The sequence below is a fragment of the Mycobacterium sp. SM1 genome (assembly GCF_018361265.1).
Taxonomy (GTDB): Bacteria; Actinomycetota; Actinomycetes; order Mycobacteriales; family Mycobacteriaceae; genus Mycobacterium.
In genome coordinates, this window is the sequence record NZ_JAFLNH010000005.1 from 54,309 (window position 1) to 111,979 (window position 57,671).

General features: G+C 65.1%; 52 protein-coding genes and 3 pseudogenes (2 of these 55 cut by a window edge). 38 read left to right on the forward strand and 17 right to left on the reverse strand.

The genetic code is table 11. From position 1 onward, the window contains the following. Positions 1 to 377, forward strand: the 3' portion of a protein-coding gene (locus MSM1_RS20365) for a serine/threonine-protein kinase (protein WP_213445939.1). 1,204 nt of this gene lie to the left of the window's left edge; 377 of the gene's 1,581 nt are visible here — the last part of the coding sequence; its start codon lies off the left edge, out of view; it ends in the stop codon at positions 375 to 377. A 219-nt stretch (positions 378 to 596) separates the two neighbouring features. Here MSM1_RS20365 and MSM1_RS20370 read toward each other — a convergent pair whose 3' ends face one another. Both MSM1_RS20370 and MSM1_RS20375 read right to left on the reverse strand, forming a co-directional pair. Further along, entirely contained in the window at positions 597 to 1,433 is an 837-nt protein-coding gene (locus MSM1_RS20370; RefSeq protein WP_213445941.1) for a hypothetical protein, read from the reverse strand. Then, complete coding sequence (locus tag MSM1_RS20375) at positions 1,430 to 2,053, reverse strand: hypothetical protein (protein ID WP_213445943.1); 624 nt, start codon at positions 2,051 to 2,053, stop codon at positions 1,430 to 1,432. Before MSM1_RS20375 ends, MSM1_RS20370 begins: the two co-directional genes overlap by 4 nt. A 458-nt stretch (positions 2,054 to 2,511) precedes the next feature. Here MSM1_RS20375 and MSM1_RS20380 point away from each other — a divergent pair, with 458 nt between their 5' ends. Then, entirely contained in the window at positions 2,512 to 2,730 is a 219-nt protein-coding gene (locus MSM1_RS20380; protein ID WP_213445945.1) for a hypothetical protein, read from the forward strand. Between the two features lie 112 nt (positions 2,731 to 2,842). Further along, positions 2,843 to 3,166 carry a PIN domain-containing protein gene (locus tag MSM1_RS20385; RefSeq protein ID WP_236057299.1) on the forward strand — a complete coding sequence of 108 codons (324 nt, stop codon included), beginning with the start codon at positions 2,843 to 2,845 and terminating at the stop codon, positions 3,164 to 3,166. A 114-nt stretch (positions 3,167 to 3,280) separates the two neighbouring features. Here MSM1_RS20385 and MSM1_RS20390 read toward each other — a convergent pair whose 3' ends face one another. The 4 genes and pseudogenes from MSM1_RS20390 to MSM1_RS20405 form a co-directional block, all read right to left on the reverse strand. Next, complete coding sequence (locus tag MSM1_RS20390; protein ID WP_213445947.1) at positions 3,281 to 3,700, reverse strand: hypothetical protein; 420 nt, start codon at positions 3,698 to 3,700, stop codon at positions 3,281 to 3,283. 226 nt (positions 3,701 to 3,926) lie between these two features. After that, positions 3,927 to 5,177: an RNA-guided endonuclease TnpB family protein gene (locus tag MSM1_RS20395; protein ID WP_213445949.1), complete on the reverse strand. Its 1,251-nt coding sequence runs from the start codon at positions 5,175 to 5,177 to the stop codon at positions 3,927 to 3,929. 3 nt (positions 5,178 to 5,180) lie between these two features. After that, positions 5,181 to 5,579, reverse strand: coding sequence for an IS200/IS605 family transposase (gene tnpA / locus MSM1_RS20400; RefSeq protein ID WP_213445933.1), 399 nt, complete (start codon positions 5,577 to 5,579; stop codon positions 5,181 to 5,183). 486 nt (positions 5,580 to 6,065) lie between these two features. Further along, a pseudogene (locus tag MSM1_RS20405) lies at positions 6,066 to 6,557 on the reverse strand (transposase); the annotation flags it as partial. Positions 6,558 to 6,624: 67 nt separating this feature from the next. Between MSM1_RS20405 and MSM1_RS20410 the strand changes: the two are divergent. From MSM1_RS20410 to MSM1_RS22275, 3 genes are read left to right on the forward strand one after another with little or no spacing between them, the layout of a single operon-like run. Beyond that, a complete protein-coding gene (locus MSM1_RS20410; protein WP_307857352.1) occupies positions 6,625 to 7,713 on the forward strand; it encodes a tyrosine-type recombinase/integrase in 1,089 nt (362 codons plus the stop codon). Then, positions 7,707 to 9,206, forward strand: coding sequence for a tyrosine-type recombinase/integrase (locus MSM1_RS22270; RefSeq protein ID WP_307857464.1), 1,500 nt, complete (start codon positions 7,707 to 7,709; stop codon positions 9,204 to 9,206). The genes MSM1_RS20410 and MSM1_RS22270 overlap by 7 nt, the downstream gene beginning before the upstream one ends. A gap of 29 nt (positions 9,207 to 9,235) precedes the next feature. Continuing rightward, positions 9,236 to 9,697: a hypothetical protein gene (locus tag MSM1_RS22275; RefSeq protein WP_236057383.1), complete on the forward strand. Its 462-nt coding sequence runs from the start codon at positions 9,236 to 9,238 to the stop codon at positions 9,695 to 9,697. Between the two features lie 27 nt (positions 9,698 to 9,724). Here the strand turns inward: MSM1_RS22275 and MSM1_RS20425 are convergent. The 4 genes and pseudogenes from MSM1_RS20425 to MSM1_RS20440 form a co-directional block, all read right to left on the reverse strand. Further along, positions 9,725 to 10,501: pseudogene (locus tag MSM1_RS20425) on the reverse strand (IS256 family transposase); the annotation flags it as partial. A gap of 498 nt (positions 10,502 to 10,999) precedes the next feature. Then, positions 11,000 to 11,308, reverse strand: coding sequence for a hypothetical protein (locus tag MSM1_RS20430; RefSeq protein ID WP_213445951.1), 309 nt, complete (start codon positions 11,306 to 11,308; stop codon positions 11,000 to 11,002). Positions 11,309 to 11,407: 99 nt separating this feature from the next. Beyond that, positions 11,408 to 12,766, reverse strand: coding sequence for a cutinase family protein (locus tag MSM1_RS20435; RefSeq protein ID WP_213445953.1), 1,359 nt, complete (start codon positions 12,764 to 12,766; stop codon positions 11,408 to 11,410). Continuing rightward, positions 12,763 to 13,482, reverse strand: coding sequence for a hypothetical protein (locus MSM1_RS20440; RefSeq protein ID WP_213445955.1), 720 nt, complete (start codon positions 13,480 to 13,482; stop codon positions 12,763 to 12,765). The genes MSM1_RS20435 and MSM1_RS20440 overlap by 4 nt, the downstream gene beginning before the upstream one ends. 547 nt (positions 13,483 to 14,029) lie before the next feature. Between MSM1_RS20440 and MSM1_RS20445 the strand changes: the two genes are divergently transcribed. The 26 genes from MSM1_RS20445 to MSM1_RS20570 all read left to right on the forward strand — a co-directional run bounded on the left by MSM1_RS20445 (position 14,030) and on the right by MSM1_RS20570 (position 43,712). Continuing rightward, positions 14,030 to 14,230 carry a hypothetical protein gene (locus MSM1_RS20445; RefSeq protein WP_213445957.1) on the forward strand — a complete coding sequence of 67 codons (201 nt, stop codon included), beginning with the start codon at positions 14,030 to 14,032 and terminating at the stop codon, positions 14,228 to 14,230. Continuing rightward, positions 14,224 to 15,246 (forward strand): conjugal transfer protein, encoded by a 1,023-nt coding sequence (locus tag MSM1_RS20450; RefSeq protein WP_213445959.1) that lies wholly within the window; start codon positions 14,224 to 14,226, stop codon positions 15,244 to 15,246. The genes MSM1_RS20445 and MSM1_RS20450 overlap by 7 nt, the downstream gene beginning before the upstream one ends. A 3-nt stretch (positions 15,247 to 15,249) precedes the next feature. Then, entirely contained in the window at positions 15,250 to 15,567 is a 318-nt protein-coding gene (locus MSM1_RS20455) for a hypothetical protein (RefSeq protein WP_213445961.1), read from the forward strand. A gap of 15 nt (positions 15,568 to 15,582) precedes the next feature. Then, positions 15,583 to 16,092 carry a hypothetical protein gene (locus MSM1_RS20460; protein WP_213445963.1) on the forward strand — a complete coding sequence of 170 codons (510 nt, stop codon included), beginning with the start codon at positions 15,583 to 15,585 and terminating at the stop codon, positions 16,090 to 16,092. Positions 16,093 to 16,179: 87 nt separating this feature from the next. Beyond that, positions 16,180 to 18,633, forward strand: coding sequence for an ATP-binding protein (locus MSM1_RS20465; RefSeq protein WP_236057301.1), 2,454 nt, complete (start codon positions 16,180 to 16,182; stop codon positions 18,631 to 18,633). Positions 18,634 to 19,021: 388 nt separating this feature from the next. Further along, positions 19,022 to 20,836, forward strand: coding sequence for a hypothetical protein (locus MSM1_RS20470; protein WP_213445967.1), 1,815 nt, complete (start codon positions 19,022 to 19,024; stop codon positions 20,834 to 20,836). Positions 20,837 to 20,861: 25 nt separating this feature from the next. Then, on the forward strand, positions 20,862 to 21,989 hold the full coding sequence (locus MSM1_RS20475; protein ID WP_213445969.1) for a C40 family peptidase: 1,128 nt from the start codon (positions 20,862 to 20,864) through the stop codon (positions 21,987 to 21,989). A gap of 25 nt (positions 21,990 to 22,014) precedes the next feature. Further along, entirely contained in the window at positions 22,015 to 22,647 is a 633-nt protein-coding gene (locus MSM1_RS20480) for a hypothetical protein (RefSeq protein ID WP_213445971.1), read from the forward strand. After that, positions 22,647 to 25,388, forward strand: coding sequence for an FtsK/SpoIIIE domain-containing protein (locus tag MSM1_RS20485; RefSeq protein WP_213445973.1), 2,742 nt, complete (start codon positions 22,647 to 22,649; stop codon positions 25,386 to 25,388). Before MSM1_RS20480 ends, MSM1_RS20485 begins: the two co-directional genes overlap by 1 nt. Positions 25,389 to 25,403: 15 nt before the next feature. After that, positions 25,404 to 25,793, forward strand: a complete 390-nt coding sequence (locus MSM1_RS20490) for a hypothetical protein (protein WP_213445975.1) — start codon at positions 25,404 to 25,406, stop codon at positions 25,791 to 25,793. After that, positions 25,793 to 25,987: a hypothetical protein gene (locus MSM1_RS20495; protein ID WP_213445977.1), complete on the forward strand. Its 195-nt coding sequence runs from the start codon at positions 25,793 to 25,795 to the stop codon at positions 25,985 to 25,987. The genes MSM1_RS20490 and MSM1_RS20495 overlap by 1 nt, the downstream gene beginning before the upstream one ends. Beyond that, a complete protein-coding gene (locus tag MSM1_RS20500) occupies positions 25,984 to 26,892 on the forward strand; it encodes a hypothetical protein (RefSeq protein WP_213445979.1) in 909 nt (302 codons plus the stop codon). The genes MSM1_RS20495 and MSM1_RS20500 overlap by 4 nt, the downstream gene beginning before the upstream one ends. A gap of 2 nt (positions 26,893 to 26,894) precedes the next feature. Then, positions 26,895 to 28,739, forward strand: a complete 1,845-nt coding sequence (locus MSM1_RS20505) for a bacterial transcriptional activator domain-containing protein (RefSeq protein WP_213445981.1) — start codon at positions 26,895 to 26,897, stop codon at positions 28,737 to 28,739. A gap of 6 nt (positions 28,740 to 28,745) precedes the next feature. Beyond that, a complete protein-coding gene (locus tag MSM1_RS20510) occupies positions 28,746 to 28,979 on the forward strand; it encodes a hypothetical protein (RefSeq protein ID WP_213445983.1) in 234 nt (77 codons plus the stop codon). Between the two features lie 6 nt (positions 28,980 to 28,985). Then, positions 28,986 to 30,566, forward strand: a complete 1,581-nt coding sequence (locus tag MSM1_RS20515; protein WP_213445985.1) for a Fis family transcriptional regulator — start codon at positions 28,986 to 28,988, stop codon at positions 30,564 to 30,566. A gap of 261 nt (positions 30,567 to 30,827) precedes the next feature. Next, entirely contained in the window at positions 30,828 to 31,136 is a 309-nt protein-coding gene (locus tag MSM1_RS20520; protein WP_213445987.1) for a YbaB/EbfC family nucleoid-associated protein, read from the forward strand. Further along, the gene (gene eccA, locus MSM1_RS20525) at positions 31,133 to 33,031 is read left to right on the forward strand and encodes a type VII secretion AAA-ATPase EccA (protein ID WP_213445989.1); all 1,899 of its coding nucleotides are present in this window, start codon (positions 31,133 to 31,135) and stop codon (positions 33,029 to 33,031) included. The genes MSM1_RS20520 and eccA overlap by 4 nt, the downstream gene beginning before the upstream one ends. Next, the gene (gene eccB, locus MSM1_RS20530) at positions 33,028 to 34,539 is read left to right on the forward strand and encodes a type VII secretion protein EccB (protein WP_213445991.1); all 1,512 of its coding nucleotides are present in this window, start codon (positions 33,028 to 33,030) and stop codon (positions 34,537 to 34,539) included. Before eccA ends, eccB begins: the two co-directional genes overlap by 4 nt. A gap of 15 nt (positions 34,540 to 34,554) precedes the next feature. Beyond that, complete coding sequence (gene eccCa, locus MSM1_RS20535; protein ID WP_213445993.1) at positions 34,555 to 38,724, forward strand: type VII secretion protein EccCa; 4,170 nt, start codon at positions 34,555 to 34,557, stop codon at positions 38,722 to 38,724. A gap of 189 nt (positions 38,725 to 38,913) precedes the next feature. Further along, the gene (locus MSM1_RS20540) at positions 38,914 to 39,234 is read left to right on the forward strand and encodes a PE domain-containing protein (protein ID WP_213445995.1); all 321 of its coding nucleotides are present in this window, start codon (positions 38,914 to 38,916) and stop codon (positions 39,232 to 39,234) included. Positions 39,235 to 39,256: 22 nt separating this feature from the next. Then, entirely contained in the window at positions 39,257 to 40,612 is a 1,356-nt protein-coding gene (locus MSM1_RS20545; protein WP_213445997.1) for a PPE family protein, read from the forward strand. 77 nt (positions 40,613 to 40,689) lie between these two features. Then, entirely contained in the window at positions 40,690 to 41,022 is a 333-nt protein-coding gene (locus MSM1_RS20550) for a WXG100 family type VII secretion target (RefSeq protein WP_213445999.1), read from the forward strand. 61 nt (positions 41,023 to 41,083) lie between these two features. Then, on the forward strand, positions 41,084 to 41,374 hold the full coding sequence (locus MSM1_RS20555) for a WXG100 family type VII secretion target (protein ID WP_213446001.1): 291 nt from the start codon (positions 41,084 to 41,086) through the stop codon (positions 41,372 to 41,374). Positions 41,375 to 41,447: 73 nt separating this feature from the next. After that, the gene (locus MSM1_RS20560; RefSeq protein ID WP_282101024.1) at positions 41,448 to 41,798 is read left to right on the forward strand and encodes a transposase; all 351 of its coding nucleotides are present in this window, start codon (positions 41,448 to 41,450) and stop codon (positions 41,796 to 41,798) included. 218 nt (positions 41,799 to 42,016) lie between these two features. Continuing rightward, positions 42,017 to 42,520, forward strand: a complete 504-nt coding sequence (locus MSM1_RS20565) for a hypothetical protein (RefSeq protein WP_213446004.1) — start codon at positions 42,017 to 42,019, stop codon at positions 42,518 to 42,520. Between the two features lie 103 nt (positions 42,521 to 42,623). Continuing rightward, a complete protein-coding gene (locus tag MSM1_RS20570) occupies positions 42,624 to 43,712 on the forward strand; it encodes a hypothetical protein (RefSeq protein WP_213446006.1) in 1,089 nt (362 codons plus the stop codon). Between the two features lie 298 nt (positions 43,713 to 44,010). Here the strand turns inward: MSM1_RS20570 and MSM1_RS20575 are convergent, their stop codons facing one another. Then, entirely contained in the window at positions 44,011 to 45,267 is a 1,257-nt protein-coding gene (locus MSM1_RS20575) for an IS110 family transposase (protein ID WP_213446007.1), read from the reverse strand. A gap of 338 nt (positions 45,268 to 45,605) precedes the next feature. On the opposite strand from MSM1_RS20575, the gene MSM1_RS22280 reads away from it, so the two are divergent. The 3 genes from MSM1_RS22280 to MSM1_RS20585 are packed head-to-tail and all read left to right on the forward strand — an operon-like array spanning position 45,606 to position 46,622. Beyond that, entirely contained in the window at positions 45,606 to 45,941 is a 336-nt protein-coding gene (locus tag MSM1_RS22280) for a hypothetical protein (RefSeq protein WP_236057306.1), read from the forward strand. A gap of 16 nt (positions 45,942 to 45,957) precedes the next feature. Next, positions 45,958 to 46,203, forward strand: coding sequence for a hypothetical protein (locus tag MSM1_RS20580; RefSeq protein WP_213446009.1), 246 nt, complete (start codon positions 45,958 to 45,960; stop codon positions 46,201 to 46,203). Between the two features lie 59 nt (positions 46,204 to 46,262). Beyond that, positions 46,263 to 46,622, forward strand: coding sequence for a tyrosine-type recombinase/integrase (locus tag MSM1_RS20585; RefSeq protein ID WP_213446011.1), 360 nt, complete (start codon positions 46,263 to 46,265; stop codon positions 46,620 to 46,622). 30 nt (positions 46,623 to 46,652) lie between these two features. On the opposite strand, the gene MSM1_RS20590 is transcribed toward MSM1_RS20585, so the two are convergent. Both MSM1_RS20590 and MSM1_RS20595 read right to left on the reverse strand, forming a co-directional pair. After that, entirely contained in the window at positions 46,653 to 48,470 is a 1,818-nt protein-coding gene (locus tag MSM1_RS20590; protein ID WP_236057309.1) for a hypothetical protein, read from the reverse strand. Between the two features lie 145 nt (positions 48,471 to 48,615). Further along, positions 48,616 to 48,804: a hypothetical protein gene (locus MSM1_RS20595; protein WP_213446016.1), complete on the reverse strand. Its 189-nt coding sequence runs from the start codon at positions 48,802 to 48,804 to the stop codon at positions 48,616 to 48,618. A gap of 50 nt (positions 48,805 to 48,854) precedes the next feature. Between MSM1_RS20595 and MSM1_RS20600 the strand changes: the two genes are divergently transcribed. From MSM1_RS20600 to MSM1_RS23125, 3 genes and pseudogenes are all read left to right on the forward strand, one after another. Further along, the gene (locus MSM1_RS20600; protein WP_307857465.1) at positions 48,855 to 49,280 is read left to right on the forward strand and encodes a hypothetical protein; all 426 of its coding nucleotides are present in this window, start codon (positions 48,855 to 48,857) and stop codon (positions 49,278 to 49,280) included. Between the two features lie 362 nt (positions 49,281 to 49,642). Then, positions 49,643 to 50,884 carry a DDE-type integrase/transposase/recombinase gene (locus MSM1_RS20605; protein WP_213446073.1) on the forward strand — a complete coding sequence of 414 codons (1,242 nt, stop codon included), beginning with the start codon at positions 49,643 to 49,645 and terminating at the stop codon, positions 50,882 to 50,884. Between the two features lie 131 nt (positions 50,885 to 51,015). Then, positions 51,016 to 52,288, forward strand: a pseudogene (locus tag MSM1_RS23125) (transposase family protein). A gap of 1,093 nt (positions 52,289 to 53,381) precedes the next feature. Here MSM1_RS23125 and MSM1_RS20615 read toward each other — a convergent pair. The 4 genes in view from MSM1_RS20615 to mycP are tightly spaced (at most 6 nt apart) and all read right to left on the reverse strand, a layout consistent with a single transcriptional unit that may run on beyond the window. Then, positions 53,382 to 54,875, reverse strand: coding sequence for a hypothetical protein (locus tag MSM1_RS20615; RefSeq protein ID WP_213446018.1), 1,494 nt, complete (start codon positions 54,873 to 54,875; stop codon positions 53,382 to 53,384). Further along, the gene (locus MSM1_RS20620; protein ID WP_236057318.1) at positions 54,872 to 55,519 is read right to left on the reverse strand and encodes a hypothetical protein; all 648 of its coding nucleotides are present in this window, start codon (positions 55,517 to 55,519) and stop codon (positions 54,872 to 54,874) included. Before MSM1_RS20620 ends, MSM1_RS20615 begins: the two co-directional genes overlap by 4 nt. 6 nt (positions 55,520 to 55,525) lie before the next feature. Continuing rightward, positions 55,526 to 57,163, reverse strand: a complete 1,638-nt coding sequence (locus tag MSM1_RS20625; protein WP_307857466.1) for a hypothetical protein — start codon at positions 57,161 to 57,163, stop codon at positions 55,526 to 55,528. Next, positions 57,144 to 57,671: the 3' end of a type VII secretion-associated serine protease mycosin gene (gene mycP / locus MSM1_RS20630; protein WP_213446079.1), read on the reverse strand. Its footprint extends 852 nt past the window's final position; the window shows 528 of its 1,380 coding nt (coding positions 853-1,380); the start codon falls outside the window, past its right edge; it ends in the stop codon at positions 57,144 to 57,146. Before mycP ends, MSM1_RS20625 begins: the two co-directional genes overlap by 20 nt.

Sequence of the window (57,671 nt, forward strand, 5' to 3'; positions counted from 1 at the left end):
CGATAATCATCGCCCGTTGTTGGTACCCGGGCTCAGATCTAGGCGAGCGTCCCTCCGCCGTCGAGTTCGGGTGTGACGGCACTGGTGAGCTTCAAAACATGCATTGGACGTCCTGGGGCCCTGCGGGTGCCGATGGAACCGGTACAGCGGTGGAAACCAATTGTGTTCCCAGTTGCGCTGAGGGACAGCGGATCGCTTACCCGGTCGTCGTGCATGCGGAAGGAATAATGACCGCGCCAGCTTCATGTCGGGCCGACTTCTCGTACTACAGCACCCTCGTCATCGCTTATCCACAACGATCATCGGCATGGCAAACGAACATCACCTACAAGGGGATGCCCGCCGACCAGTACGAGGACGAACCGCGTTGCCACTAGCCGCTTGGACCTGAAAAAGTCGGCGCGTTGATCGGCGGTTTGTTGGCGTTGACCTGAGACGTTGTCCTCGATGCCCGCGCCACGCCCACAACTCCGATCCCGCGCCCTATATACGGACAGCCATCGCCGAGTCCATCCTCGCCAAAGTCCAGCGCGCACGCAGCAAACTCCAAACACAAGTAGTTAGCCAAAGCTGAGACGGACCATTAGCAACCCGGTTTAGGTCGACGCGCGCGCGTCGAACCATTCGAACATTTCGCTGAGAGCGCGGATCAGTCCGGTGGCAAGCATGACTGCGATTAGGCCGTTGTCATCGCGAAGGTGCGCCGTGGTCGCGTTATGAACGGTGACATGTCGCGAAAGCTCTTGCGGCTGCGGACGCCCGCTCTCCGGACTCCAATCGGTAAGAAATTTCACCACCGGCGCCAGGGCGAGTTCGATTCGAAGGATATTTGCAAGGATTGCGGCATCCAGGTTGCCCGGTGTCGCTTGCCTCTTGGCGTTCGGATATCTGTAGTCGATGTTGGCTTTAATCAAGGTGTCGCACGCGACGACGGCAAGGGCTTGCGCGGCTGCCGCGTGACCGAGCCGATACACCGTGGCTGCTTCACGAACCAGCCGCGCCTGATCTTCCACATTCGAGTGGATGTCCACGGCAAGAGCTTCGGCGCAGTCGTCAAGCACGTCGTCCTTGCGTTGCATCAAGATGTGGATGCGCTCGGGGCGATCTTTGGCGGCGAGGACGGGGGTGAAGACGTCGGCGCGTGGAACATACACCAGCGGAATGCCCTCGCCTTTGATGATCGGATAGGCAGTCGTAAGGTCGTTTCTTAGCGTCTTCGGCACCCAGTTTGGGGGATATTTTTGCCTGCGAAGATCCGCCAAGTCAACGAGTGGGAATTTGAGCCATGGAGCCTGAATCTCGTGGGGCTTGAAGGCTTTTGCCATTGATGCACTGGCCGAGGAATTGATGGATTCGATGATTGATCGAGCGATGTCGGATGCGTCGAAGAAGTTGCCGCCGAAGGAACCAGGTGTGCCAGGTGGGTGCATCATGCCGCCCTGTAGTGCTCGCGCAATCGTCGGGTGTCGCGCGTGAAGCCGAGTGCTATGCAGTAAGTGACGATGAAATCAGCGTTGAGGCCAGCATCTTTCAGCCGGCGTATCCGCTGTTGCGTGATGTCTCGATGCCTTCCCCTTTTCGCGCCTTCGGATAGGTAGTCGTCATAAAAGAGCATCGTCTTGAACACGTCGTGTAATTCGGCGTCTAACGGTGGTGTCGACTCGCCAGTTTCGGCGTTGAACGCCTGCACTGCTGTTGCCCATCCGAGAATGTTGGGCGCCGATCCCCACTCGAACACAAGCAGGCTGCTGTTGCGTGCGCGCTGCACGCAGTATGCCAGCGTTTCCTCGGTGGGCCATGCGGCGACAACGGGGCCGCCCCGGTCTTCGCGATCGGTCCGTGGGGATACCCATGGCACCCCAGCAGCCAATTCGGCGAGTATGTCGGGGTCGTTGATGAAGTTGTTGGTTATCTGCGGGGTGATGATGATTCGGCGATCGTAGCTGTCTTGCCAGTTAGCGGCGACCCACGTAGCCAAACGGTTCGCCGCCGAATCATCGTGACGTGCGCGAAACGGCATCCACGCCCCGCTGTGCTCGAGCTTTACTTGCATGAGGACAAACGTAGTCACATTGGGAACGGCGTGGTCGATGCCGCCACGTGTTGCACACGGTGGATTCATCCCGCGCGCCAGCGGATTTCGCGACTGCGGGCTGAGTGTTCAGCTGAGAACCGAACCCGATCACCTGCGACACCGTCTCGCCGTCCTCACTGCCGTGACGTTCGGCGGTGAGGGTCACGCCGACCACCACATACCCCCGGCCCAGCCACCTCGACGCGACGTCGTACCCGCTTGTCGCCCAGCTACTCAATCGTCTCGACAGAGCAGGCCCGCCCCACGACATCAAGGCGCGACCGGCGTCAGTGCGCATGCTCATACGGCCCGCCGACTGGCGCTGGGGGCAGCAGCCGAGGGTCAACTGATCCGATGAACGTGGACTCGCAGTTAGCGGTGGCGCAGCGGACCGCGACAACGCCCCGCATGTCGCGTTGGCCTGGCACAATGAATCCATGACCACCCGCGAGCGGCTACACCTGCTTGTTGACGCTATGGACGACGAGCAGGCCGAGCGTGCGCTACGCGCAGTCGAGCCGATTGCGCAGTCCCGCTCTAGCGCTGCTGACGCCGGTCGCCGACGGCTGCCTGAGTTCGTCGGAAGCTTCGACAGCGGACGCCACGACCTATCCCAGCGGGTGGACGAGCTGTTTGCTGACGGCTTCGGCCGCTGACCGGCCGTTGTGATCCTGGTAGACACCAACGTCATCGTGGCGCTGGCGGATCGGTCCGACACAGCACACGAACTCTGTCGCCGCTGGTTGGAGGTGCAGGCAGGCTGACGAGTTGGCCCTTCCGATCACCGTCCTGGCCGAGGCGTGCTACCTCATCGACCGGTTCGGCGGTCCGATCGCCGAGGCACAGTTCCTCGATTCGGTCGGCAGCGAGCCAGGTCGTCAATTCTGCCCAGTGGACCTTACTGACGCCGACTTGCGGCGGATGTCCGAACTCGTCCGGCAATACGCCGATCGGCGGCTGGGCGGCACCGACGCCTCGCTGGTAGCAGTCGCCGAACGCCTCGGTATCACCACGATTGCCACCGTGAACCGCAGGGACTTCGACAATGTACGGCCTCGCCATGTGCCCGCGTTCACCATCGTCCCCACCTGACCCGTAAAACATCCGCCCCCGCCGTTCACCCGAGCGCGTCACGGCCAACTGCGAACTCGGTTACCCGTGTCGTAGGTGGCCAAGTCCCCCCTCGGGCACATCCGACGACACGACTCAAGTCGGCCGCGGGCCCGCGAGCGCCGCCGCCGCCTGGATTTCTGCGCTCAGACCGCCCACCAGCTTGCTGCTCACCGCCTGTGAAGACCAACCAAGGCCCGCGGGCCGAGCGCGGTCACCGAAGCAGGAACCAGCAGGAAACCGCGAGGAATTACTGCTCCAACCCACCACTGCTGCACCCGCAGCATAAACCGGTTGGAATCCCCCGGCTTCAGCCGTGGGGAGGACGTCAAGCGCGCTCACCGCCAGCGTCGTCGGCCACAGGCGTTGCACATCGGCTGGGCTGGCGCCGCACGGCACCAGCACTAAATCCGCGGCGTCGATGGCGTCTTGGATGATGCGCGCCGACCCGGGCGGCGTGTCAATGATCGTTAGTTGTTGGTCGGGCGCGGCCAGCGGCGCGCGCGCCGGAATCACCGGGAACGGCAGCGGGCGGGCGGCCTCGCGGCGGCGCGGCGCTCACATGCCGGCGCCGGTGTGCCCACCACCACCACCGTCGCCGGCGGTGGTGGTGGCCGGCGGTTTGCGGGCCCGGGTGCGCGGCTCGGGGAAACCGGCGGCGCGGAGCTGGGCGCGACTGGCCCAGCCGCGCGCGCGGATTTGACGTCCTCCCCACGGCTGAAGCCGGGGGATTCCAACCGGTTTATGCTGCGGGTGCAGCAGTGGTGGGTTGGAGCAGTAATTCCTCGCGGTTTCCTGCTGGTTCCTGCTTCGGTGACCGCGCTCGGCCCGCGGGCCTTGGTTGGTCTTCACAGGCGGTGACCGCAAGCCCTGCGGCCAGAATGTTCCTCGCGGCGTTCACATCCGCGTGCTCGGTATGTAAGCAGTGGGTGCACCGGAATACCGCTTGGCTCTCACGGGATTTCGGGTCCACTTGCCTGCACGCTGAGCAGCGTTGCGATGTGTAGGCCGCCGGCACATTCACGACGGTGGTCCCGGTATAGCGGGCCGCCGAGGCTAGTGCCAACGCGAACTGATGCCAGCCTTTGTCCAGGATGGCGCGGTTGAGCCCGGACTTCGCTCTGACATTGCGCCCGGGCGATTCGACAGTTCCTTTCGCCGATTTCGTCATCTGCTTGGTCTTGAGATCTTCGATCACCACCACGGAGTTGGTAGCAGCAAGCTGGTGGGCGGTCTGAGCGCAGAAATCCAGGCGGCGGCGGCGCTCGCGGGCCCGCACCGCCGCCAACGCCGCCCGAGCTTTGTCCCGGTTGGCCGAGCCCCTGGATGCGCGGGACAATTTGCGTTGCAGCGCCACCACACGACGACGCTCCCCAGCGGTCACAAACTGGCGGTCGATCAGATCCCCGTGGCTGGTGGCGATCGCCGCCGCCACACCACGATCCACCCCCACCGCCGCACCCGGCACCGGGTGGATCTCGGGGGTCTGGCGGCCGTCGTCGACCAACACCGAGATGAACCAATGCCGACCCTCTCTGGTGAGGGTGGCCGAACGGACAGTCTCGCCATCGAGGCTGCGGCTGGCGCGGAACTTCACCCAGCCCAGCTTGGGCAACTTGATCCGGGCATGCCCACGGTTGAGCTTCTCCACGGCCATCTTGGAGCCCTCGGGAAACCGGAACGACGGCGCCCACCTGCGCCCCGAACGCCACCGCACCTTCCATGTGCCATGCTGGCGGCACGCCCGGTCCAGATCCATCAACGTCTGCTGCAAGCAATGCCCCGGAACATCTTTGAGCCACGGATGCTCAGCCTTGGCTTCAGCCAACTCTTTGCACTGCCTGGGGTAGTTCATCCACGCTCCGCGGCGGCGGTACTCGCGGCGCTGCTCCAAACCGGTGTTCCACACCGCCCGGCACGCCGCGCCGATCCGCTCGGCGAACTCAGCCTGCTCACCGGTGAACTCGACCCGAAACCGCCGCCCCGTCAGCATGGTTCAGCGGTCCTTCTGTGACTCGACGTAGCGTTTGACCACCGACAGCGGGGCACCACCAACAGTGGCGACGAAGTACGAGTTCGTCCACAGCGACGGCAACCGTGACTTCAGCCACGGGAACTCTTCGCGCAGCACCCGCGACGAGCGGCCCTTGATGGCCTTCACCAGTTTGTGCACGCCGAACTGCGGGTCCACCTCCACCAACAGGTGCACGTGATCAGGCATGGCCTCCATCTCGATCAACCACGCCCCCTTCTCGGTGATCACCTCAGCGATGATCTCCTTAAGCCGCTCCTCCATACGCCCGCCGATAACTCGGCGCCGGTACTTCGGGCACCACACAACGTGATACGCGCACTGAAACGCGATATTCGCGTTCGTCCGCAACGTAACACCCATACCCGACAACAGTAGACAGGTTGCGCCTATCTAACGCGACGACACGCCAGAAACACGCGTGCCAGCGGCCACTTAAAGCCCACACTTTGACGCGCTCACCCCCAGGGCTAAAGCCCGGGGTCCGCCGCGCTACGTCCCCTATGGTCGTCGATTACCGCCGGGCGATGAGCATCGCCGCCGAGTTCGAACGCGCGCACGGCTTAACCCGCACGCGACACGACCCGGGACCCGGCGCGGCGGCGCGCGATCCGGGCCCGCGACCGCGCCGCCCACCGGCGTGCCGCGCAGTCACGCGATGAGAGGCTGGCCGCGGCGCGCGCGGAAGCCGAGCGGCGCGCCGCCGCGCGCCGCGCACGCCAGCGTGACCGTGGCCGGGAGCGCGAACCCTGATGCGGCTTCGTCCGTGTGGTGTGTGGCGCGGCTTGGGGCCAAGTCCGGAGTGGTGGTGTATGAGTTCGCTCGATGCGTGACCCTTCGGGTGGGAGTTTAGGCCATCAATGCCGGCGTGGTGGTGCCGGACTGGTCATCGACCGGTTGGTCGGTGGTGGCCAGCACTGCGCGGGATCGGGTGAGCACGTCGAGGCCAAGGTAGCGGCGGCCTTCGATCCATTCGTCGTGCTGTTCAGCTAACACCGCGCCGACGAGGCGGATGATCGCACTGCGATCGGGGAAGATGCCCACCACGTCGGTTCGGCGCCGGATCTCTTTGTTGAGCCGCTCCTGGGGATTATTCGACCAAATCTGGCGCCAGATCTGTTTGGGGAAGGCGGTGAACGCCAGCAGCTCGGCGCGGGCGGCATCAAGGTGCTCAGCCACTTTCGGCAGCTTGCCACTCAGCGCGTCGAGTACTCGATCATACTGAGCTGCAACAGATTCCGCGTCAGGCTGGTCGAAGATCGAGTGCAGCAGGGTGCGCACCCACGGCCAGGACGATTTCGGGGTGACGGTCATCAGGTTATCCGTTAACCGGCCCTCGCAGGGGCGACACGCTCGGCGCAGGTGAGGTCCCACTAGTGGGGCTCGTGTGTGTTGACACTGGAGGTCGGTGGCTTTCCGTGTGGAGGTGCCGATGGGGCTTCGGGTGGCCGGCGATGGAGACGTCTTTCTGATTGCCGGTGAGGTTGCCGCTGGGCAGCGCGACGACGTCGCGGTGGTGAACCGGTTCTTGGCGCATCTGCAGGGCAGAAACTTCGCTCGGGCGACGCGACGCGCGTATGCGTATGACGTGTTGAACTTTTTGCGGTTTCTCACCGGGCAGGGCGTTGGTCTGGCCGAGGTGCGGCCGACCGACTTGTTTGATTATCTGGACTGGCAGACCCAGCCCAAGCGCACTGCGGGTTCGACAGTGGTCCGGTTATCCGAGCGGCGGGGCGCCGCTGCCGCGACGCAGAACCGGCGCATCGCCGCGGTGCGGGCCCTGTTCGAGTTCGCGGTGATCACTGGCGTGGTGATGGCCAGTCCGGTGCCGGCGGCGCGGCGCACCAGCGGGCTTCGGGCGCGTCGGGGCTTGCTGGGCCATATCCGGGCTCGTCACTCGCGGTCAGGCGGCCGGCTGGTGCGCCAGCAGCGGCTATTGCCGGAAAGCCTTGAGCTGGCTGAGATTGAGGCGTTTCTGACTGACCTGGGCACCCATCGCGACCGCGCGATGGTGCTGCTGATGCTGCTCGGCGGACTACGCGCCGCCGAGGTCCGCGGTCTGCTGTTGGCCGAGGTGGACATCGCCCGCCGGCAGTTGCGGGTGGCCGGCAAGGGTGGTCGGGAACGGGTGGTTCCGGTGGACCGGCCGTTCTTCGCTGAACTGGCTGCTTATCTACGGCTTGAGCGTCCAACAGATTGCACGACCGAGCAGTGTTTTGTCGTGCTGCGCGGGCCGACCGCAGGGCAGCCGTTGACCGAGGCTGGGATGCGTCGAATCTTCCGCACCCACCGGGCCAGCTCGGGCGCAGCCCGGGTGCGCCCCCACCGGCTGCGCCACACCTACGGCACACAGTTGGCCGCGGCCGGGATCGACCTGCTGGTGCTGCGGGACTTGATGGGACATGCCAGCCCCGAGACAACGGGAAAATACGTGCACCTATCGGCTGAGACCCTCTGCGCCGAGTACAGCACCGCTCGCAAGGCATCGCCGTGGTAAGTGTCGCGGTTAGCGCGGCCGACGCCGCGCCGTTGCCCGGCGCAGCCGGGCTGATCGCTGCCTACGACGCGCACGTCGAGGCGGTGTCGCTTTGCGCGAGTGTGCGATTCGCACGGCGTCGCAGTGCGCGCCGCTTCGTGGACCGCTTTTCCGACCTGGCGGTGTGGATGCGTCGGCCCACTCCTGCCCGGCTGACAGACCTACACCGGTTCAAAGCGTGGTCGTTCGTCTCGTGGTGTTTCATTCAGCGGCACCTGGTCCCCGACGTGGAGCTACTGCTGGCCAAACCAGCCGGGTGCGGGCTACCGGTCGAGTGGGCTGCCCACGAGCCCGACAACGTGGCCGCAGTCGCCGAGGCCGCCGCGGTGCTGGGCTGGAGTGCCAACTGGCAGCGTCAGGTCGGGCTGCTGGCCGCCTCGACGATTTGCCTGCACGTGGGAAAACCCGTGCGGCGGTTGACCGAGGACGACTTCGCCTGTGTGCTCGGACAATTGGATGGATCGGCCGCGCTGTCTGCCTCGGCGCGCCACCATGCCCGCACCCGGCTGTTCGCCTTGCAGCAGGCCTGTTATCAGCTCGGCAGCCTGAGCACCCCGCCGCGGCAGAGCCGACCGGTGGCGGTCGGGCCACTCGTGCATGCCTCCGGTGTGCGCCAGCCGCTGATCCGCACCGAGGTCGTTCGCTATGTGCAGACGATCACCACCACGCTGCGCCCCTACACCGTGGCCGGGCGAACCAAGGCGCTGCGGGTGTTCTTCGACTACCTCGCTGAGCACCACCCCGAAGTGACCCGGCTGCAGGAGATCGAACGGACCCGCCATATTGAGCCGTATCTGGCGTGGGCGCGGGCCCGGCCGTGGCGCGGCAAGAACCGCCAGCGCCGCACCATCGGCGTGGTCGCGTTCCACCAAGACGTGGTCGACCTGCGCTGCTTCTTCGAAGACATCGCCGGCTGGGGCTGGCCGTCGGCCCCGCCGCGGCGGCTGCTGTTCTACGCCGACATCCCACGCACCCCCGACGCGCTGCCCCGAGCCCTGACCCCAGACGTCGACCGGGCGCTGACGACGGCCGTCGCCAACCTCGATGACGCACTCGTGCGTACCGGCCTGCTGCTGCTACGCGCCACCGGCATGCGCCTCGGCGAACTGCTCGACCTGGAACTGGACTGCCTGCTGGACTTCGCCGGGCATGGCACCTGGCTGCGAGTGCCGGTCGGCAAGCTGAACTCCGAACGCATGGTGCCGCTGGAGCCGGACACCGTGCAGGTGATCGACGCCTGGATCGCCCAACGGGGCCGCCAGCCTGCGCTGCCTCACCCCCGCGGCGGCCGGCTAACTGAGTTCTTATTCCTCGAACACGGCCGTCGGCCAACGTCATTCCGGCTGCGCAAGGGCCTGCTCGATGCCGTCGCCGCCGCCGGGCTGCGCGGCCGCGACGGAAAGCGCTGCACGTCACCCCACACCAGCTGCGGCACACCTTCGGCACCAGCCTGATCAACGGCGGTATCGGGTTACCCGCGCTGATGGCGCTCATGGGCCACGTCACCCCGGAGATGACGTTGCGCTACGCCACGCTCACCACCCCGACCATCCGCAGTGCCTACCAGGCGGCGATGGACAAGGGCCGCGCCGGTCAACTGCTGCCACTGACCGCCGTCAACGCCGCACCGCCGGTACCTGACAAGGTCGCCTGGCTGCACGCCGAGATGCTCAAAACCCGGCTCGCGCACGGCTTTTGCGCCCGGCCCAAAGCCGCCGGGCCTTGCCCCTACGCCAACATCTGCGAACAGTGCGACTTCTTCGTCCCCGACCCAGCGGCCACCACGACGATCAGCGCGCAACTCGACGACATCCGCGCCCTGCAAGCCGATGCCCACGCCCGCGGCTGGGACGACGAGGCCGCCCGGCATCAGCGCGTCGCGGCCAATCTCGATCAACACCTCCAACGACTACGCCGCCATCACTCGACCGATCTGCCTTCTTGACTCCGGCCGCGAGGGCCGGTTAATGACCGCGTAATGGGTGCGGCAGCGCTGCCAGGCCGCTCCGGGCAAGGTGGCGCCAATGGCCTCGACCAGCCCGGGATGGGCGTCACTGGTGACCAGGGCCACCCCGGACAGCCCGCGAGCCACCAGGTCGCGGAAGAACGCCAACCAGCCCGCTGCATCCTCGGCGGAGGTGACCTGCACGCCCAGGATTTCGCGGTAGCCCTCGGCGTTGACGCCGGTGGCGATCAGGGTGTGCACCCCGACCACCCGCCCGCCCTCGCGCACCTTGAGCACCAGGGCGTCCGCGGCCACAAACGTGTAGGGGCCGGCATCCAGTGGGCGGGTGCGAAACGCCTCCACCGCCTCATCGAGCTCGGCAGCCATGACCGAGACCTGCGATTTAGAAAGGCTTGTCACGCCGAGGGATTCGACGAGGCGCTCCATGCGCCGGGTGGACACACCGAGCAGATAGCAGGTCGCCACCACACTGGTCAGCGCCCGCTCGGCCCGCTTGCGCCGCTCCAGCAGCCAGTCCGGGAAATAGCTCCCCTGGCGCAACTTGGGAATTGCCAGCTTGATCGTGCCGACGCGGGTATCGAAATCCCGAGGCCGATACCCGTTGCGCCGATTGGTGCGACCCGGACTACGTTGCCCATAGCCAGCGCTGCACACCGCGTCGGCCTCCGCGCCCATCAGGGCCTGAATAAACGTCGACAACAGCGCCCGCAGCAAATCTGGGCTCGCCGTAGCGAGTTGCTCCTCCAACAGCTTCTCAACATCGATAGGGTGGTGGTTGGTCATCGCGTTGTTCTCCTTCGGGTGACTTGATCCGTCGTTTCGAAGGATCACGCGATGACCGCCCTCTACTGGGCTGCGACACACCCGCTAATCAGCGGGTCGTACACCACCTCCCTGGACGCAACTCGGCTTGGCGCGCCTTGGCGCGCCTGGCGCATGGCGTGTCGCGCACCGTCGATGGCATGCCTTGCTAGGGGCTAGTGCAGCCGTATTGGCGGTTCGAAAATGGTGTGTTTTTTTCAGTGCGTGGCGGGCTTGGCGCAACCGTGTGTGGGACTCAAAGACTGGTTAGAGCGATGGTCTTAGTGGTGCGCTGAGCGCAGATTTCGGCGGTCTGGCTGCGAGTGTGTGGATGGTCTGGGCGCGGGCGTTGTTGCACTTTGGCGCACCACTGGTTAGGTGATGTGTTTGTCTGACTGTAAACGTTTCGGGTGGGACGCCTACATGGTTCAAAGGGGGGTGTGTGGCGGTCTGAATGCGGGGTGAGTCGCAGCGTTGCGGCTAGTCGGCGGCATGGGTTTGTTCACGGTTGAGTTGGGTGCGTAGCGCGGCGATGTCGGGGTGTCTGACGTAGACGTCCCAGTTGTGGTCGAGGTCGTTTATATCAGCTCCGGCTGCTAGGTCTAAGCCGAGTTCGGTGAGGCGATCGGCGAGCTGGCTGCGGTGTTGGCAGAGGGTGTAGATGGGCCAGTGTTCTATCTTGGCGGAAGTGTCGTTGCCGGTGGTTTCAGTCCAGCCGGTGAGGGTGATTACGCCGTCGTCGCCGCATAGCAGCCACAGCCTGTAATCCGTGTTGGAGGCACCTTTCATCGCTAGTTGCGCCCGATGGCTGTGGTGGGCTGGCTGGTGTCTTGAGTGGCCGCGACGTGGTGTCGTGTAGGGGTTTCGGTCATCGGTCGGTTCGACCTTTCAGACGAGTTTGTTGAGTTGGTTGAAGAAGTAGCGCTGGACGAGTTGGGTGCCGGTGTGGCCGGCTTGATCGAGAGGCATGGTGTCGTAGTCGTTGTGGAAGTTGCCGTTGATGAATTCGGCGAAGTGTTTGAGGGCGGATGCGACGGTGGTGGCGGTGAACTGGGAGAAGGTTGGCCCGAAGATGCCGGTGGCTTGGGTTCCGATGCCGCCGGTGGCGACGGAGATGGCGTTGATGACTGCGGTGACCAGGTCGCTGAAGTTGGGTCCGGGGTGGGCCAGTTTGGTGCCGACGGGGCCGAAGCCGCTCACGTTGACGGTGGTGATCTTGTCTTGCATTTGTGACAGGGCGGCGCTGACGGCGGCGGCTTTGGTGGCTATCGCGGTGATGAGTGCGGGGATCGCGGTCCAGGCGCGTAATTGGACAAGGTTGATGACTTGGGTGGCGGTGTTGACGAGGTCTGAGGCGGTGGCGGCTACTTGGGGGTCGCCGAGCCAGAACAGCTGCTGGGCGAGGGCTTCAGCGAAGGCCGCGCCGCGGTGGATGAGGTTGGGAATCAGGCCGGGGTCGCTGACGAGTTGAACGATCTGGTTGATGGCGGCGGCGGCGGGGGCGACAAGGCCTGCCATGAAGATGGAGGCGAGTTTTTGGGCTGATCCGGCCGGGTCGGAGGCGTCGAGGTGGGAACCGAGGTGGCCGATGAAGCGCATCACCAGGTCGGTTTGAGGCAGGTTGCAGAAGTAGTCCAGGGGGGCGCAGATCGACAGGATGCCGTTGCGTTGGGTCAGAGATCCGAAGCCGCCGCTGCGCACGCCGGCGAAGCCTATGCCGGGCTTGTTGAGGCCGATAGTGGGTTGGCCTACAGGTGATTGTGAGGGGTCGGCTATCAGGGCTGCGCCGAGGAGGCGGTCGGCGGGGATGGCGCCTTTGTTGTGGCCGATTGCTGCGGCGATGTCTCCGGCGATGTCTGCGCCTTGGCTGTAGCCGGTGAGCAGGAATCGGGTGGATGGGCAGCGGCTTGCGACGGTCCTCATGTGGGCGTTTGCGCTGTCGATGCCGGCTTGTTTGGAGCCGAGGTATCCGCCGCCTTCTGTGCCGCCGAAGATGGTTGCCGGGTATGGGGTGTAGTAGGTGTTGATGGTGATGCGGGAGTGCTGTTTGAGTGGCTCGAGGATGCTGCCGAGGATTCCGACTGGCTTGCTGGGGTCGGCGTGCGGGTTGGTTTGTGTGGTGCCGGGTACGGCGATCGCTTCGACTGCGGGGCAGTCTTCGGCGGCCTGGGCGTGTGGCGTGTTGTAGAGCAGCAGGCCGGCGGTGAATAGCAGGCATGCGGCCGTTGAGTAGCGGTGGGTTGTCATGCTGCGGCTGTTGCGGTCTGGAAGTGGGTGCTGAGTTTGCGTATGGCGCGTTGTGCGCGGCGTTCCACGGCTGCAACGTTGGCGCCGAGGGTGTGGGCGGCGGTGTGGGGGCTGAAGATGTCCGAGTTGAGGTAGAGCGCCTTGAGGGTCTCGTACTCGAGTGCGGTGATGATGCGGCGGTCGCGGGCCTGGGTGAGTAGGTGTGCGGTGTGGTCGTCTTCGGTGCCGTGGTCGGCGCGGTCGAGGATGGTGGCGTGTGGGTCGACGCGGGTTGCCACCGCGGGTGTTCCGGTGCGTGGGCGGGCGGCGAGGACTTTACGCAGGGTGGCGTTGTAGAGGTAGCGGGCGGTGAGGATCTGGGGTTCGGCCGCGGTGCGGATGAGGGTGAAAAAGATGGCCAGGGTGTCGTTGTCGCGGGCGTCGCGGTCGGTGGACAGGTAGCCGTCGGGATCGGCGAACTCGGCGATGCGGCGCAGTGGATGGCGCATGAGTACTGCGGCCATGAGCAGTGCGTGGGGGTCGCCGTTGCGGGCGTAGCGGGCGAGGGTGGGAAGGACTGTGGTGGCGGTGTCGAGGCGCGAGCAGATGGCGTTGGGCGCTTCGGGAGGGTTGTGGTGCAGGGATTGGATGAGGGTGACTGCGGGCGTGAGGTCGCCGCGGCGTGGCCGGGTAAGCAGGCGGTGTGCCTGGTCGGCGATTTGGTCCCAGATGGTCATTGGATTCCTTGGCGTCGTGGGTGGGTGACGCGCTTATGGAATCCGCGGAAGTTGTTGGCGGGGTTTGCGGAGCGGTTTTTGAAGCGGTTGACAAGGACCACCATCAGGTGTGATTGACGTCACAAACAGTGGTGGCGAAGTGGGTGTGTGCGGTTGTCGGGGCGGTTGTCAGGGAATTGGTGTGTGCCGTTGTCGGGAGTTGCTGCGCATTGCGGTAGATTCGGCCGGCCCAGGGCCGCGCGGCACCGGCACCAGGGTGAAGAATGCTGCGGGAGGCCGCCAGGGCGTTGCCGCGGAATATGCGGCGATGCGCTCAGCGCATACGGTGTCAAGCTAAGGCTGGCTGGGGGACTCGCTCGTCTATAGCTTCCGCCTAGCGGCGATAGCTGAGCCGAGCGTAATCCCCCTGTCAAGCGTCTAGCGAACATCGCGATGACATACGCGCATATGCGTTATCGATTCGTTACCTATGCGGTTGTCGTGAAATTGGCGATTCACCCCGCATAAGAGGGCGTCCCAGGTCCCCGACCCCTCTGGAGGCCCGCCCATGGGGCAGCCGATTCGCCGCAGCTACGCAGCGGCGCGTGCGTACTCCGACCAACTGCGCGACCTCATGGACCAACTGCGGGCAGACCCGCTCAACGAATCCAAATCGGTGGCCCTGATCGCCCACATCATCGACAACCGTAGCTTGGCCGCCCAGCTGCTCGACCACCTGGAAAAGCAAACGATAGGGGCCGCATGCTGACCCGCTCCCTGGACCGATTCCTCGACTCGCTGTTTTTACGGATTGCCGGCGGCGACAGCATCCGCGCCGATGAGCTTCGCGCTCGCGCGACAGGATCGTTTTTAGCGTTCATCATGGTCAGCTATATCCCGCTGATTGTGGCCGTGGCACTGCTCGTCCTGCACCGCCCACATTCGGTCGATGAGTCCATTGAACGCGACCAGCTGACAGCCGTTGAGGCGTACGCAATCCGCTACGTCGACACCTATCTGAAAGACCCGTCTAACACCGCTGCGATCAAACAGTTCTACGACGGCGAAGTACCTGTATCGGCGCTGCCCGCCGGCGGGCGCGCCCTGCGCGCTGCGTCATGTCTTCCTGGTGTTTTCAAAGACGGTTTTCAGACCTACTCGGTAGTCGTCGACGCCGAGATCCCGAAGGCCGCCAACGCCGCATCGACGGTGGCAATGAAGCTACAGGTCGACATCTCAGCTGACAGCAAGAATCTGTACCGGGCGTTCACCCTTCCGCATGCGCGATCCGACCGCAAACCGGGCCGCCCAGTGCAACTGGCTACCCAGACACTGGTCTCCGAAGACCGGCCGGTGTATAAGACGGTTTCCGGGTTCCTTGCGGCGATGCTGACCGGGCAGGGCGACCTGACACCATATGTCGCTGCCAACTCCACATTGACTGCACAGCAGCCTCCCCGGTTCACCACGATGGCCATCGAGCGGGTGCAGACGAATTCCGAGGCGGCGACAGCCCAAGATGTTCCGCCTAAAGCCGATGGCATTGAGGTCACTGTTCGTGCCGTCATGCAGACCGCCAGCGGTGTTCTGATGCCAATGGATTTTCCGCTCGTCATGTCGGTGGCCGCAGGCCATTGGCAAGTCGATCGGATCAACGATGCGCCGAGCATCATCGTGCCGATCGATTCTGGTCCTTCGGGCTCCACATCGACGACGTCCACAACCACGACTACGACGGCAACACCGCCACGGAGTTACACCACTAGCGCCCCGGAAGGGAGTTAAAAGATGATCACCACTATCGCGCCAATGCTGCTCGATGGCAGCGCCACAGCCGCAGCCACTCATATCACGACAGTGGCCGCACCGATCTGGGATATCGGTGCCAATATCAAAAACCAAGGCATCACTTTCGCGGTGTATCTGCTGATGGGTGGCACCGCGCTTGTGACGGCCGCGCACTACTTCATCGGAAGGAACAAAACCGCTGCCCTGAAAACCGTTGCAGTCGGTGCCGTGCTGATCGGTTTGATTAGCTCGCTTCCCTCCCTGGGCGCGGTGTCAAAAGACACCGTTGGAGGGCTCACGAACAGCGGAACCCGATAGGCCGGTGGGCTAAGCGTGTTCGTCGCCAGGTGGTACACACGGGCCAGCCGCGTCCGCATCGTCATCGCCAAGTTCGATGGGCGCTGGAAGCTGCCAGGCGGGCCCTATCCCATTCCGGAACTGATGGCCCTAGTTGGCGGTATCCTGCTCACCCTGTTTTTGCTGCCACGGTTCGGCCAGCCGCTGCTCACTGGAGCGATCGGTGTCGGTCTGACAGCTGTCGCGGTTGGCGCGATGCGCCGCATGCCGTACTCGCCGGTGAAGTTCAGCACGCGAATTCATCGGATCATGCTGCTTTACACCTGCCCGGTGAGCATCAGCTCCGGCGATGACATGCGCGCCGCCGTAACCGTGTCCACAGTGCGCCCGACCGTGACCATCCTCGATGCGTTCGGCGCGCCACCGGCGAGGTCACGGGCACGGCACGCGCGTGCTGACCTGGGCGCGCCGGTCGCTATCGCTGGCAAGGGGTTCGATGACTTGTTCGCCGAGCCGTGCAGCGCCGCCGCCGAGCTTTTCACCTGATCGCCTACCACGCCTTATTGACTCGACTAAGGATCACCGCATATGGCCAACCACCTCGACCAGAACCTGCAACCGACAGTTTCCGTTATGGGCAACCTCCGCCGGATGCGGGACGGGTCGATTTGGGCCGACTATCGGCTCAGCGGTCTGCCCTACGGGTATACCAGCGACGAACGCAAATACGACACTCTCATCCACCACAAAAATTTGATCCGGGCTCTGCCGAACAACTCAGTGATCGCCGGGGTGATTGCCGCGATGAACCCTGACGAGATTTTGGCGCGGGCGATCGCTGGAACGGATGTCAACACGCACCCGATGTGGCGTGAAGAGTGTGAAGGAAAGCACGAGTTCTTTTCCTCAGCGGTGCGCGCTACTGAGCGGATCTTCCTCGTGTCGTTTCCTGTCACCGATTCCGATGTGGTCACCGACCTGACCGGGTTGAGGGTGGCAGGTCGGCGATCGATGGAACGTGAGCGGGTCGAGATGAGCAAGGCTGCTGCCGTGGCGGCAGAAATCGTGTCGCGTCTGCCGTCGGTGTTCAAATTCGAGCCGCTGACCGCTGCGCAGATGGTGTGGCTGTGGAATCATGCGCTTTCCCGCGGCGGGCGCCCGGAGGTGTTTCCAACATCGATCTCGTCGAACGTGTCATCGCCGGCCGGCGCTTTTGCGATGGCCGAATTCGATGAGGGTGTGCGCCGCGGTGAACGGAAACGGTGGCGGCCGAGCAGCTTTGCGCCGTTGGTGAAGATCACCCAGCCAGGTCGCATCGGCGCGGCGGAATCCTGGCAGACGCTGCTGGCCATCGAAGCGCTTCCACTGGAAGGGCTGCAGTTTCCCGGCTCTGAGTTCTTCGCCATCGCTGATCGGGTTGATGGGTTCGATATCGACTGGGCGGCCCGGGTGAGTAAGACCAGCCGTGAGCAGGCGATCGCGCGCAACACTAAAAACCTGCGGCGGCTCAACGAGCAGGTGACTGAACGTGACTCGGAGGTGTCGTTCGCCCAGGACACCTTGAGTGAGCAGGTGCTGCTGCTTGGTGAATACAACACTCACCTGGAAAGCAACGACGACGAGATCGAGGTGTCGTTGTGCCCGATCTTCGCTGTCGCGGGCACTAGCCGCGCCCGCTGCGAGGACGGGGCGCTCAAACTGGTGCAGGCCTTTGAGCGTAACCGCATCAAGGTGGTCGCTCCGCTGGGCGGGCAGCGGGAGTTATGGGCGGCGATGAACCCCGGCGGCGCCAATCTGCGAGTTGTCGAGGATTTCTCCCACGTCACCATCAGCGAATACGCGGCAGCCAGCGTGCCGTTCGCGACCAACGCAGTCGGTGATGCCCAGGGCCCGATCATCGCCTTGAACTTGTCGGGTCGGCGCAATCAGCCGGTGCACCTGGAGTGGTGGCGCGAGCCGCTCAAAGACGCCTCTTCGGCGGTGGCGATCGCCGGTGAACTGGGTGCGGGCAAGACCTGGCTGATCATGTACATGCTTTTTCACCTGGTCGATATCGGTGGGCAGTTCTTGGCCATCGACCGTACCGATTCCGGCGAATACGCCCGACCGGCAGCAACCTTGGGGCGGCACGCGATCATCGACTTGATGAGGCCGCAGTGGTCGATGGATCCGCTGCGCACCTTCAACGCCGATATCGGTGTCGATGCCGCCGTCGAACTGCTGACCCCGCTGTTTGAGTGCGAAGCCAACTCCCCCATGGGCATGACGCTCGGTGAAGTGCTGCGCCCCGAGTGGGGTGTGCGCTCGATTCCGGAGCTGCTCGCCGTGCTCGAGCGCGGCACCAACGCCGGCAAGCTGCCCGACGGCAAAACCCTGCCGGCGGGGTGGGATGAGCTGCACCGCCACCTGTCGTACTGGTCGGGGCGGCGCTATGCGGCCGCGCTGTTCGACCCCAACCTGCCGTCGCTGGATTTGAACACCCAAGGCATCGTCATCCGCACCAACCGGGTCGAAGTGCCTACCGGCGAGGAGGCCGCCAGCCGGGAAGCGTTGTCCCCGAGCAAGGTTTTCGGGCGGGCGATATATGGGCTGTCGATGGAATTGGGGCGCCAAGCATTTCAGCTCAACAAAGCCCGCCCAGCGGCGGTTGCCCTAGATGAGGCTTACCACGTCACCTCCACCGCGACCGGGCTGGCCCGTACCGCGCGGCTGGCACGCGATGGCCGCAAGGACAACATTTCGCTGATCTTAGGCAGCCACGACCCGGTCAACGACTACCCCGCTGGCACCGCACTGGACCTGATCCCGATGCGGTTCGTGATGCGCCACCGGGACGAAACCCTGGCCAAGCGATCACTGAAGTGGCTGGGCATCGACCCGGACCGCAACCCGCACATCGTGCGTGACCTGACAACCAACACCTCACCGAAAGGCGCCGACGGCAAGGTCGTGCCCGGCCGCGAAGGCGAGGGCTACATGAAAGACGCCCGCGGGGCGATCGGGCGCATCAAGGTGCTCGGCCCGTCTTCGCCGCTGCGCCGCGAAGCGATGAGCACTACTCCCCCAGATCACGCCGCAGTCGCCTAACCACACACAGGGAGATCACATGGCATGGACCGTCGGCGGCGGCGTTGATCGGCTGACCCGGCCTTCTTCGGCGCAAGCCTCGCCATTTATGGCGGGGTTAGCCGATCCCGTTCGTCGCCGGGCGCAGCCCGGCGCTTGGAGCCAGTGTGTCTGGCCGGTGTTGTCAGATCGGCCCGCTATGCTCGTTGTGGGTTCGCAGGGCAGGACATCGCCCGGGGCCGGAACCCAGGTAGCACCAACTCGCGAGGCCGCGGCAACACCAGACACCTGCGGCGCCCGCAAGGGACAGAGCGAGTCGGCCCGAACCGCCTCCGGCGGGCGGCCTACGGCGGCGCGCAACACTGCGCCGAGACAGCCGAACGCTGCGCGGAATCCCACGACTTCAGTCGTGGGAGATGTCAAAGGGTGCAGTGCCTGGGTTCAGTCCTGGACCCCGGTCGTGTTGCTGCGGTGGTGCTGGCGGCATCGCGCATTGACCGCCCTAACGGTGGCCGAGTTCGTGCTGCTGATGGCTGGGGCCGCTACCGCCGCGGCCGACCCGGGTACCGGCGCGGATACCGACGCCGGCGGCGATGTGCTGATTTCCTGGATGGGCATCAAAGACACCGACAGCGTTCCGGTCGCCAAATACACCCTCACCCTCAACCAGGGCGGCTGGGACGATCCAGTGTCTAAGGCGTGCGCCACCATCGCCTCAATCTGCTACGAGGTCTACCTGTGCGTGACGACGACCGCGCTGTGGCTGATCAAGTTTGTCCTTAACTTCGAGTGGCTGAAATTATTCACCGGGCCGTTCCAGACGATCGGTCGCGGCGTGGACACAGCCATGGACCGGTTCGGGCTGGCTGCCAGCGCGCTGGCGATCCTGGCGATCATCGTGGTCTGCACCGTGCTGGCCGGGCGGACCGCCAAGGCGATGTCCAACATCGCTATGGGGCTACTCATGGTCGGGTTGGCTGCAACGGTTTTCGCTAACCCACTCAGTGAGCTTGTTGGCCCAGAAGGGTTGTTGGCCAAAGGCCGCGACACCGGTCTGCAGATCGCCACCGCGGTCTCCGATGGCGCGATGACCGATCAAGGCGGCAAGGCCAACGTCGACGACATGGTGGCGCGGCTGGCTGACAGATTCTTGCGCAAACCGACCCAAATGATCAATTTCGGGGAGGTCAGCGACTCCATCTCACGCAAGTGCCGGAAAGCCTGGAGCGCAGGGATCCAAAACGGCCGCGGCGACAAGCTCAAAGACGACATCGAGGGCTGCGATTCCAAAAAAGGCCCCGCCATGCACCAAAGATCGATGGGCAGTCCGGCGGCTGTTCTGGTCCCGCTGAGCATTTGCAGCATTCTGGCTGTTTTCCTGGTCGCCTTCGCCTGCTACTTCGTGTGGCATGTGGTGCGGGCTGCGGTGCAGGCCATGCTGTATGCGGCCCTGGCCCCGCCCGCATTCGCCATCGGCGTCATCCCGGGCGGTCCGCAGACATTCGCGTGGAAAACCGTCCTGGACTGCGCGATGGCGTTTGCGGCGATGATCATCTACACCGCGGCGTTCGGCGGCTACAACGTCATCCTCGACGAGGTCTTCAAAGAATCGAACGCCATCAAGGCGATCTTCATGACCGCGCTGGTGCTGGCGTTCGGATTCGCGTTCTTTGGGCCGCTGCGGCGCATGTTCGACCGCCACCGCGACACCATGGCCGCCAAGCTCGGCGGCACCACCAGCGCCACCAGCCAGTCCGGACGCAACTGGTTGTCCACGGCCGCTGACCTATTACGTGTCAAAGAGGAGGTGGCTCGCCAGCTCGGCCGGCAGCGCGGCCGCGGCGGCGGCACCGGGCGCGCACCTGGACGTATCGAACCAGAATCCGACTCATCTAGCGGCCCAAGCGGCGGCCCAAGCGATGGCCCAAGCGATGGTCCAAGCGGTGGAGGCGGCGGCGGTAACGGTTCACCGGGGCCGGTGTTCGTTGCCGACCCGGATGCGGGCGGGCAAGGAACTTCGCCGGGCAGTGAACCCGAGGCATCGCCGAGCAACGGTGGTCGCCACCGTAGCCCGCAGACAGCCGAACCGGTGTCAGTCGACATCGATAAAACCCGCGCACAAGAGCGGTTAGCTGAGGCTATTCGGCTCTCCAAGGCCATGCGCGGCGGCCCAGGGGTAGCCGGTGCCGGCGGCGGCCGCTACGCGCTGCCTGAGGTCGCCTGACAGGGGCCGGGGGCCGATGGAGCCGATGGAGTGGGCGGCGATCGCGCGCACAATATGGGCGCACCGGCGCAAAATCTATGCCGCACTTGCTGTGCTGGCGCCGTTCGCGCTTGTCCCGCTGCTGCTGGTGTTCCTGCTGTTCACCGGCGGCGCGACACCGTCAGCGACCGCGGGGTTGACCCAGCAATGTCAGCGCCAGCTGCAAGACCAGGGTATTAGCCCCGACACCGGAGTGTCGTTCGGCTCGGGCCCGATCAACAACGGCAAGGCGGTCATCGCCGCCGGCCTGCAGATGAAGGTCCCCGAAAAAGGCATCATCATCGGCTTGGCCGTCGCCATGGAGGAATCCGGGCTGCGCAACCTGGCCAACACGAATGTGCCGGAGTCCCTACGCATCCCGCACGAAGGGGTGGGCCACGACGGCAAGTCCGTGGGCATCATGCAGCAGCAGCCATGGTGGGGCGCGCTGCGCGATCTGATGACCCCCGGTGTGGCGGCGCAGAAGTTCTTCACCGCCCTGCTCAAAGTCGGGGGCTGGCAAAACATGGCTCCCACCGTGGCCGCCCAGGCGGTGCAGCGCTCAGCGTTTCCCGACGCCTACGACCAATTCGTTGCGGGAGCAACAATGTTTTACCGCCAACACCTGCATGAGGTGCTGACCGCCTCGGGTTATCCCGCGCCGCCGCAAGCAGCCCAAGACGACAGCGGCCGCGATATCTGCGGTGTCGTACGCGACCCCAAAGCCAACGCACCGACCAACCTGGTGCCTGGCACCGCCGCCGGCGTGGCCGCCGCCCGCGCCGCCGAGACCCAGATCGGGTTGCCCTACGTGTGGGGCGGCGGATCGATCAACGGGCCTACCGGCGGGGGCTTCGACTGCTCAGGCCTGGTGCTCTACGCCATCTACCAGGGCTCAGGGCATCGAATAGTGCTTCCCCACCTCACCTATGACATGGTCCATTACGGGAGGGTCGTGCCGCGCACCGCTGTGCAGCCCGGAGATCTGGTGTTCTTAAACCCCGACTCGCGCGGGCCGGGTCACGTCGCCATGGTGGTCAACCCTTCAACGATCGTCGAAGCCAAAGGTTTCGGTATCCCGGTGAAACTTTCGCCATTTCCCGCTCACTTCGTCGTCATCAAACGCGTCCTCTAACAACCCCGGAAAGCAGGCAGCATCAATGATCAGGCAGCGCTCATCACTGGCAATGCGGAGCCAGCGGTTGCGGGCGTGGGTGCGGTGCATCCCGGCGCGCACACGCCTGGGTGCCGGCATCGCGGTCATCGCACTCGCTGGGCTGATCTGGCAGCACCACAGCCATACCGAGCAGGCCGGCGGCCCGGCAACACAACCGCCGGCGGCCAGCTCACCAACCTCGCCGCCGGCATCGGGGTCGGCTGAGTTCGGCGACAACCCCGACGTCGGGCAGCTGCCGGCCCCCACCGTGGCGCCGCAGGCTGCCTCCACGGACGCGGCCCGGGCTGTCGCGGCACGGTTCGCGACAAACTTCGCAACTCCCAACGGCAATCGTGACGACTGGTTGGCGCGGATCTCTGCTGATGTGTCGCCGCAGCTGATGGAGCAATACCGGCTCACCGATATCCGCAACGTTCACCAAGCCTTGCTGAACTCAGTACAGGGCCCACTCGATGAACGAGACGGGGCGGCGGCGTTTCGCGCCACCTACAACGACGGCTCCCAGATCGAAATCCGTTTAGAGACAGCCGCTGACGGTTGGAAGGTCGTCAACGTACTACCAATCAGCAGCGAAGCCGCCCCCGCGGCGCCGACACCTGCCGCCGAGGGGCAGTGATGCGCGGCAAGGCTGAACCGAAGGCGGCGGCGCCGCCGGCGGCGGCGAGTCGGCCCTATGCCACCAGCAGCGCCGAACTCAACCTGCCCAACAGTCCAGGAGAAACCGCAGCAGAACAGCGACAGTCCGCCGAGGACTGGCGCTTGATCCTGCTGGCCGGCCTGGTGGTGGCCGCGCTGTGGCTCTACACCAAGGGGTGGCCCGCCGCCCGCCGCATACTGTATTCGCCCTCGCCGGTGCGGGATTACCTGCTGCCGGCCTCAGCGCACCCGATCTATGTCATCGCCGGAGTCGGTGTGGGCTGGTTTTGGATTCTGTTCATCGCCGCCCCCTTGGTGGCCGCCACGATTGCGGTCCTGTGGTGGGCGGTGCTGGCCTGGTCCAATCACGCCGCCCGCACCGGCCATATGGGGAATGTGCGCCCAGGGCAGGCCTGGACCGGCGAGCAATACCCCGCCGTCCCGCTGATCCTGATCGCCGCCGCGATGATGTTGGGGGGCGCCGGGGCGGTGTTGCGGTGGGCAGGGCCGGCGGCAGCCGTCTTGCCCGGGCGGCTGCTGATGGTCGGGCTGCTGGTCGCGGCCGGATTCGGGGTCGCGCAGTTCGCGCGATGGGCTTGCGCGCGGGCCATCATCACCAGCCAACTCAACAAGATCACGTTTCTGGCGTCGCCGGCGTTGGGATGGCCCCATCTGCGTGCCGGGCGGGTGCTGGCGCTGCGCTGCAGCTACCCGCGCAAACACAAGCCGTTCCCGAAAGTGGTCAAGCTGCTTTACAGTCTGCATCCGCGATCAGTGAACGACGAGCTCACCGCCGAGGTCGCCGCGATCCTGCGAGGGGTCACCGGCCGCACCTACACCGTCGAACACGACGCGTTGACCCGCACGCTGATCGGCACCGAAACGGCGATCGTCGAAGCCGATACCGTCGCCGACGCCGAAACAGTGCTCGCACCGCTGGTGGCGTCGTGGTTCGACGCGGCCGCCCATATCGCTTCGGTCACCGTCGACAAACCCGCGAGCATCGACACCGGCAACAGAACAGCCCTCGACGAGCCAGGGACGATGAAACCGCAGGCAGGCATCGATGAGGAGCTGGACCAGCGGTCCGCGGCAACCAGTAACGACGCGATCGCCGCCCGGATCCGGGAGTTCACCGTCGGCTTCGCCTACAACCTGAGGGTCAGCTCGGCCTACCGCCGAGGGGTCATCGAAGGGATGGTCTCTGATGCGCTCGGCGGGTCCTGGGAAGCCGAGTGGAGCATAGCGTCACGTCGGGTGCGGTTCGTGCGCAGCCCCGGCCTGCCCACCATGGTTGATCCACCGCTCGATTTTCCGGTCGTGACCCGGTCACGCATTCGCGCGCTCTACAAGCAGACCGTCATCCCGTTCGGCATCGACGCTTACGGCAACACCATCAGCTGGGACTTCAAACAGTCTCCGCACATGCTCATTGCCGGGCAGACCTCCTCCGGTAAGACCTCGGTGCTGATGACCGTGGCGACACAGTGCGCCCGCCGCGGCTTCAACGTGGTGGAGATCGACCCGAAAGGCTTCGACTCGCCGGGCATGCGGGACTGGCCGAATGTGTCGTTGGTGACCGCCGGCACCGACGAAGACGGCCTCGTCGGGCACACCGCGGCCCTGCGGTTCATCGCCGACACCATGCGAGAACGGCTCTCACAAGTGAAGATCAACCCCAACCGCGCCGACGACTTCGACCCGATCATCGTGATCACCGACGAATTCTCCAACCTGGTGGTGGCGTTGGCCGAGTTCTACGCGACCTACAAAACCAGCAAGGAAAAAGGCGCCCCACCCACCACCAAGGACGTGGGCATTCTGCTGCGAACCGCGCGGGCGGTGGCCATCCACATGGCCATCGGCATCCAGCGCCCGGACACCATGTTCATCTCCGGTGAGGCGCGCGACAACACCGCGCTGCGGGTCGCGATGGGCCGGCTACGAAGCAAGGACGCCGCGATCATGATGTTTAACGATCCTGTCGCCGGCACCCGGGTGCAGCCTGGTATCAAAGGACGCGGGACCGTGCAGCTGCCCGATGGCAGCTTCCGCGAAATGCAGGCGTTCTACACACCGAAAATCCCGGCCACCGAGCAGCAGTGGGCGGCGTTATCTGATCGCGAACGCGCCATTCTCGCCGAGCTGCGCAACGTTGACAGCTTCTGGCCGCGCCGTGTGGTTGACAGCGCGTTACGCGGATACGATCCCGACGATCCAGAGCAGTCGATGTCGTTTGCGCAGATCCGCCAATCACCGATCGTTTTGGCCAGTGAGCGTCCCGATCTGGATCCGCTCAGCGAGCAGTATGTGCAGCCGGTGACCGTGGTTCACCAGGCCACGATGGACGATGCCCACGACGGTGCGCGCGACTCACAATGGGGCGAAGATGGGCTGCCTGGCGCGGTGCCGGCTGCGGCATCATTCGGGGCGCCAGTCGACGGGTTCGATGACGATTATCTGCCGACGATCGACGACGAATACAGCGCCCCGATGCTGGTCGCCGCCAACGAGCTTACCCACGGTGATCTAGTGGACGTTTCCGTTGACGGTGTCGGCGACTGGAAGTACGTTCACGCTGAGCCTTACCTCAGCGAGGATGGTGACGGTGTGGACTGCCTGGTGATCCCTTATCGGGACATCGATGACGGCAAAAACACCGGCGACATCGAGGTCGATCCCTATGAGGTGGTGACCGCTCGCAAACTGCATATGCACTAGTTCAAAGGAGGCGGGATGGCGCCCAGGAAAAAGACCGGCCGGGCGGCCGCTGAAGCGGCGTATGCGAACCTGCTCAAGGAAAACACCGCTCTGGTCGGCGATGTCGGGGAAGCCTGGGACACCTACGTCACCAAGCTTGAGGACGCCGCCGCTGCCCGAGAACGCTACGAGCAGGCGCGCGCTGCTGCGGTTAAAGGCGGCGCGGTCACTAACGACCAGCTCGATCAAATGGGCTACAAACGAACCGCGAAGCTGCCCGAGCCGCCAGCGCGATCACCTGCCGAGCCAACACCTAACAGCGGCGCCGAAACGCCGGCTGACCGCTCATTTCACTCGCAGACCAACAGTGCCGCAGCGGGGCCGGTGTTGGCCTCGGTGGGTGCCGCTAACCCAGGAGGGCATTGATGAGTCCGATCGAGGCGCTTGCACAGGAATCCCAAGAGCAGCATCGCCGCTACTACGAACTATTTGGCACCAACCCGGTGCGTGGTGACGGGCTGCGCGAACTCGCCGCCTACTGCCGCGAAGTAGCCCAGCAGGCACGCGACATCCGCCAAGGTGTGCTTGCGCTGCACTTCTCCACGGCGGTGACCGGATGAGCGGCGGCCCCTACGCCCAGGTCACCGGTCTTGATCACGTGCCGCTAGACGGCTTCGCCGGCGCGGCCGGCGACGGCGGCGCCGCCGCCGACGGCTCCGCCGGCGTCAACGTCACCGGCGCCAACGATGTTGCCAGCAACGCCGAGGCTGAGGCCCGTGAAATCGCCGCGGTGCCTGATCCGCAATCACCGGCCGGGCAGGCCGCGATCCTGGCGATCATCGAGAAATACCAAGCCAAAAGCGCCGGCACAGTGGAAGGGGCGTCGGCGGCGGAGCAAGCCAACGGCGCCCAAGCCGCCACAGGCAGCGGCGGCCATCATCACCGCGACTCCGACGACGACAGCAGCGGCGACGGCGATAGCCGCGGCGGGTCTGGATTACTGGACATCCTCAGCCAGTTGCTCGGCTCCGGCGGTTCAGGCTTGCAGAGCATGAACCCGTTCGGTCAGGGGATGGGGATGAGCCCAATGAGCAGCCCCTACGGTGGTGCCGGCGTCAACCCGTTTGGCGACCCCTACGGCACCCAGCTGGCCGGCGCGGCCAGCCCGGCCGCCAATCCGTTCGCCGACCCGCTGTCATCGCCTAGCTCACCGGCCACGACAACCGCCGCCTACAACGCTGCCAGCGATCCGTTCGCCAGTTCCCCGTCCAGCGGCACCACCGCAACGCCGTCCAGCAACACCACTGCGGCCGCCGACCCGTTCACCGAATCCAACGCCGAGGGCGGTGACAACAATGGCGGGCAAGGCACCGCAGGTGCTGTCGCGACGCCCGGGTCCGGCTCCGGCAAGGGCGCCGCGGGTGGGTCAGACACGTCCAGTGTGGATCTGGGGGCGTTCTCCGGCGGCGACGGCTCGGCTGTGCCCACCGACCCGGCCGCCACAGGCTCCGGCAGCAGCAAGTAGCAGTGTCAACCGCCGTCAGCAGCGCCCCGGTCACCTCCTGGTGGTACAGGCAAGGCCGCGCGGTTGACGTCGTGCGGCGCCTAGAGGCGCTGTCCGCGGTGTCGCCGCCGCCTGGCCCAGCCGGTGTGGTCACCGCCCGCCGCGACGAACTGGCGGTGACCTTTGTTGACGTGCTCAAGGGACAACTGCCCCAGCCCTGGCAGCCCACCGGCGGTCGTGAGGCGCGCATCGGCTGGGACGTTGTCGATCCCGGCCGCCCACCCGACCCCAACCACCCGGTGTACCTGGTGGTGTTCGGCACCACCGACGACGGCGCGCTGATCGGGTTGAATCTGGCCGCGTTTCCCCGGCTCCGCATCGAAGGCGACCCTGCCACCGCCACCGCCCTCGTCAGACGATGGCTACTGGAACTGCTGGCCAGTCATCCCGGCATCACCATCGGCGTCACCGACGATGTGTGGCGCGGCCCGTTGACCACCCGGGTGCAGCCGGTGACAGCCGGCCGTGTCCCCGATGTCGACGTGCTGGTATGCGGTGCGGCACTGACCTACGCCGACCGCGCCCACATCGTGGCCGCCTCCACCAGCCCGATCCTGATCGACCTCGGCCACGACGCCGCCGTGTCCACCATGTGGACCATCACCTGCGGACCCGATCGACTCGGGCAGATCAGCCGGGGATCGTCGCGACTGACCGCCACACTGATCATCCCCAGCAGCGAAGTCGTTGACCAGTGCGCGGACCTGGTGGTCGACCGACCCACCGTCGCAGGCACACCCCATTCGACCGCGTCACCCGGTCGAGCCGACGACAGCGGCGACGAATTCGACCTGGACTTCACCACGGCCCACATCGACCCACAACCGACTGGCCTCGATGAGCCAAATCCGCTGCTCGACAGCTCCGAGCCGGCCACCGGGTCTGCCGGCAGCGCAGCGGCGGGCACGATGAACGACCCACCCGCGCCAACGCCCCCGGCTGCGGTGCCCAACCTCGAACCCAGCGGCGCCAACCAGACCGCAACAGCCGGGGCCGACCGCGCAGGCGACAACGGTTCGACTGTTTCCCCAGCCAGCCCGCCCGCAACAGTCGTCGACAACAGCGCAGACCACGCGCCACTCGATGCACCAGTCATTGCGCAAATCTGGAACCGCATCCTCGGCCAGGTGGCTCTACACCCCCCACACAGCAGCCAAAAGCCGGGGCCGCGAGAAAAGCGGCTCAACGAACTCACCGTGTACCTACAACATCACCCATGGGCCAGCAGCGCCGACATCATCGGCTGCGTCTACCGCGGAGCGGCCTCAGACAAAACAGTGACCCAACAGCTGTCAATGTTGCGCGCCCGGCTGGGCGTCATACGCCCCGGAGGCCCAAAAGCGTTGCCACCGATGAGCGAGGGCGGATACCGCCTAGATCCCGTGGTGCGCTCCGACTGGATGGAATTCGAGCGGCTCGTAAAAGTCATCGCCGAAACCACACCCACCCCCAACCTGGTCGCGGCGATGGACCTAGTGACTGGGCCACCGCTGGGCGGGATACCGCCGAAAGAATGGGCCTGGACCAAAGACCTGCGCGACGAGCTGCGCGACCGCATCCCCGCGGCCGCCGTCGTGCTGGCCCGCCGCCACCACGAGGCCAAACGTTACGCGGCGGCGGTCCAAATTGCGCGTAAAGGCTTGTGGTACGACAATGCGCGGCAAGACCTATGGGAGGTAGCGCTTCAGGCGGCGCTCGACGGCCACGACGACGACGCGTTCCGCGCGCTGCGCGGACAGTTCCTCCACACCATCCCCGGCCCGGAGCGGGATCCGGCCGTCTTCGACCTCACCGCACGGGCAGGATAAGGACGCATGCATTCCATCACTGTGACGCAATTCAAAGATGATGACGACGAGATCATCACCACCGCTGAGACAGACCCGTCGGCGTTGTCGGTGTCGGTGCGCAGCACCGGTGAAATCGTCGACGTCGATGCGCCGGTCGACAAGCTACGTTCCCTAGGCATCGACGGGTTCAAAGAACTGTTCATCGTCTGCGCCCAGGCGGCGTTCGCCCAACGCTACGACCCGCTGCTGGCCGAGTAGACCACCATGGCATTGAATATCGATCCCGACAGTCTGCGCGCAACGGGGAATCTCATCGAAACGGCTGGCACCGTGTTGGAGCTTCAACTCGGTGATGACGTGCCGGCCTGCGGTCAAGACGAGGTGTCGCAGGCGGTGATGAGTAATCTCAACGCATGGCAGCGCTGGCTAGTCCAACACGTGCGTGCCGGCGTCCAGCAGGCTTTCAGCGCCGCCACCGGCATCCACGACACCGCGGCGGCCTATGAGACGCAAGACCATGCGGCGGCCGCCCGTTACTCAGGCGGCTGCGGTGACACCGCAGCAACCCCCACGGTTGCGGCAAGCGTCCCCCCGGCACCGCCCGCCCCGAGCGGCCCCCCGCAGCTGACGCCTATCCCCGACATCAGCGGCCGTAACGGCAAGCAACTTGCACTGGCACTGGAATCAGGTGCCGGCCCGGGGCCGGCCATCGCCGTTGCGGGGCGCCTGGATGGGTTGGCGAGCCAGGCGATAGCCGCTAACAGCGCGTTGACCGCAGCCCAAACACAACTGCTGGCCTCCGGTGAATCAGCGGCCAGCTGGCCGCTGATGACCCGGCTGACCCGGGCGATCGCCTGGACCGAAGCGGTCGCCGGGCACGCCAGCGCGCTGTCTGCCGGCTATACCAGTGCTGCGAGCCTGCACACCAGCACCAAGACCGCAGTCGGATCCTCAGCGGAGTGGGAGGCCACCGAAACCGCCTACCGCACAGCGGTTTCCACACCCGGCGCCGAGGCCTTGGCGCAGGGTTACCGCATCAAGCTGACCGGGATGCAGCAGCAAGCCAGCACCGCCATGACCGGCTATCAAAGCGCCGGCGAAACGTCGAGCACGCCGCCGGGAACCCTGCCTGATCCCGGCCTGGATCCCAACAGCATTGGCGCGGCCGGCCCGGTCGCCGGCCCAGCCGGAGACACGGCGGACAAGCTCAAAGATGGCGAGCAGCACGCGCCAGAAGCTCCGGAAGCTGAGGAAGTATCCGGTATGCAGGACATACTGAGCGCGCTGATGGGTGCGCTGAGCCCGCTGATGGAATCGGTCGGCCAAGCCAACCCGTTGTCGTCGCTGGGCCAGCTCGGCCAGCAGTTAAGCCAGCAAGCCGGCGACTTGGCCAAGGCAGCCAAACCGGCCAGCTCGCCGATCAAACCCGCCGCGCTGGTTAATGCCCACCGCGGCGCTGGCAGCGGCCATAAAGGCGGCGGTGGTGGTTCGATCAAACCCGCCGCCAGTCTGGGTGGGGCGGTTCATCCCGCCGCGCTGTTCGGAACCCCGGCCTCCTCACCGCCGGCCACACCGATCAAACCGGCGGCCGCGGCCAGCGGCGCAAGTCCCAGCGGCGCCAGCGGGATAGGCATGATGCCCATGGGCCATGGTGCCAGCAAGGATAAACCCTCCAAGATCAACAGTTACGAGCAACCGCTACCTGAGGTCGAAGACACTGGCCGTCCAGGAGTGCTGCCTGGCAGCGCCAAACCGGAGCCCGTGGTCAATCCGGAGGTCAAAAACGCCGTCAAGGCGCGCCTAGCCGCCCGCAAGAAAGACACCTCCCCCACCACCGATAGCTAATCGAATGCATTGTCAACAACGCTTGTTTTGCCCCTGTGTCCCACGGCTGTGCCACGCTGACGGCATGATCGATCAGCGGCCACGGTCGGCGAACATCGGATGCGCCGGCCGACCAATTCGGCGACGCACCACGGCTGGCGACATGGGCGTCCGGCGTGAAACCCGCACCACACCCACCGACGTTAGGCCACACCTGGTGACATCAGAACTCTCGATTCACCCGGCGGGTCAAGCCACCTGCGGTCCCCTCAGGAGGCACTGATGGACATTCCACTGCATCCTGCTGTGGTCGCCGAAATGGCGCGCGGGCGGGAATTTCTCGAACAAATCCGCGCCGCGCGTCGCAACATCGAGCAGCTGCGTGTGGAGGTTACTTGCCCGGACGGCGACAACGTCATCGTCTTCGCCGGCGATGGCATGGTCATCGACGCCACATTCGCCGAGGACCTGTTTGACCGCTATCCCGGTGACAAGCTCAGCGAACTGCTGCTGGCCATGTCGGAGGAAGGCTTCGCACAGGTGAGCGAGAAGGTCAGCGAGCAGGTGGCCGCGATCCTGGAGCGGCGATGACCGACGCGCTAGACCTGTTCGTCAGCAGCTGCGCAGCATTGGGCGCAGAAGCCTACGGTCGCCGCCAGGTCGCCGACAAGCGGGCCGCACGCAGCGGATTCGAGCGGCTCACCGCGCAACATCCCGACCAGTGCGACGGGTGGCTCGGTCTTGCAGCCAGCGGGGTAGTCAGCCGCGAGGTCCTCGAGAACGCCTACCGCACGATCGGCACGTGCGGTGAATTGATGTCGACCGCCGACGTCGCCGCGGACGCTGTGGATTTCATGTTCGACACCGGCATGTACATTCAGCTACGCGCCCGCGGTGCCGATGGAGTGACCATGGCCTGCGCGGCCGCGCGCGCCGCAGCCGGTGACTATGCGGGTGCCCGCGAGCTGCTCGACGACCGGATCCTGGAGGCGCGACCAGGACCGGCCGGTTGGGTGCTGGCGGTCGTCTATTTCCGGGCCAAGCGCTGGCATGACGTTCGCCGGGTGCTGGCACCGCTGAGCAGCCAGGTGCGCGACGACCCTTACCTGTATCAAGCAGTGCAGGTGGCTCACGGTTTGGCCGGAGCCTATTTAGGCTTGTGGCAGCAAGCATTTGACCAATTAAGCATCCAAGGGCGGGGGCCTATCGCGGCCGCTAACGCTGAAGCACTCCTAGGTGCGGGCCTGTGCGCTCGAGCGCTGGGCCGCTCCGAGACGGCGGCCGCGCTGCTCAACGAGGCCTACACCGTTGTGGGAATTTCTGAGGATCTGCGCGCGACGATCGCCACGGCGCTAAGCGACCCGGGTTTCGGCATCCATCCCACCACCGCGGCGCGTATCGACGCCCGCAACGAGTATTGGGATCCCAACACCGAGCCCGGCGAGCGCGACTTCGCCCGCCAACTCGGGGCGGCCCGCCGCGAGGAGCTTAAAGCCGAAGCCGCCGCCGAGCTGGCCGACTTCGTCGGCATGACCGAGGTTAAAGAGCAGATCGCCCGCCTGGAATCCAGTGTGCGCGCCGACAAACAACGTGAAGCGCTGGGGCTGCCGGTGCGCAACAAGTCGCTGCACTTGGTGCTCAAAGGCCCGCCCGGCACCGGCAAGACAACTGTTGCCCGGGTGATCGCCAAACTGTTGTGCGCCGCGGAGGTGCTGCCCTCCGACACTTTTGTCGAAACCAGCCGAGCCGACCTTGTCGACAAAGTCATCGGCGGCTCTGAAGACAAGATCAAAACCATCATCGACGGCATCATCGAAAAAGGCGGCGGAGTGCTGTTCATCGACGAGGCCTATGCGCTAACGGATTCCGGGTCGGACAACGATTTCGGGCCACTGGTGATCGCTGAACTGCTGCGCGCCATGGTCAACCACTCCGACAAGCTGATGGTGATCGCCGCTGGCTACGCCGACAAAATGCAGCAATTCCTCGACTCGAACGAGGGATTGCGGTCCCGGTTCACTCGCGGTATCACGCTGCCGTCCTACACAGTTGATGAGCTGGTTGAGATATCAAAACTCAAGGCCGCCAAGGGCGGCAGCGTCATCGCCGACGTCGAGCCGCTGCGGCAGGCTTTCACCGAGCTGGCCGCGGCCACCGCTGTGGACAGCAGCGGCCGGCAGCGCCGAGCGCTCGACGTGCTGGGCAACGCCCGATTCGCCGAGAACCTGCTCCGATTCGCCGAAGAGGAACGTGACCATCGCCTCGATGTGAGCGGCAAGCTCGGCCCAGCGGCCACCGTCGAGGACCTGCAGACCATCACCATCGACGACCTGCGCGCCGCGATCACGCGGGAACTTGACCGCGCCAACAAAGAGCAGCACATCAAGCTGTCCCGCAAAGACAGCGATCACGTTCCCGGTTTGCCGCTCGAGCCGAAGCTGTGGCCGCCACCCAGCGGTTGCGGCATTCCCGGAGGAACGCGATGACCACCCCCACCCCGACACGGCGGGGATTTAAGTCCCGCAGCGCTAACCTGGGTCCTACCAGCGCGCGCAGCCGCCCCTGGGGGTTTGTTACCCGTCACCAGATTTCGGGCTGGCGGTTTTTGATTCGGCGCATCAGCAACGGTGTGGCGCTGCGCGACACCCGGATGCTCACCGATCCGCTGCGCCGCCAGGGCCGCGCTTTGAGTGTGGGTGTGTTGCTGGGCGTGGTGTTGTTGGGTGGGGCGTTCGTGCTGTCGGTGCTCAAACCGGCCGGGCTTTCCGGCAACCGCCCCGTGCTGGCCGAGCGCTCCACCAACGCGCTGTACGTGGTTGTCAACAACGAGTTGCACCCGGTGCTGAACCTGGCCAGCGCTCGGCTGATCGTGGGTAAACCGGCTGACCCCACCGTGGTCAAAGCCAAAGAGATCGACAAGTTCCCGCTGGGTAACACGCTGGGTATCCCCAACGCGCCCTCCCGCATGGTGCAGTCGGCTGCCCGCGACGCCCACTGGATGGTGTGCGACGCTGTCGGCGGCGCCAACACCGGCACAACCGTCATCTTCGGCGATCCTGTTGCCGGCCCTGGGCATGCCGCACCGATGCCGGCGTCATCGGCGGTGTTGGCCAGCAGCGACGGCGGCAAAACCACGTGGCTGATTTGGGGTGGCAAACGCGCCCGGATCGATCTGCACAACCCTGCGGTCACCGCCGCGGTCGGCATCAACGTCGATACCCCGCCGCCGCGGCCGATCGACCGCGCCTTGCTGAACTTGATCCCCGAGTCGGCGCCGCTGGTGGTGCCGTTTTTGGCCAACGCCGGCGATCCGCCCCGGTTCGTCTGGCCGGTACCCGGCCAGACGGCGCCGCCAGTGGCGGCTGTGGTCGTCGACCACGGTGAAAACAACCAGCCGCGCTACTACGCCGTCACCGCCGACGGGTTGCAGCCGATCTCTGTTGTTGTGGCAGCGATCCTGCGCGCCAACGACGCCTACGGGCTGGTGGAGCCGCCGGTACTGACCCCAGATCAGGTCGCCAAGGCGCCCAAAGCGACACCGATCCCGGTCGATGATTACCCCAGTAGCCAATTGAGCGTGCTGGACCCGGGAACTGATCCGGTGACATGCGGGCAGTGGGTCAAACTCGACGGTGCCCCCACCTCCAGCCTGACCTTGCTGACCGGGCCTAGCCTGCCGGTCGCCCACGACGCCAATCCTATTGCGCTCAGAGCTGCCGGACCCACCACCGCCCAGCGGGTAATTTTACCCAGGGGGACCGGCTATTTCGTGCAAGTCACCGGCCAACAACCGCGATCTGCCACCAAGGAATCGCTGTTTTGGGTGTCTGACCTCGGTGTGCGCTACGGAATTGAGGCCGCCCCTAATGAGCACGGCTCCCCAGCCGAGGCGCTGGGCATGACATCGCAACCACTGCCAATCCCGTGGTCGGTGTTAAGCCTGTTCGCCCCCGGCCCCACCCTGTCGAAAGCCGATGCGCTGGTGGCGCACTGACGAAAGAACTGCTTGATGCGACAACGATTCCCAAAGCGGCGACGTATCGCCGTTCCCCGCCGCAAAGAAAAAGACTTCATTATCGAAGCCCCACCGGAACTGCCACGAACCGTGGAACCCACCGCAGTCAAAAAAGCGCTGCCCTGGGTTTTCGGGCTGGCGATGGTCGCCATGGTCGTCATGATGTTCGTGATGGGGTTCGGTCAGCAGCGCAGCCCACTGTACTTGTTCTTCATGGCCATGATGGCGATCGCCTTGTTTCAATCCATGCAGCAGCAAGGTGGCAACGCCGAAATGTCGACCCCTGAAGTCAATGCCGAGCGCGCCGAGTACCTGCGCTACCTATCCGGCAAGGCCGAGGAAATCCGCGACGCAGCGAACGCGCAGAAAGCTAGCGCGCAATGGTCACACCCGGACCCCGATGTGCTCGAAGCCGTGCTCGGGTCGCCTCGGATGTGGGAACGCGGCGCAACCGATTCCGACTATCTGCACATCCGCGTCGGCCGCGACGAAGTCAAGCTGGTTAACAAAATCAGGGTCAAACCCGTTGACTCCGAGCTGGACCTCGAACCGGTCACCAAAACCGCCCTACAGCACCTGCGTGCGGTGCAACAGTCAATCCTACACTGCCCCAAAACGATAGATTTCGCCGCGCTGAGCACAATCGCCGTATACGGGGAGCGGGCGCTGTTCGCCGCTGCAACGCGGTCCTGGATCGCTCAACTGGTGTGCTGGCACACCCCCAACGACACAGCGCTGGCCGTGGTGTCGCCGCATCTGGAGTCGCAGTGGAACTGGGCCAAGTGGCTGCCGCACACCGAAGGCCACGACGTCGACGGCGCCGGACCCGCCCGGTTTTTAGGGGCGTCGCTGCGTGATATCGAGGCGATGCTGGAGCCGCTGCTCAAAGAACGCGCCAAGATCATCGATGAAACCGGCGCGGTCGATGCGGCAGCGGTGACCAAATCACACAAACACGTGGTACTCGTCGTCGACGATCCCGACGTCGCTTTGACGGTAGTGCGCCGCATCGCTACACGCGACGGCGTCACCGTCATCGCCTACCGCGACACCGCCGGACCAGACCGCGACTACGCACCGCACCCTAGGGAGCTGCTGCTGCGGGTCTACCGCGACCGGCGCGGCGCCGATGCGCCGGTTCTGATGGACAACTGGGAGAACTACCGGTGGAACACCTTCTGCGCGGAACCCGATCTGCTTGATACACAAGTGGCGCGCCATCTGGCTCGCCAGCTGTCGAAGTGGGATGTCGCACCCACCGGCCGCCAAGACGCCGAGTCAGCGGCCACGCACAACATGTTGTCGCTGCTGGGCATATCCAACGCCGCTAAACTCGACGTCAACGCACTGTGGGCGCCGCGGATGCTGCCCGTCGGCACAGGTGAGCCGGTGGACTTAGAGCCCCTGCTGCGCGTCCCGCTGGGTTTGCAGCCCAGCGGTGCACCCTTGTGGCTGGACCTCAAAGACGAATCCGACGGCGGCAACGGGCCGCACGGGCTGATGATCGGCATGACCGGCTCGGGTAAATCGACCGCACTCAGGGCGATGGCATTCGGGCTGTTCGCGCGCCACTCACCCGACGTGGTGCAAGCCATCCTCGTCGACTTCAAAGACGGCGCCGGCTTCGACGCGTTCGCCGAATATCCCCATGTCGTCGCCGTTATCACCAACCTGGAGGAAAAGCGTTCGTTGGTGGAACGATTCGGCGAGACGCTGTTCGGGCTACTTGATCAGCGCGGCCGGATCTTTAACGAGACGGGTAACCAGATCAAAGGTGCGGCTTTTGAATCGCTGCGGGAGTACAACGAGGTGCGCGCCACCCCAGCCGGAGCACACCTGCCACCGCTGCCATACATGTTCGTGTGGGTAGACGAATTTTCCCTGCTGCTCAAAGATCACCCAGACATGGCCGACGTGTTCGACACCGTCACCCGCAAGGGCCGCTCCCAAGGAGTGTTTTTCCTGTTCGCCTCGCAAACCCTCGATGAGGGAGTGATCAAGCAGATCCCCAACAACACCCAGTACCGCATCGGGCTGAAAGTGGCATCGGAGTCGATTTCGCGCCGCGTCATCGGCACCGGCGACGCCTACCACATCGCCGACGGTAAAAACGCAAAAGGCATAGGCTATTTCGTGCGCGCACCAGGCGCTGAGCCTGTGATGTATCGGGGGTTCATTCTGCCCGACCGCTATGAGCCGCCCACCACGATCAACCGCAGGGTTATCAGCGCCAAGCCCCGCGCGCGGCTATTTACCGCCGGCCGCGTCGAACCCGACCCCGACACCGTGATCGAAGAAGAGATCGCCGCGGAATCGGTGATCGCGGGCCCGCCGCGCTCGCTGGTGTTGACCGTCGGCCCGCAGCTAGCCGCCTTCTACGGCAAGAAGTCGCCGCAGCTATGGTCACCGCCGCTGGATGATCCGATCCCGCTGGATGCGATACTCAAACAGGCCGATGCCATCCCGGCGCGCCGCGGCCTGGCTCCCTGGTGGCCGCTCGGGGAGATCGATCGGCCCCGCCAGCTCAGTCACGGCCTGCTCACCTACAGCCTCGATGCCGGCAACGTGTCGATCCTGGGCATGCGCAAGGACGAAGTCTCGATGGTGGTGCAGACTTTCATCTTGGCCGCGGCCGCCCGTTACTCGCCTCATGACATCGGGTTTTACGTGATGAGCTACGGCGGTCCGGCCATCGCCTCCATCAAAGACCTGCCCCATGTCGGGGCGGTGGGCGGCGCCGAGCGCAAAGAACTGAATCTGCGCATCTTCGGCGACCTCGACAACGTGGTGACCTGCCGCCGGCGGCTGTTCGAGCAGCACAACATCGGGTCGCTGGCCGAATTCCGGCACCGGCGCAGCCAACAAGAACCCGGGCTGGACGACGGCTACCCCACTGACATGTTTTTGGTCGTTGACGGGTGGGAGAACTTCCTGGCCGACAACACCTCGATCATGAACCCGAAAAACCCACATCTAAAGAACGTGGAGCGGCTCATCGCCGCCGGCCTAGGAATGCATGTGCTGGTCACTGCGGCCGACTGGATCAAGTTCGGCAACGAAGTGCAAACACACATCAACACCCGATTTGAGCTCAAGCTGGCCAACACCTCCCAATCGCAGGTGCGTGCCCGGGTTGAAGACAAGATGATCCGCCCGCAAGACCGCATCCCGGCCGATCAGCCCGGACGTGGCATCAACAGTGTCGGCGATGTCATTCGATTCGCTGTGGGCCGCCTCGACGGGCAGCCCACCATGGACGAGCTCGACGTCAAAGTTCGCGACACCGTGGCCACGATCGTCGAGCGCTACCACGGTGAGCGCCGCGCTCCAGCGCCGGCGCTTCTGCCGACGCTGGTCGACCCGGCCGTACTCGGGCAAGACATGTTGGACGGGGAACGATACGCGCTGGGTCTGCGGGGCCGCGACCTGCAACCGCTGGTCATCGACTTCGCCGCCGCGCCGCTGCTGGGCATCTACGGCGATGACCACCACGGCAAGTCACCGCTGATCACCCATCTGCTGCGCAGCATCGTGGCCCGCCGCTCGGGCCCTGAACAAGCGATCGTGCTGCTGTTCGACAAAAGCCGCGAACTCAGCGGTGAAACGAGCCGGCTCATCGAGGGTGAGGACTACTACGAGACCGACTTCGCCACCATGGCGCAACGCATTGAGCAGTTGGCGATCACCCTCGACGGCAGAACCCCTCCACCGGGTCTGCCGTGGGAGCAAAAACGGAACTGGAAGTTTCAAGGGCCGAGGATCTATCTGTTGGTCGATGATCTTGACGCCATCCCCACCCAGGTGCAAATCCATGACCGGGTTCCAGCCGGCGCGCCGCCGGCGGCCAGCGGGCCGGGCCGGCTCGTGCAGACTTGGCAGCCGCTGCTGCGGCACTTCGCCAATGCCCGCGACATCGGCCTGCGGATGATTTTCACCCACCGCGCAGCCGGCGTCAGCGCTGTGGAGCTCTCGCCCACCACGGTGCCCGGCCAATTCCATGCCCAAAGCGCTAACCGCATCCTGCTCGGTTCACGGGCCGCATCCGACAAGGTGGGCGGGGTGAAATTCGAAGACGGGCTGCCGCCAGGCCGTGGATGGCTCGTAGCGTCCAGCGACGAAAACACCGGTTACGTGCAGCTGGCCGCCCCAACGCACGGAATGTAACAGCCATGTTAAACGTGCTGGATGTGGGTGTTGATGTCACCATGCGGCATGCTGCGATAACTGGGGCATGTCGCATGCGGGCGGTAACGTCCGTCTATCGGAGCGCACGCCGCAGATTTTCCGCGCGCCGATCAGGTAAGTGTCAGCCAGAATGCAATAACACAAACCGAACAGACAAAGGTGGACCTCATGCAACTCGACGTCACCCCCGAAGCGTTAGCCGCCGCCTCAGCGCAGGTCGCCGCACTAACCGGTCGCCTGCTGGGTTCCAATGCCAGTCATGCGATCGCGAGCGGCGCCATCATGCCCCCAGGGTCAGACATTCCGTCACAGAAGGTCGCGGCAAGCCTGGTCGCCGAAGGCGTATCCCACCAGGCCATGGCCGGGATGGGCAGCACCGAGCTGGCGTTCTCCTCTGAGGGTGTCGGTGAATCCGGTATCAGCTACCTCGTCGGCGACGGTGAAGCGGTGGCCATTTACGCCGCTAGCGGCGGCGGGATGGCCGTCTGAGGCGGGCCTTGAGGGCAGGGCGATGGCGCTCGACGTTATAGCACCCCCGATCTGGGCGGCGGCGCCGCCCGAGGTGCACTCGACGCTGCTCACCACCGGCGCCACCGCGGCCAGCATCACCGCGGCGGCGACTTCGTGGACCCATTTGGCGGCCGAATACATCGCCGCTCTCGCCGAACTCGAAGGCATCATCGCCACGATCCAAGCCAACTATCAAGGACCGTCTGCCGAGCAGTTCGTTATGGCACACCAGCCGATGCTGATGTGGCTGGCGGATGTTGCTGCCAAAGCGGAAGCCGCGGCCGCAGCCCACGCCGACATCGCCGCGGCCTACGAGGGAGCCGTCGTAGCGATGCCCACCTTGGCCGAGCTGTTCGAGAACCACTTCGTGCACGGGGTGCTGGTCGCCACAAACTTCTTCGGCGTCAACACCATTCCGATCGCGCTCAACGAAGCCGACTACCAACGCATGTGGCAGTTGGCCGCCGACGTGATGACCACATGGGACGGCACCTCCACCGCGGCCGCCAACTCGATCCCGCCAACCCCCATGTCCCCGATCACCCTGATCCCCGGTGTTGGGGAGGCGGGATCGGCGGCGGCCACCGCGATGTCGGCCGGCTACATGCCAGCCGCGCAGGCCGGTGGTGCCGCTTTGACATCCTCAGAGATGATGGGCAACACGCTGCTCACAGGCAAAGCCGCCACCAGCCCCCTGTCATTCACCGACGGGATGCCCAACCCTGTCAACGCGACCCAAGACGCCGCCGATCAACCCAACAACGCAGCCATGCAGGGACAGTCGGCACTCAATCCGCAAAACATGGCCGGCAACTTCATGCAGGAGGCCTCCTCGATAGGCCCCACCGCTGCCCAGTCGGTGACATCCGCCGCGCCAGGCCCCAGTCAGCTGTTGACCTCTGCGCCCCAGCAGCTGGCTTCTGCGCCGCAACAGCTGGGAAGCATGCTGACACAATTCGCCGGCAGCGCCGGCGCCGGCGCGAACACCAACTTGGGGCAAGGTGCCATGCCGGTCGGGTTCGCCGGAACCGGCGCCATCAGAGGGTTCAACCCGGCCGGGGTGACCAGCCTCGCCGGCGGCGCGATGGGAAGCGGGCCGAGCCGGCCGTTGATGCCATCCACCTGGGGAACACCACCCACCAGCGCAGCCGAAGCGCTGACGAACAGCGCCCGCGCTATCACACCGGTGGCCACAGGGCTTCCCGGCGGCTCGGCGGCAAGCGGCAGCGGCGCTGGTGCCGGCATGATGGGCACCGGCGCGCACAGCGGTCGAAGCCGTTCACAACGTGTCAGCACCTATGCCGATGACCCTGTCGACGAAGACGCCGCCGCCGACAGTGATGGGAGGCGTACGTGATGACCCACTGATAAACCCACCCCGGGATCGCATTGACCCGACATCGGAAATCTCAAATCAGGAAAGGACTAACCACCATGGGATTACTTGACGCCAACGTTGCGCAGCTGGCTTCCTCGCATGCGAGCTTCACCGACCAGGCGGCGCTCTTTCAAAGCACCGTGCACTCCGCCGAGCAGTCCGCCATTGCGGCGCAGGCCAACCACCAAGGCGAATCAGCGCTTGCCTTCCAGCAGGCCCACGCCCACTTCGTCGAGGTCGCCAACAAAATGAACCAACTGTTGACGATCGCCGGTCAAAACATCGGAGAAGCCGGCGCCAACTACACCGTCGCCGACGCCGACGGCGCCCACGGGTATCAGGCCACAATGGGTGCAATTCCGGGCGGACTGCCCAACGTGCACAGCTAACGCAGCCCGAACCTAATCAACCCCTCACCACTACAAACCCGAAACAGAAAGGACTTCCCTCATGGGTCAGATCCTGTACAACTACCCCGCGATGCTCGGGCACGTCGGCGAAATGACCGGCTACGGCGCCGCGATCCGCAGCGTCGGGGCGGCAATCTCCAGCGAGCAGGGCGCCCTGGCCGCCGGCTGGGTCGGCGACACCGGCATGACCTACCAGTCGTGGCAGACCCAGTGGAACACTGCGCTCGACGAACTCGTCAACGCCTACCACCAGATGACAACCGCTCACGAAAACAACACGATGAGCATGGCCGCCCGCGACCAGGCCGAAGGAGCCAAGTGGGGCGGCTAAAGCGTGTCGAACAACTGGCTGCGGTCGAGGCGGGCGCAATGTCAGAACGAAGTCCGGGCTCAACCGCGCCATCCTGGACAAAGGCTGGCATCAGTTCGCGTTGGCACTAGACTCGGCGGCCCGCTATACCGGGACCACCGTCGTGAAGGTGCCGGCGGCCTACACATCGCAACGCTGCTCAGCGTGCAGGCAAGTGGACCCGAAATCCCGTGAGAGCCAAGCGGTATTCCGGTGCACCCACTGCTTACATACCGAGCACGCGGATGTGAACGCCGCGAGGAACATTCTGGCCGCAGGGCTTGCGGTCACCGCCTGTGAAGACCAACCAAGGCCCGCGGGCCGAGCGCGGTCACCGAAGCAGGAACCAGCAGGAAACCGCGAGGAATTACTGCTCCAACCCACCACTGCTGCACCCGCAGCATAAACCGGTTGGAATCCCCCGACTTCAGCCGTGGGGAGGACGTCAAGCCGAACCTATAGCGCTCGGAAACGCTCGGAAACAGCCCTAACAGCGCGCTACCGGGTAGCGACACGCTGGATTTGGCCCCAGGAGGACGCCAAATCCAGACTGCAATAACGCTCTTAATTCCCGGACTGCAAAAGCGGTCGCTATTAACGGACCGTTATGCTAGTTTCGCGTGAATGACCTTCATCAACACCGACCGCATGTTCACGGTCACCGAAGCCAAGCCACGTCTGCACGAACTGGTCGCCGATGCTCACCAAGGCCGCACATACCACATCGTCAAAGGTTCTGAGGTCGTAGCTCACCTCGTACCGCCCACGGCCCGAATCATCGACGAGGAACCGCTCATGGCGATCCTTGCAACGGCGCTGGTTGAACGCGAAACAGACTATGTCGCGAATGAAATCGCGCGCGGCACCGAATTCTACGGTCATGCCGGAGACCACGCGGGCCGCTTCTTTGCGTGGGCCTGGCGTACGGACAAGCACCTCTTCATGAAATACCTGGCTCAATACCATGAAATGCTCAGCCAGAAGCTGCATCGACAGCTCGATGCAGCCGACCTGATGGACCTCCTTGACACCGCAATGACAGTCCGCCTGGTCGATAGCGAGGTTAACGCCGCACGCCGGTACGCACTATCACATGCCCCCGACTATTTTTATTACAAGATCCCGTGAGTGCCGGCGATGTTGCTGTCATAGAACACCATGGCTAGCGGCGCGGTCACCTGCGCAAATCTGCGCCTACTGTTGGACTTCGACCGTTCCTAAACACTGAGTGGTGGAGGGCGGTAAACGCCTGGCTACTACGCGCCATCACCTCGACAAGGCCGGTCTGACCGAGGCGCAGTGGCGCCGGCGGTGGCAGGCATCCCGGTGGCGAATCGGGGCGAACGGCTCGCCCGATGAACCGTTCGGGAATCTCACGATCACAGTGACCCCGGCCGGGCAGGTCAGTATTCGGTTGCCGAAACCGTTGGAACACTTCGCGAACGCCCCACGAGGCCGTTACGTCCTTTCCGGCAGCGCGGTGTTCGCGCACCGCTGCGGTGAATGGGTCCAGCGGATCATCGGCGCTAACTCGGTGTCCTACGCGATCAGCCGCAAACCCGGCAGGGCTGGGGTGTATCTAACCGCTTCCTGGGCGATCCCCCGCGCGCCGTACTGGGCCGGCCGGGCAGCCGGCGCCGTCGGCGACGATGTGTACGCCGAAGGCCCGGTGGTGGGCGTGGATCTCAACGATGGGCACCTGGCGGTGCGCCGGCTGGACGCCCACGGCAACCCCGTGGGTGCGCCCAGGCGGATCGACATCGACCTCACTGGGTCGGCGTCGCGGCGTGACGCCCAGGTCCGCCACGCCATCACCGCACTGATCAAGTACACGCGCCGCCACGGTGTTGCGACGATCGCGGTGGAGGACCTCGACTTCGCCGACGCGCGGGCCACCGGGCGGGAAACCATGGGCCGCGGCGCGGCCGGGAAACGGTTCCGTCGCGCCGTGATGTCTGGCATGCCGACGGCGGTGTTCGCGGTCAACCCCGCCTACAGCAGCATCTGGGGCGACCAGCACTGGCGCCGCCCCTACCCGAACGTCACCCGACACCAGGCAGCAGCCACCGTGATCGGGCGTCGCGCCCAAGGCTTTAGGGCCTGGCGGCGGGAAGGTGTGACACCACAGCGACCAGAGGATCATGTGGTGAGAGCTACCAACCAGGCCGAACCCAACAGCCACCAGGCGAACACCAGTAGCCGCCGCCGGCCAGGGACACGGGGAACTAAATCCCGCGCACCCAACCGGGCAAGAACGCGACTACCGGGCCGGGCAACCGTTACCCCGGCAATGGCCAACAACGGCCAACTCCAGCTGTAACGGCCTCACGTACCACACGTCGCGGCAGCCGGTGCTGTCCGTCGCCGACATCACCGGCGTGCCGGCCGGGCGCGGCTTGCACTGGTCGGCCCGCGGCTGGGAACTGATCACTTTGGTTCCGTGGTGGCAGCAGCGCAGCAGCTACCGTCTTTAAACTCCGCACCCCTAACAACCGAGGTTCCACCAGCAAGCCAGCAAGCCGGCCGCAGATCATCGAAATTCCTGCAAATTCTCCTTTATGTCTCTCTTTAGGGTCTTACATTCCTACAAGGAGAAAGACATCTCACGAAGTTAGAAGTCAAGCCGCGAGCTGGAGAGGAGGTGGAAACGCCAGGTGTTCGTCGTAGAGCCGGCGGGTCTGCAGGCAGTGGTGGAGTTGGCCGAGGAATTTGTTGAACAGGTGTCGTTGAGCTTGTTGGTTCCAGTCTCCGGCGGCGCGGCGGGCGTCGTAATGGCGACGTGCTCCTGGCGAGGCGCGCAGCGATCCCAGGGCCCAGATGGGGCCAACGGCGGCCAGCCGCCGGTTTTTGATATGCCGCTGCAGCACAACGGTTTTCTTGCCGCTGGCGCGGGTGATGGGAGCCGATCCGGCGAAGGCTTTCAACCCGCGGGCGTCAGTGAAGCGGGAACGGTCGTCGCCGATCTCGGCCAACACCCGGGCACCGGCGAGCATCCCCAGACCGGGGAAGCTGGTGATGATCTCGGCGTCCGGGTGTTGCTCAAAATGAGTGATCGCCGCCTCGGCGAGGTTGTCGGCGGCAGTGCAGGCGGCCTCGAACTGGCCCAGCAGCGTCGTGAGGTGGATGCCCATCGCGTTCTCCACGACCACGGGTTGGCGCAGGTAGGCATCGGTGAAGACCTCACGCAGGCGTGCGGTGTCGCGGTCGAGATAGCGTTTACGACCGGCCTTGATCAGCAGTCGGCGCAGCCGGGCCGGGGTCAGCTTTGCTGCCTGGGCTGGGGTGGGTGCGGCGGCCAGGATGGTGCGTGCGTCGCGGCGGGCCAACCCGCCCTCGGGCAGCGCGGCGAACGCGACAAGGGCGGCCGGGTAGAAGTCTTTGAGCAAGTCGCGGATCTGGTTACCGATCTGCTGGCGTGCCCATACCGCGTCCTGCTGAGCACGGGCGAGCACCCGGATCGCTTGGGCGGCTTCGGTGTCGGCCGGCAGCGGCCGGTGCGCGCCGGGATCGGTGCGCACGATGTTGGCCAGCAGCACCGCGTCGGTGGCATCGGACTTAGCCCCCGACACCGCATAACGCGCTCGGTAGCGCGAGGCCGCCAAGGGGTTGATCGGATAGATCGTTCGGCCGGTTTCGCGCAGGGCGGCCACCCACAGGCCACGATCGGTTTCGATGCCGACCGGGATCGGATCGGCGCCGCTGTCACCGGCCTCGGCCAGCAGCGTCAACAGCGCCGCAAAACCCGCTGCGTCGTTGCTGACGCGCCCGCGAGCCACCACACGTCCGTCGTCGTCGATGACGGCGACGTCGTGATGCTCAGTGGCCCAATCGATTCCACAAAACAGAGACAAGGTTCCATCACTCCTTCGATCCATGGTCATGCCCGTACCGGTGGACTCACGCGGCGCCCTAATCGCAGGACTCAAAGGTCCGTCATCTCACTAGCCGTCCGTGACTCCAGCGCGCCGCAGGACTTCGTTCTGTCGAAGAGCTCAAGGCTCGGGAACAACCATCAGGAAGTCAACCCTGCGGCGGGCTCGGGCAACGGCATCCCACCATCACTGGACAAGATCTGCCGCCAGGCGCGCCGTTCTTTCTTAAGACGTCTTGCGTCGGGAGCAACCAGGCATCACCTGGTCGGCAAACCTCGTCAGAAACAGGACTGGCCACCACGACCAGCAACCCATCCCTACTAAACGATTAGGAGAAAAGAATGCGCCTATTCATTGCGGCGCGGGCATCGGCCGGGTTCGTTGCCTGTGCTGCAGCGGTTGCGCTTGCGTCACCCGCCCTTGCCCAGCCGAGCGGTGAAATCCCTGGCGACGGCGTCTTCAAGGTGGGGACCGACATTGCACCAGGCACCTACCACACGCAGGGGCCCTCAGACTGGAGCGAAATATGCTCGTGGGCGACGTACAGCACACTTGGGGCGACCGAGGACGATATGGTCGACGGAGATGTCTCTCGCGGTCCGATGTATGCGAACGTCCCCGCAACAGTAGCGGCCTTCGAGACGAACGGATGTCAACCCTGGACACCGGTCTCATAAAAGGCTCAGCGTGCGTATGCAAGTCAAAGTTGACGAGGCGTTAAGACGTCACACCGCCGTCCCAGGCAGAGACGCGCCGCGGGCTGTCACCACCTCCACCCACGACGCGGGCCTCACGTACCACACCTCGCGGCAGCCGGTGCTGTCCGTAGCCGACATCACCGGCGTGCCGGCCGGGCGCGGCCTGCACTGGTCGCCGCGCGGCTGGGAACTCATCACATTGAACCCGTGGTGGCAGCAGCGCAGCAGCTACCGTCTTTAAACTCCGCGGCCATTTTGAAGATCGCCTCGTGCATATGTAGCTCACCCGGTGCGTAAACCGTGATTTCGACCCGGCGTCGGATCGACCTTGCCGGCGGGCGCCCGGACGCCCGCCTGTTCACCGGCCCCCGAGGTGGACGAATCACCACCGCGACCCTCCGCGACGCAACGTCGTGGGACGAAGTGGTGACCAAACTCGGGTACGAGCACCTCAAGCGCCACGGCCTGCGACACACCGGACTGACCTGGATGGCCGACGCGGGCGTCCCCCTGCACAGCCTCCGGAAGATCGCCGGCCACGGTAGCATCACGACCACGCAGCGCTACCTGCATCCGGATCGGCAGTCCGTCACCGATGCCGGTGAGTTCCTGACGCGGCACCTGACGACCAAAGGTGAGCCCAATCTGCGGGCTGTGTAGCTTCGCTCCAGCTCGCTGATGCAAGCGCCTCTAAAGCTTATTCATCAACATCGACCGCGCTGTTGAGGGATAGGTACCCATCGGCCGATCTGCACCAGCAAGATCGAGGAAAGTCTGGGGCTGGACCGGCATGGATTTGGTGCACATTCTGCGCCACTCGGCAATCATCTCGACAAAAGCCCTGGGGGCACGGTGCTCGCACACTCCCTCGAACACCTGCAGTTCGCGGTATGTCAAGATGCCCGGCGACATCACGAGCTTGCCGAGCTGCCCCAGCACCGAATGCGCACGCAGCTTGAAGTCGACGTCAGAAAGCACGTTGGGCGGAATGCCAGCGTTGGGCACAACGACCAGAGGGACGTAGATCGTTTCATCGCCGAAAGTGCATCCTTCCCAACCATTCTCATCGAGTAGTTCGATGGTCGACTTCAGCTGGAGGAACTTCTTGTTGACAAAGGTGTCTTCGGTGTCTGTCTGATAGTCCTCGGCATCGGCGAAGCCTTGAGCTGCTTTCTCATCGAGCCAGTGGTTTGTGGCATCGACGAGCAAGCACAACTTGCCCGACATCAGTACCCAGTCGCACACCGACGGAGTCTGACCGCCGCGTGTCCACGCCTGCTGCATCTGCGATTCGGTGATCAGCGTGATCGCCGGGCGCGCTCGGCGCATGACCCGCCGGAACAAGTAACCCACGGTGTCTTCGAACACATAGTTCATGGCTTGGCTGAATTGCTCCCCGCGGAGATCTTTCTCGGTTCCAAACTCGAAGAATGTCTGCCAGTAGAGCTGGGAGCCACAGAAGCGGTCAAGTACCCAGACCGGACGCAATGCGATGTACTCATCGCCGCCTAGATGCAGCAATGGCCGCTCGGTGAAGGTGTATCGACGATGAGCCAAGTACCCATTCTTGCGTTCTCGCGCAAGCCTTTTCCGATATTCAGCAACTGTTAACGCGGCCGCGTTCTCCATGAGTTCCAATGCATTTGCTTCGGCCACTTGCCCCAGAGAGGAAAGGTCGAAGGTCACTTTGCCCGTCTTGGTGCGCTCCCAGAGCTGCAAGCCCAGCTTGATGAACTCGCGCAACCCGACGCCAGTCGCCGATCGGAAGGCCTCCTCCGGTGTATCGCCGATCAGGTCGTGCGGCGCCGCGGCGGGCCAACCCTTGAACCAGGTGTCGTAGGTATCCCCGAGGAGCAGGTCCGGGACCGTGGTGGCGTGCGCTTGCATCCGCGCCAGATCCGACAGCATCTGGCGCTGAAGCTCCCGTAACACAAAGTCGTCGTCGACAGTCATGGCGTCGTAATACTTCTTGCAGTCGTCGGCACTCGGAGGCCAGGATTCGAAGAACTCGGGGATGTCTTGCCGTTCTTGGTCACCGTTGATCGACAGCATCAAGTGGACGAAGTCGTTGATGCTAAGGGCCGGCGTAGCCTCGTCGTCCGAATCCGCATCATCAGAATGGGCGCACCATTCGATAACCTCACGGATGAGCTGCGTCAGCGCAGCTGGCGGCATCAAGGTGCACCCGTTTTTGACCTGCTCGCCGACCTTAATGGCCAGCTCGCCGGTCACCCCGCGGACGAACTTCTGCTCGAAGGTACCTACCCGGGAGAACAGTGAGGCATCGTCAAACTGCGCAAAAATGCGGCAGACGAACTCGAGACTCGGCCGCAGCCCATGTTCCCCGAGCAACGCTTTGCGGCGCGACTCATCAAGCTGATCGATATCGATGCTGGTGGCGGTGATGCACTGCGACCCGAGGTCGCGTGCCATCAACTTCAGGAACGCCTCGTACTCCTCATCAGAGCTAAACCATGAGGGCCGTTGCCTTGGAACCCCGGCGGGCATAGCACCTCCAACAACACCGCGGGGATTGAACATTCTCGGCTTTCTCACTTCTCACGAGGTCCAATTGAGATCGCGGACACGCTACCTCTGCACGGTGACAACTTCTGGCTACACGGACATTGCCTTTTCGCCCCGCCAGCGACAGTCAGGGAGGCAGCGGTAGCGATCGCCACGCCCAGCCGCCTGGACGGGTCCAGGTGAGCACTGCGCGATAGCCGCCGGTGATCCATAGGTGCGTCGCGGTGAAGTCGTCCGGTGGCACGTGTGCGGGCACATAGCCGCGCTGGGATAGCAGCTGGTCGTACAGGTCGAACCCCGGCCCGTATAGATGCACGCACCCGTGCACCCACGACCGTTAGCGTTTCTGCGCATGCGAGTAGTTCGATGCTGACCGCATGGGCCGACGAGTCCGGATCGCGTCCCGACCTCGATCCCGGGGCGTACCTGCTGGCTGCCACTTTGTGCGATGACGAGGACGTCGCCGAACTGCGCAAAACCCTTGAAGACTTGCGCATCGGTGAGGCGAAACTGCACTGGCACGGCAGCAGTCCTGAACGTCGATCCGAGCTGGTCGCCGCCGTTGCCCGACTTCCTGTGACCGGTTTTGTCGTTGTCCATGTCGCCAAAGACGCTAATGATAGGCGTCGCCGCCGCAAGTGCATGGAGTATTTACTGCCCCACTTGGTGCTGATGCCATGCTCGACCATCACCTTCGAATCCCGCGGGCAACTCGACGCCAGCGACTTGGACATGTTGCAGAAGCTGCGCTCGCGGCGAGCCATTGAGTCGACGGTGACGAGCACGCTATAGGCCGTCTCGAACCGGCGCTTTGGGCCGCTGACATTGTGTGCGGTGCCGTGGTCCAGGCCCGAATCGGCAACCGCGCCTATCTCGACATGCTCGGCAGTGCCGTCGAAATCCACACGATTTAGGCCCTCGGAAACACGCAAGCCACAGGCCTCGTCGTCCGGCGAGTAATCCTGTGGCTCACTTCCAGCCCACCGCGATGGGCTGGCTACACGGAAATTTTACGACCACAAGTGCACTCTGCGCAACGAAGCGCGTTGACTCATCCAAGATGCGCGCGTAGAGGGGTTCGTTGCCTCATTTGAGAATGCGCGCGTGCGGCGCGCCTACCCGGCAGCTGACGCCTGGCGGGTTAGGCCCGGATGATGGGGCTGACAATGGGTCAACGCAAGGCCGTTGCGAGGACGATCGCAGCCCGCTACGTGCGGGCGGACAGGGCCGGCAAGGGCCGGATTCTTGACGAGCTGTGCGCCACTACCGGGTGGCATCGCAACCACGCGCGAAAAGCGCTCAAGGACGCGCTGCGCCCGAAAGTGGTCAAGACCAGGGCGCCTCGCCCACCGAAGTACGGCCCGAAAGTGATTGCCGCGCTGATCTTCTGCTGGGCAACACTGGGTATGCCGGCCGGCAAGCGGTTGGCGCCGATGCTGGGCGAGTTGGTGCAGCGGCTGCGTCACTTCGGCGAGCTGATCATCGACGACGACACCGCGACGCTGCTGGTGGGCATGTCGGCGGCCACCATCGACCGCCGCCTGGCGGGCGAACGCAAGAAGCATCAGCTCAAGGGCCGCAGCCGCACCAAGCCGGGCTCGCTGCTGAAGTCCCAGATCCCGATCCGGACCTGGGCCGACTGGGACGACGCGGTGCCCGGGTTCGTCGAGATCGACCTGGTCGCCCACGACGGCGGCAACGCCGCTGGTGAGCACGCCTGGACGCTGACTGTCACCGACATCGCCACGGGCTGGGCCGAGCAGCGCAGCGTGCCCAACAAGGCCCGCAAATGGGTGCTGGAAGCCCTCGATGACATCGCCGCGGTGATGCCGTTTCCGATCCTGGGCGTCGACAGTGACAACGGCAGTGAGTTCATCAACTATCACCTGCTGGCGTGGTGCGAGCAGCGGCAGATCACCTTCACCCGGTCGCGGCCGGGCAACTCCAACGACGGCTGCCACGTCGAGCAGAAGAACTGGGCCATCGTGCGCATCGTGGTCGGTTACCACCGCTATGACACACCAGCAGAACTGTTGCTGCTCAACAAGATCTGGGTGTTGCAGTCGCAGTTGACCAACTACTTCTACCCGCAGCAAAAGCTGGTCTCCAAAGTCCGCCACGGCGCCAAGGTCACCAAGAAATACGACACCGCGACCACCCCGCACCGCCGCGCCGAACGCCACGACGCCCTCACCGCCGAGGACAAGGCGATGCTGGCCGATACCTACGCCGCTATCAACCCCGCCGCCGTGCAGCGCCACATCCAAGCCCTGACAACCGAGCTTCTGGCGATCACCACCAGCAAGGCCGGACCCAAGGCCAAGGCGCCTGTGAACACCGTCCCTACGCGCGCATCCGCAGATGAGGCAACGACTCAGTCCTCGCGCGCATCTTGACGTGATGCAACAGGCGAAGCGCGTTGACTCATCCAAGATGCGCGCGTAGAGGGGTTCGTTGCCTCATTTGAGAATGCGCGCGTGCGGCGCGCCTACCCGGCAGCTGACGCCTGGCGGGTTAGGCCCGGATGATGGGGCTGACAATGGGTCAACGCAAGGCCGTTGCGAGGACGATCGCAGCCCGCTACGTGCGGGCGGACAGGGCCGGCAAGGGCCGGATTCTTGACGAGCTGTGCGCCACTACCGGGTGGCATCGCAACCACGCCCGAAAAGCGCTCAAGGACGCGCTGCGCCCGAAAGTGGTCAAGACCAGGGCGCCTCGCCCACCGAAGTACGGCCCGAAAGTGATTGCCGCGCTGATCTTCTGCTGGGCAACACTGGGTATGCCGGCCGGCAAGCGGTTGGCGCCGATGCTGGGCGAGTTGGTGCAGCGGCTGCGTCACTTCGGCGAGCTGATCATCGACGACGACACCGCGACGCTGCTGGTGGGCATGTCGGCGGCCACCATCGACCGCCGCCTGGCGGGCGAACGCAAGAAGCATCAGCTCAAGGGCCGCAGCCGCACCAAGCCGGGCTCGCTGCTGAAGTCCCAGATCCCGATCCGGACCTGGGCCGACTGGGACGACGCGGTGCCCGGGTTCGTCGAGATCGACCTGGTCGCCCACGACGGCGGCAACGCCGCTGGTGAGCACGCCTGGACGCTGACTGTCACCGACATCGCCACGGGCTGGGCCGAGCAGCGCCGACATCGCCACGGGCTGGGCCGAGCAGCGCAGCGTGCCCAACAAGGCCCGCAAATGGGTGCTGGGAGCCCTCGATGACATCGCCGCGGTGATGCCGTTTCCGATCCTGGGCGTCGACAGTGACAACGGCAGTGAGTTCATCAACTATCACCTGCTGGCGTGGTGCGAGCAGCGGCAGATCACCTTCACCCGGTCGCGGCCGGGCAACTCCAACGACGGCTGCCACGTCGAGCAGAAGAACTGGGCCATCGTGCGCATCGTGGTCGGTTACCACCGCTATGACACACCAGCAGAACTGTTGCTGCTCAACAAGATCTGGGTGTTGCAGTCGCAGTTGACCAACTACTTCTACCCGCAGCAAAAGCTGGTCTCCAAAGTCCGCCACGGCGCCAAGGTCACCAAGAAATACGACACCGCGACCACCCCGCACCGCCGCGCCGAACGCCACGACGCCCTCACCGCCGAGGACAAGGCGATGCTGGCCGATACCTACGCCGCTATCAACCCCGCCGCCGTGCAGCGCCACATCCAAGCCCTGACAACCGAGCTTCTGGCGATCACCACCAGCAAGGCCGGACCCAAGGCCAAGGCGCCTGTGAACACCGTCCCTACGCGCGCATCCGCAGATGAGGCAACGACTCAGTCCTCGCGCGCATCTTGACGTGATGCAACAGGCGAAGGGGCGTGCCTCACCTATTTTGAGCGCGTAACCAGAGAGGCTTGCCCGGTGTGGAGGGCAAGATCGATATGGCCGCGATGCGCGGTGGCTACCACGGGGATGGACCGTTGGACCGCCCGGAGCGCCGGCCGCTAAAACCGGCCGCGGCGCACCCGCCCCCGCTAGCGGCGGGAGTGTGGCGCGTCCACGAACCCTTTGACATCTCCCACGACTGAAGTCGTGGGATTCCGCGCAGCGTTCGGCTGTCTCGGCGCAGTGTTGCGCGCCGCCGTAGGCCGCCCGCTGGAGGCGGTTCGGGCCGACTCGCTCTGTCCCTTGCGGGCGCCGCAGGTGTCTGGTGTTGCCGCGGCCTCGCGAGTTGGTGCTACCTGGGTTCCGGCCCCGGGCGATGTCCTGCCCTGCGAACCCACAACGAGCATAGTGGGCCGATCTGACAACACCGGCCAGACACACTGGGTCCAAGCGCCGGGCTGCGCCCGGCGACGAACGGGATCGGCTAACCCCGCCATAAATGGCGAGGCTTGCGCCGAAGAAGGCCGGGTCAAGGCTCGGCCACAACGTGGCCGATCGCCGTCGGCGGCCACGGGCCTTGACAGGGCGCGTGACGCTCATATGTGCGAGGGGCGGGCTGATGTCTGAGCGTGGTGAGACACTGGTGGCCGTGGACGCGGCCGAGCATTGGTTGGCGTGGCTTGCGCGGTACGGCGATGACTACGCGACCGGCGAGGAACGCCGCGCAGCAGCACACCGGCCGGCAAATACAAAGTCACACGGCGCATCTGATCGGCGCGGAACGCGTCGGCCGCCGGTTTGGCCGCGCCAGGGCGCACCCGTGGCCGCATCCGCTCGGACAGCTCAGACATGAGCAAGCGGAATTCGCCGAAGCAACAGCACCCTGCGCCGGCCGCGGCGCCCAGCGCTGACCGCCCCGCGCCCTCGTCGCAGTCGGGGCCGGGAGCGTCTGAGCCGCCGCCAGCCGGCCCGGCAGCAGGCGCGCCGATTTGTTGTTCGTCCCGCGTGCGTGCCTACGGCGTGTGGGGCCCCTTCTCGGGTGTGCTGAACGGCACCAACCCTGTCACCGCTGCCGCCAGGGGTGCTCGTCGAGCATCGCCGTTACCATTTCCACGACCGCGGCAATAGCGCTGTCATCACGGTAGCTCAGCTGCTCGGTCGCGTCCGCGATCCGCTGCAGAACAGCCCCATAAGCGGTGGCAGCCGCCCCGGCGTAGTCGCTGGCAGCTTGCATCTGCCAGCGCGCGCTGTAGCGGCTCGGCAGGCCACGTAACTCCTGCGACAAATCCCCCGCCTGTTCTTGCACCGTTGCCACCAGGCCGCCTACCAGCTCGACATCGATGAGCCCAGGTGCGGCGGCATCGTCGGCCAGGCTGGCTTCCAGCACATAATCAAGTTCACGCACCGCCGATAAGGCGTCTTCGATGTGGCCCGTATGCGCCCGCAACCCCACTGGCGGGATAGGGATGCTCAACAGCTGCGGCGACGCTGACTGCGCGCTCAGGCGATCACCGTCAGCCGAGCGTGCCTGCTCCCGGGCCGCAGCAACCTCGGTGGCCGCCTCGGTCCGAAGCCGCGCAATCTCGGCCTGCATCTGGGCTACCGCGTGTTGCGCGGCTTCTGTCTCGCGTCGTGCTAGCTCGCGTGCCCCGGTAACCTCGCCGGCGGCCTCGGCGCGCACCCGGTCGAGCTCGGCACGCATCTGTGCTATGGCCTGTTGTGCGGCCGCAGTCTGGCCCTTCGCCTGTTCGCGTGCGGCGGCGACCTCAGCGTCAGCGTCAGCGCGGACCAGCTCGATTTCGGCGCGAAGCTCCTCCAATGCCTTTTGAGCGGCGGCTCGTTCGGCCGCGCGCTCCTCGGCGCGTTGCCTGGCGCGCGCCTCCGCTGCGCTAACTCGTTCAACAGCCGCACTGATCTCATTGGCGGCGTCAGCGCGGACCCGCGCCAGCTCGGCGCGCACCTCTTCCAACGCGCGCTGCGCGGCGGCCCGTTCAGCAACACGCTCGGCCATCCGTTGTTCGGCGCGCTTGTCTGCGGCGCTGACTCTTTCACGCGCCGCCTCGACGGCGGCGGCGGTGTCAGCGCGTACCTGATCAAGCTCAGCGCGTAGTTTGTCCAACGCTTCCTGGGTGGCGGCCAGCTCGGCTGCCCGCTCGGCGTCCCTACGCGCGCCCTGCGCCTCAGCGGCGCGGGCCTGCTCGCGTGCTTGCTCAGCCACACGCGCGGATTGTTGCGCTTGCGCACGGGCCAGCGCCGCGGCTGCTTCGGCGTCCTGCTTGCCTTGTTGCGCCTCGCGGGCTAGGCTCTCGGCCACGACTCGCAAATGGTCTGCCTCAACCAGCCGCATCACCGCAGATTGGCGTTTTCGTGCCGGGCCGAAGCGGGCGCGATGTTCGACAAGATCGCGTTCAGTCATCGCGGCCACCGCGGTCAACTCCGGGGGCGGCGTTCTGCCGAGCCGCTGCGCGGCAGAAACCGCATCCGCCGCGGCCCGCTTGGTCAAAGCGGCCCAGGTGGCAGCGTCGAGATCCTCGATGTGTTGGCGGGTTGAAGTCACCGGCGCCTTCCCCTTTCGGTGACCTGGCGGGCTGCTGTCGGTTCATCGGCGGCCGGCGTGTCAGTTAGTTGCGGCTGCGAGGGCTTTTGGTTGTGGGCACTGCTGCGTTGCTCGTCGTGCTGCCCATCGATGAGCGCTGAGGCTGATGAGGATGCGGCGGCCAGCCGCGTCAGTGACCCGCTTTGCTGGGCCAGTACCAGCGAGAACTGGTTGAGGTGTACGGTCACCGCGCCGGTGAGTGTGTCGTCGCCGAGCTGCTCGGCGTCGCGTAGCAGGCCCCGTAAAATTTCCAAGGTCAGCTCCGGCCCAAGACCGAGGGTGGCTGCCTCGCTGGCCGGTTCTAAGCCCGCGGTTTCCACCACCCACGCAAACCGCTGCCAGCACCGGGTCACCGCCGCTTCGCGCCGCTCATCGGCCCGCATTTCCTGGTGGTGGCGTTCGCGTTGCTCAAGCTGGCGGCGGTGTCGTTTAGCTGCGCCGCGGGCGGCGAAAATCGCCACCACGGCCACCACGATGGCTGCCAGCAGCGCCGCAGCACCGCCGAACCCCGCTGAGGTTAAAAACTCGCGGGCCGGCGGCAACGGTGGCATAGCGTCGGGCACGGCAAGCCCGTGTGCGACAAGACCTTCACGCGCACTTGACATGGGTATCTAACCTCGCTTAGTGATCGGGGAACGATCTTGTGACAGGCGGGTGCTCAGCCACTGACGACCGTGCGCGGTTGTGATGTAGAACAGGTCCGGGTGTCGGCTGTCTTGGGTGATGACAATCGTCGTCGACGGGGCGTGCGCCGATTGTGGTCGGCGCAGCGTCACCGTGATCGCACCGGTTGGTGCTTCGCTGCTGGCGTCACTAACGACGATTGCTTCGTGCGGCGGGCTCGGTGGGCGCATCAGGAATTGCTGCGGCGCACCATGGTTGGCCAGGGCGGCCCATTGCCGGGGCTCAGCGGTGTACAGCGCGACCGGCAGCCCTGAGAGCGCCAGACGAGCGATGATGCCGACATGGAATGCGTGGGTGCCGGTCACGGTGATGCGCACCGGCTCCGGCGATGCCAACCCTAGATACACCGGTTGGCGGGCGCGGTTGAAGCCGATCGGGACCCCGGCGGCCGACGTCGGCCATCGCAGCGCCGCAAGATCCGACGAGGCAACCGTGGTGGCCGGCAGCTTAACGCCGGCCCGCGCATCTAGGCCGGCGGCGCTCAGCGCCGCCGCGACGCGCGCATGCAATCCGTGAAACCCGTCGAGACCGGCCAGCGGGTGCCGCGGTGGCCGGGTGGCGGTCAATGTGCCCACCGCAGCCTCGAGTGTGGTTGGCTGGCGGCCTTGTGAACGCAGGGTAGCTGTGACCCACGTGGCTTTGGTGCTCAGCGTGGGAAGCATCTGTAAAACGTCGCGCAGCGCGGCAGGGTCCACGGCGTAGACGGCGCGGAAACCATCGGAATACTCGGTGCCCGTCCAAGATTCGTGGCGCACATGCACCGCCGTCGGCACGAACCGCGGAAGCTGGTCCACATCAGTGAGCGTGGCCAGCCAGCCCTGTTCACGCAGCTCGGCGACCAAACGGCGAGCGGTGGTGTCGGCCAGCGGCGCACGATGAGGTTCAGGCAGGTCCTCATCCACCCCGCCGGGGCTGCCCATTGTGGTCTGTCGCGCCGTTAGGGCGCCCACATTGTTCTCGGCGCGCAACGTGTAGGTCAGCCAGGTGTCGTGATGCTGCGTGTTGCGGCCGCCCAGCAGTGCCGCGGAGTCGCTGCGCAGTCCACTGGTCGGTGGCGTTCGGGTCACCGAGCACACGGTCAGCGCGTCAGCGCGTACCCCGTAGCGGTTTAGCCAGGCAGTGATGAACTCCCACGGCAGTTGATCGCTGCGGTCCCCCGGTGTGGTCAACGCGTGCGGCTGGGGGCGCAGGTGGATGACGATGTGAGCCTCGAGTACCCCTGCCCCGGTGCTCGCCGACCCGGGTGATCGCTCGGCGTGGTGGTGGCGCCTTCGGTTGTCCCGTGCTCCGCTGGCGCGCCGGGAACGCTGCCGGCGCCGGTTATGCCAGGCTATCGGTGCCCACCGGGCCAGCGCCGTGGAAACATGCTGTCCATGCCATGACCCGACCGAGGCTACGATCACGGCCGCGGCGGCGACGTAGTGCCACCATCGAAGCGACTGGCCGGCGGGCAGCAGGACAGCCCACCCGAGCAGCAGCAGTGACATCAGCAGGCTTAGGCGCCGCCAACTGGGCCGTGCCGGCACGAAACGGGATTGGCGGCGGCTAACGGTTGGTGCGGTCACGGCGCATTCCAATGACGGTCACAGCGATGGCGGCACCAATGATGGCGGCGATGCCGGCACTGAAAGCAACCAGGCGGGGCAGCCGGTTGTCCGGCGGTGGTGGCGCCGGAGGCGCCACCCGCACTACCGGCATCTCGGCCGGCAATGCGTCTCCTGCGGGGATATCCCACGTCAACGCGGCCACGGCGTCAACAACCCCGGCACCCACCAGGTTTGAGGGCGCACGCGCGGCGTTGTGCGCGGAGGAGACTAACCGGTTGACCACTTGGCGCGCAGTGAGGTTGGGGAACTTGGAGCGCACCAAAGCCGCAACACCGGAGATGTAGGCGGCGGCGAAGCTGGTCCCATTGATGGCCACCAGCGGCTCCTTGGTGGAGGGCTGACCGTTGACTAGCCCCGAGTCGGGGGCGTTGCCTAGCGACACGATCTGTTCACCAGGTCCAGCGATGCCTACCCACGGACCAGCCATGGTGAAGTTCGACGGTTGGCCTTCCGGGGTTAGTGATGC

Bases quoted from the DNA above. Each gene is read 5' to 3' on its own strand.
- MSM1_RS20370 (WP_213445941.1), bottom strand. From the start codon at position 1,433: ATGATGCACCCACCTGGCACACCTGGTTCCTTCGGCGGCAACTTCTTC.
- MSM1_RS20375 (WP_213445943.1), bottom strand. From the start codon at position 2,053: ATGCAAGTAAAGCTCGAGCACAGCGGGGCGTGGATGCCGTTTCGCGCA.
- MSM1_RS20380 (WP_213445945.1), top strand. From the start codon at position 2,512: ATGACCACCCGCGAGCGGCTACACCTGCTTGTTGACGCTATGGACGAC.
- MSM1_RS20395 (WP_213445949.1), bottom strand. From the start codon at position 5,177: ATGCTGACGGGGCGGCGGTTTCGGGTCGAGTTCACCGGTGAGCAGGCT.
- tnpA (WP_213445933.1), bottom strand. From the start codon at position 5,579: ATGGGTGTTACGTTGCGGACGAACGCGAATATCGCGTTTCAGTGCGCG.
- MSM1_RS22275 (WP_236057383.1), top strand. From the start codon at position 9,236: ATGGCGCTCATGGGCCACGTCACCCCGGAGATGACGTTGCGCTACGCC.
- MSM1_RS20430 (WP_213445951.1), bottom strand. From the start codon at position 11,308: ATGAAAGGTGCCTCCAACACGGATTACAGGCTGTGGCTGCTATGCGGC.
- MSM1_RS20435 (WP_213445953.1), bottom strand. From the start codon at position 12,766: ATGACAACCCACCGCTACTCAACGGCCGCATGCCTGCTATTCACCGCC.
- MSM1_RS20440 (WP_213445955.1), bottom strand. From the start codon at position 13,482: ATGACCATCTGGGACCAAATCGCCGACCAGGCACACCGCCTGCTTACC.
- MSM1_RS20445 (WP_213445957.1), top strand. From the start codon at position 14,030: ATGGGGCAGCCGATTCGCCGCAGCTACGCAGCGGCGCGTGCGTACTCC.
- MSM1_RS20450 (WP_213445959.1), top strand. From the start codon at position 14,224: ATGCTGACCCGCTCCCTGGACCGATTCCTCGACTCGCTGTTTTTACGG.
- MSM1_RS20455 (WP_213445961.1), top strand. From the start codon at position 15,250: ATGATCACCACTATCGCGCCAATGCTGCTCGATGGCAGCGCCACAGCC.
- MSM1_RS20465 (WP_236057301.1), top strand. From the start codon at position 16,180: ATGGGCAACCTCCGCCGGATGCGGGACGGGTCGATTTGGGCCGACTAT.
- MSM1_RS20475 (WP_213445969.1), top strand. From the start codon at position 20,862: ATGGAGTGGGCGGCGATCGCGCGCACAATATGGGCGCACCGGCGCAAA.
- MSM1_RS20480 (WP_213445971.1), top strand. From the start codon at position 22,015: ATGATCAGGCAGCGCTCATCACTGGCAATGCGGAGCCAGCGGTTGCGG.
- MSM1_RS20485 (WP_213445973.1), top strand. From the start codon at position 22,647: ATGCGCGGCAAGGCTGAACCGAAGGCGGCGGCGCCGCCGGCGGCGGCG.
- MSM1_RS20490 (WP_213445975.1), top strand. From the start codon at position 25,404: ATGGCGCCCAGGAAAAAGACCGGCCGGGCGGCCGCTGAAGCGGCGTAT.
- MSM1_RS20495 (WP_213445977.1), top strand. From the start codon at position 25,793: ATGAGTCCGATCGAGGCGCTTGCACAGGAATCCCAAGAGCAGCATCGC.
- MSM1_RS20500 (WP_213445979.1), top strand. From the start codon at position 25,984: ATGAGCGGCGGCCCCTACGCCCAGGTCACCGGTCTTGATCACGTGCCG.
- MSM1_RS20510 (WP_213445983.1), top strand. From the start codon at position 28,746: ATGCATTCCATCACTGTGACGCAATTCAAAGATGATGACGACGAGATC.
- MSM1_RS20515 (WP_213445985.1), top strand. From the start codon at position 28,986: ATGGCATTGAATATCGATCCCGACAGTCTGCGCGCAACGGGGAATCTC.
- MSM1_RS20520 (WP_213445987.1), top strand. From the start codon at position 30,828: ATGGACATTCCACTGCATCCTGCTGTGGTCGCCGAAATGGCGCGCGGG.
- eccA (WP_213445989.1), top strand. From the start codon at position 31,133: ATGACCGACGCGCTAGACCTGTTCGTCAGCAGCTGCGCAGCATTGGGC.
- eccB (WP_213445991.1), top strand. From the start codon at position 33,028: ATGACCACCCCCACCCCGACACGGCGGGGATTTAAGTCCCGCAGCGCT.
- eccCa (WP_213445993.1), top strand. From the start codon at position 34,555: ATGCGACAACGATTCCCAAAGCGGCGACGTATCGCCGTTCCCCGCCGC.
- MSM1_RS20540 (WP_213445995.1), top strand. From the start codon at position 38,914: ATGCAACTCGACGTCACCCCCGAAGCGTTAGCCGCCGCCTCAGCGCAG.
- MSM1_RS20545 (WP_213445997.1), top strand. From the start codon at position 39,257: ATGGCGCTCGACGTTATAGCACCCCCGATCTGGGCGGCGGCGCCGCCC.
- MSM1_RS20550 (WP_213445999.1), top strand. From the start codon at position 40,690: ATGGGATTACTTGACGCCAACGTTGCGCAGCTGGCTTCCTCGCATGCG.
- MSM1_RS20555 (WP_213446001.1), top strand. From the start codon at position 41,084: ATGGGTCAGATCCTGTACAACTACCCCGCGATGCTCGGGCACGTCGGC.
- MSM1_RS20565 (WP_213446004.1), top strand. From the start codon at position 42,017: ATGACCTTCATCAACACCGACCGCATGTTCACGGTCACCGAAGCCAAG.
- MSM1_RS20575 (WP_213446007.1), bottom strand. From the start codon at position 45,267: ATGGATCGAAGGAGTGATGGAACCTTGTCTCTGTTTTGTGGAATCGAT.
- MSM1_RS22280 (WP_236057306.1), top strand. From the start codon at position 45,606: ATGCGCCTATTCATTGCGGCGCGGGCATCGGCCGGGTTCGTTGCCTGT.
- MSM1_RS20580 (WP_213446009.1), top strand. From the start codon at position 45,958: ATGCAAGTCAAAGTTGACGAGGCGTTAAGACGTCACACCGCCGTCCCA.
- MSM1_RS20590 (WP_236057309.1), bottom strand. From the start codon at position 48,470: ATGCCCGCCGGGGTTCCAAGGCAACGGCCCTCATGGTTTAGCTCTGAT.
- MSM1_RS20600 (WP_307857465.1), top strand. From the start codon at position 48,855: ATGCTGACCGCATGGGCCGACGAGTCCGGATCGCGTCCCGACCTCGAT.
- MSM1_RS20605 (WP_213446073.1), top strand. From the start codon at position 49,643: ATGGGGCTGACAATGGGTCAACGCAAGGCCGTTGCGAGGACGATCGCA.
- MSM1_RS20620 (WP_236057318.1), bottom strand. From the start codon at position 55,519: ATGTCAAGTGCGCGTGAAGGTCTTGTCGCACACGGGCTTGCCGTGCCC.